Here is a 56134-nt window from a genome sequence, read left to right as displayed (position 1 = left end):
CCGAACTTGCGGTGCTGCTGTCATCGGCGAAGCTGGTGCTGCAGGACGCGATCGAGGACAGCGCGCTGCCCGCGGATCCGCTGCTGGAAGATACGTTGCTGGCCGCGTTCCCGGAACCGATGCGCAAGGACTGGCGTGCCGAGATCATGGGGCACCGTCTCCGCACCGAGATCATCGCAACGAAGCTTGCGAACCGGATGGTGAACCGTCTCGGCATCGTTAACCCCTTTGAACTGGCGGAGGAAGAAGGCGCCAGCCTGGCGCAAGTGGCATCGGCATTCGTGGCCGCGGAAAAGTTGTTCGACGCCCCGGCGCTGTGGCAGTCGCTGGAAACCACCGCCATGCCCGAAGCCGCGCGGCTCATCCTGTTCGACCGGCTCGCTTCCGCACTGCGGAGCCAGATGGCGGACTTGCTCCGCGCCGGGGCCGGCGCGTGCAAGCCGTCCGCGATGATCGACGAACTGGCCGCCGGCATTGCCGATCTCGGGGATGCGACGGACAGCCTGCTCGCCGCCGAATCGCGGCAGCAATCGGCCCGCCTGCGCGCCGAATTCATCGAGGCGGGCGCGACCGAGGAGATGGCCGGGCAAGTGGCCCACATCTACGACGTCGACGGCGTGGTGGGTCTGGCCAATCTGGCCGGCGACGCGGGTATTCCGCCCCGCGCGCTCACGGCGGGTTTCACCCGGCTGGGCGAAGTCCTGGGCCTGGACTGGGCCCAGGGCACCGCGAAGCTGATGAACCCGTCCGATGTCTGGGAACGGCTCCTGGTCGCCGGCCTTGCGCGCGATTTCCAGCAGATGCGGCTGGACTTCCTGCGCAGGCTGGCCCGGCGCAAGGACGCCAAGGACGATCCCGCGGCGGCGGTGGAGGCCTGGATCGCGGCGCACGACGCCGAAATCCGGCAGTTCCGCAGCATGATCGGGCGCGCGCAGTCCCATACTCCGGTGGCGCCGGCCATGCTGGCTCAGATCGCGAGCCAGGCGCGAAACCTGCTGGGGCGCTAGCGCGCCGCTTGACGGCGCCCGCGATTTTGGCAAGCGCTGGGCAATGGAAAGCGCGGATGTCGTAATCGTCGGGGCCGGGCACGGCGGATCGCAGGCGGCCATCGCGCTGCGGCAGCAGGGATTCGAAGGTTCGATCCTGGTGATCGGCCGCGATCCCGAACCGCCGTACGAGCGGCCGCCCCTGTCCAAGGAATACCTGGCCCGCGAAAAGCCGTTCGAACGCATCCTGATCCGCCCCGTTTCCTTCTGGGAGGAACGGGGAATCGCGCTGCGGCTGGGCGTGGCCGTGACGGCGGTGGACAGCGCGTCCCGCACGGTGAAGCTGACCGACGGTTCCGAAGTCGGCTATGGCAAGCTCATCTGGGCGGCCGGGGGCGATGCCCGCCGCCTCTCGTGCGGCGGGGCCGACCTCTCCGGTGTCCATGCGGTGCGTGACCGGGCGGATGTGGAACGCATCATGGCGGAACTCGATGGCGGGGCCCGGCGCATCGTGGTGGTGGGCGGCGGCTACATCGGCCTCGAAGCCGCGGCCGTCCTGACCAAGATGGGCTGTTCGGTCACGCTGCTCGAAGCGCTGCCCCGCGTGCTGGCGCGCGTGGCGGGCGAGGATCTGAGCGCGTTCTACCAGGACTATCACCGATCAAAGGGCGTGGACCTGCGGCTCGACGCCAAGGTCGATCGGCTCGAGGGCGAGAACGGCTGGGTGCGGCGCGTCCTGCTCGCCGATGGCACCGACATCGCGTGCGACATGGTGGTGGTGGGCATCGGCATCGTTCCGGCGGCCGGTCCCCTGATCGCCGCCGGTGCGGCGGGCGCCAACGGCGTGGACGTGGACGAATACTGCCGCACCATCCTCGACGATGTCTATGCAATCGGGGATTGCGCGGCCCATGCGAACCGCTGGGCGAACAATGCGGTGATACGGCTCGAATCCGTGCAGAACGCCAACGACATGGCAACCACCGTTGCCCGGCACATCTGCGGGACGGAAGAACCCTACCGCGCGTTTCCGTGGTTCTGGTCGAATCAGTACGATCTCAGGCTGCAGACCGCCGGCCTTTCCATGGGCCATGACCAGACGGTGCTGCGCGGCGATCCGGAAACTGCGAAATTTTCCGTCATCTACCTGCGCGAAGGCAAGATGATCGCGATCGATTGCGTGAACGCCACCAAGGATTACGTGCAGGGGCGCAAGCTGATCGAAGCCGGGGCGGCGATCGCCCCGGCCCTGCTCGCCGATAGCGAAGTCCCGCTCAAGGACATGCTCTAGCCAGCGCATCGGCAGCCCAGGTGGCGGCTTCCGCCACGACAGGATCGGCATCCCCGCGCAGTCGCTGCACCGCGTCCCGCAGGGACGAGTCCCCCGCATTGCCCGCGGCGATCAGGCAGTTGCGCACGAAGCGGTTGCGCCCGATGCGCTTGATCGGGCTGCCGGAGAACAGCCGGCGAAAGCCTGCGTCGTCGAGCGCGAGGAGCTCGTCCAGCCGGGGCGCCGCCAGTTCCGCGCGCGGCAGGAATGCCCGATTCGTCGCGGCAGCCTCGGCAAAACGATTCCACGGGCACACCGCCAGGCAATCGTCGCATCCATAGATGCGGTTGCCGATGGCGGCGCGGAACTCGTGCGGGATGGGCCCGGCATGCTCGATCGTCAGGTAGGAAATGCACCGCCGCGCATCGAGGCGATAAGGCGCGGGGAACGCGTTCGTCGGGCAGGCATCCTGGCATCGCCGGCAGGACCCGCACCGGTCGGGATGCGGTTCATCGGGCACGAAGTCGATCGTGGTGTAGATCGCCCCCAGGAACAGCCACGATCCGTGCGCCCGGCTGACGAGGTTCGTGTGCTTGCCCTGCCAGCCGATGCCGGCGGCCTCGCCAAGCGGTTTTTCCATCACCGGCGCGGTATCGACGAACACCTTGACCTCGGCCCCCGGTTCCTCGGCGACGAGCCAGCGCGCCAGCCGCTTCAGCGCCTTCTTCACCGTGTCATGGTAATCGCGCCCCTGGGCATAGACCGAGATCCGCCCCCGGTCGTGCCGGGATTGCAGCGCCAGGGGATCGGCGCCCGGGGCGTAGCTCACGCCCAACGCGATGACGCTGCGCGCGGCGGGCCACAGCCCCTCGGGCGCAGCACGCTCCGCCACCCGCGTGGCCATCCATTCCATCGAACCGTGCGCGCCGGCCTCGAGCCACTGGCCCAGGCGTTCGGCCCGCGCAGGGTCCGATACGGCCGGCGCTATGCCGATGGCGGCGAAGCCTTCGGCCTGCGCCTGCGCGACCAGGCGATCGCGCAAGGTGGTGCTTGCACCATCGTTAACCACTCTGGGGTTGCTCCCGTTCATGCCGCAGGGTTAACGCCCGGATCCATGCAGGCTTCGCTAGGCGCTTCGACCATTCCCGGCAACACGGGCGAACCGGTGGCGGCGCTGACGCCGGGTTCACTGGTACAGGGATCACAGGCGCAGGGCCCGCTGGCGATCGAGGCGATCGGCCTCGTCAAGCGGTTCGACGGCGTGACGGCGGTGAGCGGCGTCGACCTCGCCGTCCCGGAAGGGGCGATCTACGGGGTGCTGGGCCCCAATGGCGCGGGCAAGACCACGACCCTGCGCATGCTGCTGGGCATCATCGATCCCGATGCCGGCGTGCGCCGCGTGTTCGGTCACGAGCGGCCGCACGATATCGCGCGCCTGATCGGTTACCTGCCGGAAGAACGCGGCCTCTACCCTTCGATGAAGGCGGACGAGGCGATCGCGTTCCTGGGCGCGCTGCGCGGCGTGCCGCTGGCCGAAGGGCGCCGGCGCGGGCGGGAACTGCTGGAGGAGCACGGGCTGGGCCACGCGGCCGACCTCACCATCCGCCAGCTTTCCAAGGGCATGGCGCAGACCGTGCAGCTGCTGGGAACGCTGGTTCACCGCCCGCGCCTGGTCGTGCTGGACGAGCCGTTCAGCGGTCTCGACGCGCTGAACCAGGGCAAGCTGGAACGGATGATTCGCGCGCTTGCGGCGGAGGGGACCACGGTGATCTTCTCCACGCACGTCATCGCCCATGCGGAACGCCTGTGCGAAGGCGTGGCGATCATCGCGGGCGGCAAAGTGCCTTACGCCGGCAGCGTCGACACAGCGCGCGACCGCATTCCCGCGCAAGTGCGGCTGGAAACGAAGGCCACAACCGGGGCCTGGCGCGCCGCCCTGCCCGCCGACGCCCGGCGTGAAGGCGACATCTGGCATTTCTCCCTGCCCGACACGGGCATCGAACCCTTGCTCCGCGCGCTGATCGAAGGGGAGGCGGGCATCTTGTCGCTGTCGATCGAGCGGGCCGGCCTGCACGATGCCTTCGTCCATATCGCTGGCGAGGCGGCCGCGCGCGCGCTCGAGGAAGCACCCGGGCAGGAGCCGGCACGATGACCGAACGGGCCAAGTCGCGCCTTTCTCTGGTGCAGTCGGCATATGTGGTCGCACGCCGCGATTTCCGGGCGATCCTGTTTTCCAAGGCTTTCCTGTTCTTCCTCCTGGGGCCAGTGATCTTCGGCGTCATCACCCTGGGCGCCGCATCGGTCGGACAGAAGGCGGCCGAAAACCGCGATCCGCCCGTGCTGGCCGTGGCTATGGCCGGGGCGGATACGTCCGCCGTGCTTGAAGCGCGGCAGCGGCTCGACCCGCTGATCGGCCTTCCCGAAATGGTGGCCGTCGATCCGGCGAGCGATCCGGCGACGTACCTTGACGACAGCGCCCGCAACATAGGCGCCCTGTTGACCGGGTCGCTCTCCCGTCCGCGCCTGATCGGCACGCAGGAGCGGATCGAGCGGTGGACGGGCGAGGTGGCGCTGGTGGCGGGCGCAGCGCGGGGCGCGGGTGCCAGCTACCCCGATGTCACGCTCGAACCCACGGCGACCAGCGGGGCAAGCCGCAAGAGCGCCCGCGCCGGCACGGCCACCGCGGCGCTGACGCTGTTGTTCCTGCTCACCATGCTTCTTGCAGGCATGGTCATGTCCAATCTGGTGGAGGAAAAGGCCAACAAGATCATCGAGGTGCTGGCCGCCGCGATCCCGATGGACGCCGTGTTCCTGGGGAAGCTGTTCGCCATGCTGGGCGTCAGCTTCGTCGGCATCGCGGTGTGGGGCGGGCTGGGCGGAGCGCTCGTCGCCACGGGCGCGGCCACGCTGCAGGACCTGCCGACCCCGGCAGTGGGATGGCCGCTGTTCGCCGCCATGTTCCTCGTCTATTTCGCGATGGCCTATCTCCTGATCGGATCGGTTTTCCTGACGATCGGAGCGATGGCGCCCACCGTGCGCGATGTGCAGACCTTGTCGATGCCGGCCACGATCCTGCAACTCGCGGTGTTCTTCCTCGCGACTTATTCGACCACGGACATCGGCTCCCCCATCGAACTCGGCGCGATCGCCTTCCCCTTCAGCTCGCCGTACGCGATGATTTCCCGCGCGGCGCAGGAAGCGGCGCTGTGGCCGCACGCCCTGGCGATTGCATGGCAGGCCTTGTGGGTGGTCGTCTTCGTCCGCCTCGGCGCGCGGCTGTTCAAGCGGCGGGTGATGAAATCGGGCGGGCAAGGCGGCGCCGACAAGCGCCCCTGGTGGCGGCCGCGGGCGCGCGCCGCCTGAACCGGCGCGAAATCGGTCGCAATCTGCAACGCACTATTGACACTGCGGTAAGCAAGGGCAGGATATCCGCCTACGAGAGGTGACCGCCGGAGTCGCCCCGACAGGAGAGATGCCGATGGCGACCCAGCCGCTCGAAGCCCCCGCGACCTGGCGGACCGAACCGCGCGCGACCGACGCGCTGGAGGCCGCCCTAGACGCCAATCCGCAGATCCTGCCGCACCATTCCGAACCCTGGGACGTCAGCCGCTCGGACATCTATGTGGAGGATCGCTGGCAGCCGATCTTCGCGGCGATGCGGGCGGCGGGCGATCTCAACAAGGTTCAAGACAGTCCGTTCGGACCCCACTGGAACGTCGTCTCGCACCGGGCGATCCAGCACATCGAGGCCCTGCCCGAGCTCTATTCATCCGAAGGCGGGATCACCATCATCCAGCCGATGAGCGACGAAAAGCTCGCCGAACTGGGCCGCGAACGGTTCGAGCTGCCGATGTTCATCGCGATGGATCGGCCCAAGCACACCGGGCAGCGGCGGACCGTGGCACCCAAGTTCACACCCAGCGCCATCACCGAGATGGAGGCGGAAATCCGCCAGCGGACCGGCGAGTTGCTCGATTCCCTGCCCCGCCGCGAAGTGTTCGACTGGGTCGACACCGTGTCGATCGAACTGACCACCGGCATGCTAGCGATCCTGTTCGATTTCCCGTGGAAGGACCGCCGCCTGCTGACCTTCTGGTCCGACTGGGCGGGCGACACCGAAATCGCGCTGGTCCGCGATCTCGATATCCAGCGGCAGGATATCCTGCGCGAAATGGGCGCCTACTTCATGCAGTTGTGGATGGAGCGGGCGAACAAGGAACCGACGCCCGATCTCATCTCGATGATGATTCATTCGCCGGCCATGAACCAGATGAGCCCGCAGGAATTCATGGGCAACCTGGTGCTGCTGATCGTCGGCGGCAACGACACGACGCGCAACACGATGAGCGGCATCGTCCACGCGTTCGACAAGTTCCCGGACCAGCGCAAGCTGTTCGAAGAACAGCCGGAACTGATCCCCAACGCCGTGCAGGAATGCCTGCGTTATCAGACGCCGCTTGCACACATGCGCCGCACCGCCACCGCCGACAGCGAATTGTTCGGCCAGACGGTAAAGGCGGGCGAAAGCCTGATCCTTTGGTACATTTCGGCCAACCGCGACGACAACGTGTTCGACAATCCCGACACGCTCGACATCACGCGCGAGAACGCACGACGACATCTGTCCTTCGGCTACGGCATTCACCGCTGTGTCGGCGCCCGTCTGGCCGAGCTGCAATTGCGGGTGCTGCTGGAAGAGATGCACAAACGCCGGATGCGCGTGCACGTGGCCGGCGACGTGGAGCGGGTGCGGGCGAACTTCGTCCACGGTTTCCGGAAGATGGAAGTGGAAATAACGGAGTTCTGATCCGCTGGGCGGCCACTAAGGCGCGCAATGCTTGCCGTCCAGTCGTGTGTAACCTGGCCGGTCGCCGAGCTCTTGCTGGCGGCGTGCGACGGCTCCGCGGAGATGGCGAGGTCTTGGCGGAAAGGAACGCACGGATGCCCGGCTGAAAGCGGGTATCAACCCCGGCGCGGCATTATCCTGCGCCCCGCCGAACCGGAGCGCTCCATCAGCGCGACCCCAAAAAAAGAAAAGGCGACGAGGCCAAAGCCCCGCCGCCCGATCTTCAATCGCTGTTGCCGCTATTAGCGAACGCGCCCACGCTGGACCAGGTTGGCGATCGCCAGCAGCACGATGGCGCCGACGATGGCAACGAGGAACCCCGGGAGGTTGAACGTCTGGATGGTGGTGTCGAGGCCGAACAGCGGCCCGGCCAGCAGATTGCCGATGATGGCGCCGATGATGCCGACGATAATGTTCATGACGATACCCATCGACGCATCACGCGCCATGACCATGCTGGCAAGCCAGCCTGCAACACCGCCGACAATGATAGCGATAATCCAACCCATAACGGCATACCTCCTGTTTTTGCGCCCATCTTATGCGCACCGTATGCCGCCCTAAACGGCGCTACGGGCAAGGCGTTCCCCGGTTGCGATGAACCGGAGATGGAGGTGTATCCCAGATCGCAGGAAAGTTGAAGCGATCGTCCTGCCGGTCAGTACTTGAGCTGGCGTTCGTAGAGGTCGCGATAGTGCTGGATGCGCGTCACACGCAATCCCTGCATGCCTGACCGGTCGACCGCACGCTGCCACGAAGCGAATTCTTCCAGCGTCAGGCTGTACCGCTCCAGCACTTCATCGATCGTCAGCAGACCGCCATTCACCGCCGCCACGACTTCGGCCTTGCGCCGCACGACCCAGCGCTTGGTTTCTGGCGGCGGCAGGTCGGCAATGCCGAGCGGTTCGCCAAGCGGCCCGATGACCTGTGCCGGCCGGATTTTCTGGTTTTCGATCATTGCACGTCCCGCTCGACCCTGTCTGCCCCGCCGGCGACCGGCATGGCGGCTGGCCATTCCGGTGACGATAGGGCCGCGAAGTTAACAGGCCGTTGGCACCCATCGCGATGGTCCGCATGCGTCGCGATCCCGGCAGCGGCGCCCGGCGCGAAACTGCCGCCTGCCGCACACGGGCGGGCGAATAGCGCGCGCATGTCGCGCTGGGCCGAGAGCCGGGCGACCAGTTCGTGCCAGTCGAGTGCACGAAGCGCGCCTGCCTCCGGTTCATGGCAGCCAGAGGCCGCCGCCACGGAATTGATGATGGGTCTTTCGAACATGGCGGCAACCATATCCACGCAATCGGTCAAGAACCGGTAAAGCGCCGATTTACGTTCGCTTAGGATTGCGCCCCGAGCAGCCCCGAGAGCTGGCTCCACACCGCTGGCCCTCGCCGCCCGCCCCGTGTATGGGCGGCGCGCCGTGCATTGTGCCCTCACCCCCACCGTACCATCCGATGCCGCCGCTGGCGGGGCGATCGACGCTGCCTTCGCAGGCGCGTGCTTCGATCTGCCTCGTGCTGCTGCCGACTGCCGGATCGTCGTGGCAATGTCGGGCGGGGTCGATTCATCGGTTGTCGCGGCGCTCGCCGCCGCCAGCGGGGCGGAGGTGATCGGCGTCACTCTGCAGCTTTACGACTATGGCGCGGCCACCGGACGCAAGGGCGCGTGCTGCGCGGGCGACGACATTCGGGATGCGCGCCATGTTGCCGATACGCTGGGCATCGCACACTACGTTTTCGATCACGAGAGCGCCTTTCGCGAAGACGTGGTCGAACGTTTCGCCGACGATTACCTCGCGGGCCGCACGCCGGTGCCGTGCATTCGCTGCAACATGGGGCCGAAATTCACCGACCTGCTGCGCATGGCGCGGGAACTCGGCGCCGATTGCCTCGCCACGGGACATTATGTCCGCCGAATCATGTCGCCGGCCGGGCCGGAGCTGCATCGCGCCGTCGATCCGGCCCGCGACCAGTCCTATTTCCTCTACGGCACGACCGAGGAGCAGCTCGATTTCCTGCGCTTTCCGCTCGGTGGGATGGAGAAGCCCGAAGTGCGCCGGCTTGCCGCGCTGGCCGACTTGCGGAATGCCGCCAAGCCGGACAGCCAGGACATCTGCTTCGTGCCCGACAGCAACTATGCCGGTATCGTGCAGAAGCTGCGCCCCGAAGGCGCGCGGCCCGGCGCGATCGTCCATGCCACCACCGGCGAAACGCTGGGGCAGCACAAGGGGGTGATCCACTTCACGGTGGGCCAGCGGCGCGGGCTCGAGATCGGCGGGCAGGCCGAACCGCTCTATGTCGTGGGTATCGACGCGGCCGCAGCGCAGGTTCGCGTCGGCCCCAAGGCCATGCTGGCGGTGGGTGCTGCGCGCCTGGCCGAAACCAACCGCATCGGCCCGCTGCCGGATGCGCAGCTGACCGCCAAGGTCCGCAGCCTGGCGAAACCGGTTCCCGTCTCGCTCGACGGCCCGCTCGGCGGCGGCGCCCACACCACCATCCGCTTCCTCACGCCCGAATTCGGCGTTGCGCCCGGCCAGGCAGCGGTGATCTATGCCGGCGACCGGGTGGTCGGCGGGGGCTGGATCGACGCGACGGAGCCCGCCTTTCAGGCTTCCCAGGGATCCAGCACGCAGCCATAGCCGGGCTTCATCCGGGCGGTGTCGCTTACCAGCAGCATGCGCGCGGTGACTCTTTCACCCGGCACATCTTCCGACAGGGTGACGAGTTCCATCCCGCCGACCTTGTCCTTGGCGCAATCTTCCAGGCTGCGGCCCGCAACGAAGCGGCAGGAACAGGCGACGCGCGCGGCATAGGCGGCGCCGGTGTGTCCGTACCCCATGGCGGCGGAGCCGAACGCTACCCATAGCGCCGCCAGAACGACGGCGGTTGCGCCCAGCCACAGCAGCGGCCGGCCGCGGCGCCGGCGCGCCCCCCTGTTCGCGGTTGCCAAGATGGAAACTCCCATGCGATTGCCAGCGCCCCGATGCGCTTCCCCACGCCCCTTATCGCCGTGCTGGCGCTGCTGCCAGCCCTTGCCGCCTGTTCCTCCGAGCCCGACGCGCCACCGCCGCTCAGCCCCGCGGCCCTTGCGGCCGTGAAGGCCGATCCCGGCGCGCCGACAGAGCAGCTCGCCCGGGCGATCGACGACCTGTTCGAGAAAGAAGGGCTCGGCGAAACGCGCGCGCTGGTGGTGATGCAGGGCGGGCGGATCGTCGCGGAACGCTATGGCGAGGGATACGGGCCCGATACGCGCTTCGTCAGCTGGTCGATGGCAAAGACGGTGACGGCGGCGATGATCGGGCTGCTGGTGGCGGATGGCCGGCTGCACCTGGACGAACCGCCGCCGATCCCGCGCTGGCGACGCCCCGGCGATCCGCGCGGCGAGATCACGCTGCGCCACTTGCTGCAGATGCGCAGCGGATTGCGCCACACCGAATCGGGCGACCCGCCGTACGAATCGAGCGAGGTGCGGATGCTGTTCCTCGACGGGCGCGACGACATGGCTGCCTTCGCCGAGAGCCAGCCGCTGGAAGCCGAACCCGGCGCGAAGTTCGAATATTCCAGCAATACCACCGTGATCCTTTCGGACATCGCCGCACGGGTGCTGACGCGCGATCCGGCGCCCGACGCGCGGCGCACGGCAGTGGCCGATTACCTGCAGGATCGCCTGTTCCGGCCGCTCGGCATGACGTCGATCGTGCCCGAGTTCGACCGGGCGGGTACCCTCATCGGCGGGAGCCTGATGCACGGGACGGCGCGCGACTGGGCGCGGTTCGGCGATTTCCTGCGCAACAAGGGCTCCTACCGCGGAACCCAGGTCGTCCCGCGGCGATGGATCGAATTCATGGTCTCTCCCAGCCCTCGCCGGGGGAACTACGGCGGGCAGACCTGGCTGAACCGCGATCCGCCCGAGGGCGAAGACGCCCTGTTCGCCGCACGCGGGCCGAAGACCATGTTCGCGATGATCGGGCACATGGGCCAATATGTGCTGGTGGCGCCCGATCGCCGGCTGGTCGTCGTCCGCCTCGGCCATTCCGATGCGGCCGAGCGCCCACCGATGCTGCAGGAACTGGCCGACGTGGTGGACCTCTATCCCGGCAGGTAGAACGCCCCTTCTACCACCGTGACGCACGGCCCGCCGAGCCAGACCTGCTCGCCATCCAGCGTGCATTCCAGCCGGCCGCCCCGCGCGGAAGCCTGGAACGCGGTAAAGCTCTGGCGGCCAAGCCGCGCCGCCCAGAACGGCGTCAGCGCGGCGTGAGCCGATCCGGTCACCGAATCCTCGTCCACGCCGCCCCCGGGCACGAATACCCGGCTGACGATATCCGTATCCGTTCCCGGTGCGGTGCAGATGAACTGGTCGTCGCCCAGGGCGCCAAGACCCCGGATGTCTGGCGCCAGCGCGCGCACCGCCTCCTCGCTATCGTAGAGGTAGATTCCATAGCCCGCGGGGTTGCGCCACACGTCGATCGGTGCCGCGCCAAGCAGGGCGACGGCTTCGGGCCAGGGGGCTGGCTCGGTCGGGATCGCCGGCAGGGCAAGCGCATATCCAACGCCGCTGCGCCGCACCTCCAGCACGCCTGCCCTGCGCGTGCGGAAGGTTACGCGCTCGCCGCCGTCCCGCCCCAGCAGGACGTGGCCGCTCGCCAGGGTTGCGTGGCCGCAAAGGCGAATCTCGCTCGTCGGGGTGAACCAGCGCAGTTCCCAGTCGGCGGCGCCTGTCGCGTCGGGAACGACGAACGCAGTCTCCGCAAAGTTGTTCTCCGCGGCGATCGCCTGCAACACGTCGTCGGGCAGCCATGCATCGAGCGGCATGACGGCCGCCTGGTTTCCGGCAAAGGGCCGGTCGGCGAAGGCATCGACGTGCCAGTAGGGCAGTTTCACGCGCGTATCTCCGGTGCGGCGGCGGGCAGCAGCTCTTCCGCGGCGGGCCCTTCCTCGTTGCGCAAGCCTTCGGGATCGGGGTGGATCAGAACCTCGACGCCGGGGAAGGCGGCCTCGATCCGATCCTCCAGTTCGTCCATCACGCGGTGCGCCTCGGCGATGGTCATCCGGGGATCGAACGCCGCGTGGAACTGGACGAAATCGTGCATGCCCGACGTCCGCGTGCGTAAATCGTGCACGCCGCGAAGCTCCGGGTGGTCGGCCAACGCGGCGACAAACGCCGCGCGTTTCTCGTCCGGCCATTCCTTGTCCATCAGGTGGTCGATCGCTTCCGAGGACGCGCGCCATGCGCTCCAGGCGAGCCAGCCCGCGATGGCGAGGCCGAAGGCCGGGTCGGCGCCGGCCACCCCCAGCACGCGGTCCATCACCAGCGCGGCAATGACCGAGAGGTTGAGCAGAAGGTCCGACTTGTAGTGCATATTGTCGGTCCTGATCGCCAGGCTGCCGGTCTTGCGGATGACGTGCCGCTGCCAGCTCAGCAGGGCCAGCGTGGCCGCAATCGCCACCAGCGACGCGGCGATGCCTTCATTCGCGGACGCAATCCGCTCCCCGTTCAGCCATTGCCCCGCGGCGCGCACCGCAAGGCCCGCGGCCGACAAGGCGATGAGGACGACCTGGAACATGGCCGAAAGCGCCTCCGCCTTGCCGTGCCCGAAGCGGTGGTCGCGATCGGCGGGTTGCGCGGCGATCCACACGCCCACCAGGGTCGCGATGCTGGCCACAAGGTCGAGCCCGGTGTCCGCCAGGCTGCCGAGCATCGCGGTGGAGCCCGTCTTCAAGACCGCCCACATTTTCGTGACGACGAGGAACAGGGCCATCGCGATCGAGGCATATGCCGCACTGCGGGTCAGCCGTGCGCGCTGTTCGGGATCGGGCGCGCTCACGGATAGAGCAGCGCGCTATCCCAGCCGCCGTCCGCCTGGCGCACGAAGCGGCGCCGGTCGTGGAGGCGGGCCGGGCGGTCGAGCCAGAACTCGATCGCCTGGGGGTTCAGCGTGAAGCCGGTCCAGTGTGCCGGCCGGGGTACCTCGCCCCCCGCCTGCCATTCGCGCTCGATCTCGGCGACACGGGCGATATACGTCGCGCGGTCGGGCAAGGGGCGGGACTGGTCGCTTGCCGCCGATCCCACCTGGCTGACGAAGGCACGGGAGTGGAAATAGGCGTCGGCCTCCTCCGGCGAAACTTCGGTCAGGCGCCCCTCGATGCGGATCTGACGGCGCAGGCTTTTCCAGTGGAACAGGAGCGCGGCCTGAGGATTGGCGCGGATTTCCCCGCCCTTGCGGCTCTGCGCGTTGGTGTAGAACGTAAATCCGTCCGGCCCCACGCCCTTCAGCAGGACCATGCGGACCGACGGCGTGCCGTCGGGCGTGGCGGTGGCAAGCGCCATGGCGTCCGCATCGTTCGGCTCGCTCGCCCGCGCTTCGGCAAACCACGCGGCGAACAGGCCCATGGGATCGCGGTCGGGCAGTTCGGAACGGCTGTCGTTCATCGCCCGGCTGCCCCGCGTGGACCGGCTGGATCGAAGTCCTCGAGATCGTGAACGGACAGCGCGGCGCGGCGCTTTGCCATGCCGGCGGTCGGGCAGGCGGGGCCCGTTGGACGGGCGCAATTCAGGCTAGGGAGGAAGGCGATCATGCCGGGTCCCTACTCCCCGGCTCGACGCGAGGAAAGCCTGCCTGCTTGCGCGGGGTCACTGCCTCACCTAGCTAACACGCCATGGCCGATCCCTATGTAACCCTTGGCGTCGCGCGCAGCGCGAGCGAGAAGGATATCAAGAGCGCTTATCGCAAGCTGGCGAAGGAGCTGCACCCCGACCGCAACAAGGACAATCCCAAGGCGTCGGAACGGTTTTCCGAAGTGACCCGGGCGTACGACCTGCTGTCCGATCCGGCGAAGCGCGCCCAGTTCGATCGCGGCGAGATCGACGCCGATGGCAACCCCGCTAACCCCTTTGCCGGCGGCGGCTTCGGCGGGGGAGGTTTCAACGGCGGCTTCGGCGGCGGCGGGGGCGGTTTCCGGCCGGAGGACCTGCGCGGCATGGGCGGCGCCGACGGGGTCGATATCAGCGACCTGTTCGAAGGACTGTTCGGCGGCGGCGGCGCCCCGCGCGGCGCACAAGGCGGCCCGTTCGGACAGGGCGCCCGCGGCGGCTTCGGCGGCCAGCGGCGCCCGCCCCCGCCGCGCAAGGGCGCCGACGTCGCCTATCGCCTGCGCGTGCCCTTCGTCGACGCGGCGCGCCTGGCGGACCAGCGCATCACGCTGGCCGATGGCAAGACGATCGACCTGAAGCTGCCCGCCGGGCTGGAGGACGGCACGCAGATGCGCCTCAAGGGCAAGGGGGAGCCGGGACCTGGGGGAGCGGGCGACGGCATCGTGACGATCAGCGTCGACCAGCACGCCTTCTTCCGCCGCGACGGCGACAATGTGCGGATCGACCTGCCGATCACGCTGTCCGAGGCGGTTGCCGGCGGCAAGATAAAGGTGCCGACAGTCGACGGGCCGGTCATGCTGACGATCAAGCCCGGCACTTCGGGCGGCACGACGATGCGGCTGGGCGGCAAGGGTTTCACGAAAAAGGACCGCACGCGCGGCGACCAGCTCGTCACGCTGGAGATTGCCCTCCCGGCCGACGTGGCGGAACTCGCAAAGCGGCTCGACGGTTGGAACGACACGGCAAATCCGCGTGCCCGGTTCGGGGTCTGAGCCGGCGCCGCCACGGGCCTGCAAGGGGGGATCATGAGCGAACCGACCATCCCCGCCCCCGAGGAAAGGATCGTCCATTCGCTGTCACCCGAAGAGCGGCGCAAGCATGCCCTGCGCCCTTACCCCGACTTGCGAACGCGCGCGCTCAGCCACCTGGGCCCCGGGACACGCGCCTTCGAGATCACCAAGCGGATCGCGGTGGGCGCCTACAACGACGGCTTCATCCACGCGGGCAACCTTGCCTACATGGCGATCATCGCGATCTTCCCGTTCTTCATCCTGGGCGCTGCGGTATTTTCGATCATCGGTGAGGAAAGCGAGCGCGCGGCGACGATCACCGCCGTGCTCTATGCCCTGCCCCCGATCGTGGCCGAGGTGATCGAGCCGGTCGCCCGCAGCGTCGTCGAATCGCGCAGCGGATGGTTCCTGTGGCTGGGCGGCCTGTTCGCGCTGTGGACCGTGTCCAGCCTGATCGAGACGATCCGCGACATCCTGCGCCGCGCATACGGCACGAAGGCCACCCACGCCTTCTGGAAATACCGGCTGTGGTCCGCGGGCGTCATCTTCGGGGCGGTGATACTGCTGATCGTCAGCCTGCTGGCGCAGTTCATCATAGGGACGGCGCAAGAGGTCATCGACGCCTATTTCCCGTGGCTGACCGACGCGATCGGCCAGCTTGAGATCAGCCGCATCGTCCCCGCGTTCGGCCTGTTCGGCTCGCTCTATCTCCTGTTCTACACCCTGACTCCCAAGGAATATCGCAAGCGCCGCTATCCCAAGTGGCCCGGCGCGCTCGCCACCACGCTGTGGTGGATCGCCGTCGCCATGGCGCTGCCGCCGCTCGTGCGCAGCTTCTTCCGGTACGAAGGCACGTACGGCAGCCTGGCCGGGATCATGATCGCGCTTTTCTTTTTCTACCTCGTCGGCCTAGGGATGGTCATCGGGGCGGAGCTCAACGCGGCGCTGGCGGAAACGCCGGAGGAGGCGGAAAACCGGATCGGGCAGGCCGACGATCGCGCGCGGCGGGCGGCAGCGAATAAGCAAGAAGGAACGGCATGAGCGGACTCATGGTAGGCAAGCGCGGGCTCATCATGGGTCTCGCCAACGACAAGTCGCTCGCCTGGGGCATCGCGCAGAAGCTTGCCGAACACGGCGCGGAACTGGCGATCAGCTACCAAGGTGCGGTGATGGAGAAGCGCGTGCGCCCGCTTGCGGAGCAGCTCGGCTGCGATTTCCTGATCGATTGCGACGTTGCCGACATGGCCAACCTCGATGCCGCGTTCGAGACGCTGGCGGCCCGCTGGCCGGCCATCGACTTCGTCGTCCACGCGATCGGATTTACCAACAAGGACGCGTTGCGCGGCAAGTATTTCGACGTCACGCTCGACGATTTCCTAATGACCATGAACATCAGCGTCTACAGCTTCACCGCGGTCGCCAAGCGCGCGGCGGCGATGATGGGCGAGGGCGGCAGCTTGCTGACCTTGAGCTACTACGGCGCGGAAAAGGTCATCCCCCATTACAACGTGATGGGCGTGGCGAAGTCGGCGCTGGAAACGAGCGTGAAGTACCTCGCCAACGACGTGGGGCCGCAGGGCATCCGGGTAAATGCGATCAGCGCCGGTCCGATCAAGACCCTCGCCGCGAGCGGGATCGGTGACTTCCGCCTGATCCTCAAATGGAACGAATACAACGCGCCCCTGCGCCGCAACGTGACGATCGAGGACGTCGGCGGCGCGGCGTTATACCTGCTGTCCGACCTCGCCAGCGGCGTCAGCGGCGAGACGCACCACGTCGATGCGGGGTATCACACCATCGGAATGAAGCAGGAAGACGCGCCGGACATCGCGCTGGGGTAAGTCGCGGGCGATAACGGCGCGGCGCACGGAATATGGGACGAAGCAAGCCGACCCTCACTGGATTCTGCAATAGCGCGAGCGCATCATCCATGCGCGAATTGCAGCATCGGGGAGGTGATCTATTCGTGTGCTCTTTTTGGGCCGCAAGCCGGTCGCCGCCCGTCTTCTGGAGCGGATGGCGCACGACGACCGGGTGACGGTCGTCGGCGTGCTTACCGATTCGCAGTTCGAGTCTTCGCCGACCACCGACCTCGCACAGAGGCTGGGGCTTCCGTTGTACGAGTTCGAAGAGGCATTGGCCGCGGCGGAAGACGGGACCCTGGAATTCGATCTCGGCCTGTCCGTGCTATACTGGCGCAAGCTGCGCGGCGCGCTTCTCGATCGCCCGCGGCTGGGCTTCATCAATTTCCACCCGGCCCCCCTCCCCGATTACAAGGGAGTCGGCGGTTACAACTGCGCCATTCTCGACGATCTGGCCGAATGGGGGGTCAGCGCGCACTACGTGGACGAGGAGATCGACACCGGCCCGATCATCGCCGTCGACCGGTTTCCAATGGACCTTGAGGAAGAGACTGCGCGGAGCCTCGAGGCGAAAAGCATGGAAGCCCTCGAACGTCAGGCGTTACGGCTCTGGTCCGACCTCGCAGCCGACCCCCGCTTACTCCCCACAAGCGAGAATTGCGGCGGCCGATATGTGACGCGGAAGGAACTGGAGGCGATGAAGGAGATCGACTTCGACACCGACGATGTCCGCCGAAAAATTCGGGCCTTCTGGTTTCCGCCTTACGACGGAGCTCACATCAATCACGAAGGCGCTCATTTGACGCTGGTCGATCGGTCGATCCTGACGGATCTAGCCGATCCGGATTCAAATACGCTGTTCGCCACCCGGCGTGCGAGCGCTTGAGAACTCAAGCGGGGATTGCTTAGAGATCTGCTAGCAGCCGGCTCAGAGCGCCAGACACCGGAGCTATCGCTACGTACCGTTCCGCGCCACGACCAGCATATTGCTTTCGCCCGAAATGGCGGCGATCGCGGACTTGGTCCGCCGCGCGATTTTCTTTCGAAAGCCACCAGTTTTGGGCGCGGTGCGGATCCCGCCGGGAAGCTCGCGCCATTCAACGACCTGCAAACCCGATCGATCGAACAGAGCCCTTAGGGAGTCGCGGGTGTAGTACTGGACATGGTCTGGCGCGCCGAGCAGCACGCGGCGCAAGCGGGCAATCCGGTCCGACAGCACGACTGAAAGCGCTCCGTAAGTCGGGACCTTAGCTACGAAGATCCCGTTGGGCGTCAGCCGCCGGACGGCTGCATCGAGGAAATCGTGCGGCGTCCTGAGGTGTTCCAGAACGTCCCACATCGTGATCACGCCCACTGCAGGCTGTCCATCGGTCTGCGTGAAATCGCCCGCGCTGGCAGCGTAACCTCGATCGCGCACGAGCTGCGCCGCCTCTTCCGAAATGTCGAGGCCGCTGGCTGACAGCCCTGCTCGCTGGGCCGCAGCCAAGAACGCCCCGCCGCCGCAACCCACGTCGAGAATGACAGAGCCCGGCACCATTTGCGGGACGAGCGCCTCGCTGATCAGTCGATCGAAATTGGCATCCAGAGCCCCATCTTGGCGGTAACCGGCGTATTCGCGCGTGTAGATGGCCAGTTCCGCGCGGGTCTGTTCCGCCTGAGTCATCGGCATCCAGCGATGAGAGCAACCCTTGCAGTGCGCGATCCGATGATCGCCGGGGAATTGCGCGGCAGCCCCGCAGGCCGGACATTCGTTTGTTAGCGCGGCGCTCATGGCAGTCAGGCCAGCCCCCTGAAATAATTAATCGTCTTCGCTAGTCCGTCCTCAAGGCGGACCTGCGGTTCCCAGCCCAGCTTCTCGCGCGCCAGCGAGATGTCGGGCTTGCGCTGCAGGGGGTCGTCCTGCGGGAGCGGCTGGAATACCAGCTTCGATTTCGAGCCGGTTTGCTTAATCACCATTTCGGCCAGCTGGCGAATCGTGAATTCGCGCGGTGTGCCGAGATTGACCGGCCCGGGAAAGCCCGGTTCGCTGTCCATCAGCGCGAGGAAACCGGACACAAGATCGTCAACATAGCAGAAGCTGCGGGTCTGTTCGCCTTCACCGTAGATCGTGATGTCCTCGCCGCGCAGCGCTTGGATGATGAAGTTCGACACCACCCGTCCGTCTGACGGATGCATCCGCGGGCCGTAGGTGTTGAAGATACGCGCGACCTTGATGTCGAGCCCGTGCTGGCGATGATAGTCGAAGAACAGCGTCTCGGCGCAGCGCTTGCCCTCGTCGTAGCACGAACGGATGCCGATCGGGTTGACGTTGCCCCAGTACCCCTCGGTCTGCGGATGGACCGCCGGATCGCCATATACCTCGCTGGTGGAGGCCTGGAAAATGCGGCAATTGAGTCGCTTGGCGAGCCCGAGCATGTTGATCGCACCGTGCACGCTGGTCTTCGTGGTCTGGACCGGGTCGTGCTGGTAGTGAACGGGGCTCGCCGGGCAGGCGAGATTCCAGATCTCGTCCACCTCGACATAGAGCGGGAAGCACACGTCGTGGCGCATGAACTCGAACCGCGGTTCCCCCGCCAGGTGGTCGAGATTGCGCTTGTCGCCGGTGAACAGGTTGTCGACGCACAGCACTTCGTCGCCGCGGGCGAGCAGCCGGTCGATGAGATGCGACCCCAGGAATCCCGCGCCCCCCGTGACCAGCACGCGCTTGCGACCGTAGGCATTGCGGGACTGGGGCATCGGGGAAATCGCCTGTTTTCTTGGAACTTGAAGCGAGGCCCATAAAAAGGCCGCGGCCTTTAGGCAACGACGATAGCGGGATCGCCTTGTTTTGATTGCTTGCCTAGTATGCGTAGCGATGGGTAAGGCGCGCACGATGAGTTACGCAGATGCTCAATCGAATTATTGCGACGAAGCTGGAAAGGCTTATCTCGACCAGCGTACGGGAGCCGCATCCGACCGGGTGCAGGCGATGCGCGCGGCGCTTTTCTCCGATATCGGTGGAGATGAGTATACGGTCCTGGACTTCGGGTGCGGGACAGGAGGTGTGCTCTCGCGCACGCCGGCAGCGCGCCGCGTCGGCGTGGAGATCGGCACCGAGGCCGGTGCGCTGGCCTCGAAAGCCGGGATCGAAGTCTATACCGACCTTGCCGATCTTCCGACCGACAGCGTCGACCGTGCAATCAGCTTCCATGCCATCGAGCACACGGAATCGCCGGCAAGCATACTTCGAGAGATCGTCCGAGTGGTGCGCCCGGGCGGACGCGTCCGCCTCGTCGTCCCCGGTGAAAATCCGCGTGATCCGCGGCAGTCCTCGTGGCGGCCCAACGACGACATGCATCTCTACACTTGGACGCCGCTCATCTTCGGGAACCTCGCGAAGGTCGCTGGCTTCTCCGAGATCGCGACCCGTGTCGAACCGATGACCACGGGTTCGCGTATCGTCAGGATCGCCTCGGTAGTCCCGCCGGTTCGAAACTGGCTGCATCAGCGGGTGGCCACCCGCCTCAATTCCTGGAACGTGATTCTGGATGCAGCAGTCGCGGCCTAAGATGTCCGACCGGTCGCAGAGTCACGCCATGCGGCGAACCGTCAAGGGCGAAACGGTGCCGCGCCTGTTCCAGGCCGCGGTGCTAGTGTTCCTGCTGCTTACGGGCGCGGTGCCGCAGTTGCTGCAGGCCCTGTTCAACGGGGTGACCGGCGGCAACGGGTTCGTCTTTGCCGTGCTCACCGCGCTGATCTACGACCTCATGCGCGTCGCGCCGCTGGTGGTGCTCGCCCGGCACCCGGCCGGCATCCTGCACCCGCTGATCATCGCCGTGGTGGTGTGGCCGCTGCTGACCACGCTGCCGAACCTGATCGACAATTTCGGCGGGTATGCCGGCCTTGCTTCGGGCCAGCCGCTGCAGGCCCCGTATTTCACTTCGCTCGGCTGGGAATCGAGCGGCGAGATCTGGTGGGCCGTCACGAAATATCACCTGCTGCAGATCCTCTCGCTCATCGCGCTCTACAGCGGGTTCGCCTTCGTCCGCCAGAGGTCCGGCCGCCCAGTTTCGATCTTGGCGAATGTCGACACGCGGCGGCTGCGGTCGATCCTGGTCGGGGTGATCCTGGTGAACTTCATCGGCGTTGCGATCTTCATCCAGACCCGCGGCGGCCTGGTCGATCACGTGATGGAGCTCGCCTACGGTCGGTTTCGCGCGCTGGCAGGGCTCGGGCCGCTGCTCGCGCTGTTCGACATTGGCGCGCTGTCGCTGCTTCTGTGGATCTGCATGCGGCCGCAGGATGCGCGCAGCCCGCTGTTTCTGGCTCTTCTGCCGCTGGTGGCGGCGCAGCAGTTCCTCGTCGCCGGTTCGCGCGCGGCGACGCTGCTGGTTTTCGTGACGGTCGGGCTGGGCTGGGCCCTGTCGGCGCGGCGTGTGCCGTGGCGACTGGCCGTAGTGCTGGTGCCGGTCGCGTTCCTGTCATTCGGCGCGCTGAATCTCATCCGCACCGCCGGCCTGAGCGGAACGACGGTTGTGGAAGCCGCGCAGGATTCCAGCCTGCAGTCGGTGCTCGAACGCTCGCAGGAAGAGTTCAACCTGCGCCAGGCGCTGTCCGGCGCGGTGCCGGTGGTCGCGGACGGGATGCGCACGACGGGTCCGATGCTCGGTTATACCTACACCGGCGCGATATTAGCGATGGTGCCGCGAGCGGTTTGGGAGGACAAGCCGCGCGGGCCGGGATCGCTCTATGCCCAGCATTTCCTCAACGAATCGGTGGAAGGCACGTCGATCCCGATCGGCTCCGTCGCGGAGGCGTTCTGGAACTTCCACATCCCCGGGATAGTCGTGATCTTTGCGCTATACGGCTATGTCCTCCGGCGTATGTACGAGGTGTACAACCGTAATGCCTCGAACGGGCTGGTCATCACGCTCTTCGTCCTCATCGCCACGCAATTCGGGGTGGGAACGGACGAGCTGGTCGCCTTCCAGCAAAACATGATTACGCTCGCGGTCCTGATGGGGATCATCGCCCTGTTCTATCCCCAGGCACTACTAGCCCCGAAAGCGCAGGCTCGGCGGGTTATCCGCGCGCCCCGACCGACCTGACGGAAACCCGATGACCGAAACTGCCGATTCCAAAGCGGATGCGCGACCCCGCGTCCTGCACGTGCTCAAGTGGCTGCCCCGCGGCGGCATCGAGACGTGGCTGACCCATATCTTCGCCAACAGCAAAGACGGGCCGGTGCGGCACGAGGTCGTGCTGATGCAGGACGAGATCGGGCCGTACGAAGGCAAGGTGCGTGCAGCCGGGGTGGCGATCCACACGCTGCCGGTGCGCGGCTGGCTGCGGTGGCTGGCCGACCTCAGGGCGTTTCTCCGCCGCGAAGGTCCGTTTGCCGCGATCCATGTCCACGTGGACTCGATCGTGGCCGGCCCGGTGCTGGCCGTCGCGGCGAGCGCCGGGGTGCCGGTGCGCATCCTGCACAACCACGCCGCGCAGAGCCAGGGGGCGAACTACCAGGAACTGCGGCACAAGGTTCGCGAAGTCGTGGGTACGTCGATCGCGGCGGTGGCGTCCACGCGACGGGTCGCAATCAGCGAGATGGCGATGGAGCAGTGCGCCGGCCCCCGCTGGCGCGCCCGCGAGGACTGCACGATCCTGCTCTACGGTTTCGACTATTCGAAATTTCACGGCGCCCCCGAACGCGCCCGCGCCTTGCGCGCCGATCTCGCCATTCCAGGCAACGCGAAGGTGCTTGGCCATGTCGGCCGCTTCGCCTCGCAGAAGAACCACACGTTCCTCATCGATACCTTCGCCGCCTATGCGAAAGACCAGCCGGACGACGTGCTGGTCCTCGTCGGCATGGGTCCGCTCGAAGCGGACGTGCGCGCGCAGGTCGATCGGCTGGGCATTGCCGAAAGGGTGCGCTTCGCCGGCGGCACGGACGACATCCCCGCTTTCATGGCGCTGTTCGATATCTTCGTATTCCCTTCGTTCAGCGAAGGCCTGGGGATCGTCGTGCTCGAGGCGCAGGCGGGCGGCACCCCGGTGATCATGCCCGAGAATATGCCGCACGAGGTCATCGTGATCAACGGGGCGGTGACACTGCTTTCGCTCGATGTGGGGACCCAGGCATGGGCGGACCGGATCGCCGCGATCCTGGCGCGCCCCGCGCCGGACGCGGCCGACTGGCTGGCCCGGGTCGAAGGCAGCGTATTTGGCATGCAGCGATGCGTCGCCGATCTCGACGCGATCTACCTCGAGGAGTTGGCGCGGCACGCATGACGGGCCGGGATCGCCTCGATCTGCCCGTCGTCGTCGTCGTCGCCCTCCAGACCGGGAAGGCCGCGAACGGCGGCATCGCGAGTATCGGCGAGATCGTCCGCGGCATGCACGGGTATCGTCCCGTCGTCGTTACGAACCGCGAGAGCCCGGCCGTGGCCCGCTGGCGCGACGCTGGTGTCGATATCCGGATCGTGCCCGAGGACGCCAGCCGCGGCATCACCAACGCTCCGTTCGCCACGCTGCGTACCTACTGGCGCTATTTCCGCGCCGTGCGCGCGGTGCTGACGGAGACTGGGGCACGGATCGTCCACGCCAACGATCCGCTCGCCTTCCAGCTGTGCCTGCCCGCCGTTCGCACGATCGCCGGAGTGCGCCTGGCGCTTAACATCCGTGACACGATCGGGCCGGACCGGCCGCCGCCGGCGGCGCGCTATCGCCGCGTGTTCGGAATGGCCGATCATATCTTTTTCCTGTCCGCGGACATGCTTGCGCGATGGGCCGCCATCGTGCCGGGGATCGAGGCCAAGTCGTCGGTGACCTACTCGATCGTGGATCCCGCGCGCTTTGCCCCTGCCCCCCCGCCTCTCGAAACGCCGCCGGTCGTGCTGGTTTCGGGCGTGGTCTGCGCGAAGAAGGGCCAGCGCGAACTCCTCCAGGTAGTCGCGCCGATCCTGGCCGCAGCGGGTATCGAATCGTGGCTCGTCGGCGACTTCGAGCCGGACGTCGACGATTACGCCGCAGAGTGCCGAACGCTGGCTGCGCCGATGGGCGATGCGGTACGGTTCCTCGGCCATCGCCGCGATATCGCGGCACTGTATGCACGCGCATCGGTGGTGTGCGTGGCATCGCGCTACGAAGGACTGATGCGCACGATGATCGAGGCGATGGCGTGCGCCCGGCCGGTCGTCAGCACCGACGTCGCCTCCGCCCGGGAAATGCTCCTGCAGCCGGGACTGGAGGCGGGCGCGGTGTTCCCCGTCGGCTGCTCGCGCGAGATGGCTGCGGAAATCGCCGCGCTGTGCGCCGATCCCGCACGCGCCGCCGTTCTCGGCGCCAACGGGGCGGCGATTGCCAGCCGGACTTTCCGCGCGGACGACGTCGTCGGGGCTTACGAAGATGCCTACGACGCGATGACGGGCCGGAAAGCGGCACGCGGATGAGCGACGCCGCACCCGCCATTTCGCGGAAGCGCCGCGTGATCCGTAATCTCGCGCTACTGGGCGGCGGCAGCGGCGCCGCCGCGGCGCTGACGCTGGGCGCGGTGGCGATCAATTCGCGCGCGCTTTCGCTGCAGGAATTCGGAACCTACGCACTTCTCCAGACGAGCGCGCTGCTCGTCGCCGGGCTGTTCACCTTCGCGACCCAGCAGCCGGTCATCAAGCTGGGCATGGCTGCGCTCCACGCCGACGACCGCCCGCGGTTCGAGCGCATCGTGGGCATGGGTCTCGCAGCCGACACCGCAAGCGCTGTTTGCGCCGCGTTGGTCGCGGGCGCGGCGGTTTTGTTCATGGCCGGGCTCGTCGGCGTCCCTCCGTCCGCGAGATCTGCCGCGCTGATCGTCGCGGCCAGCCTCGCCTTTCAGGGTTATCGCACCAGCGAGGGCGTGTTCCGCGCGTTCGACCGGTTCGACGCCCTTGGCGCGATCCAGGTCGGCGCCGCGATCGTTCAATTCGCCGGCGCCGCCCTGCTCTGGTGGATCGATGCGCCATTCATCGCCTACGGAGCGTTGGCGGCGATCGCGATCGCGCTGCCTTCGGTTCTCCAGCTCGGCGGTGCGCTCGCGATCCTGCACCGACGCGGGATGCGTCCGCGGTCCAGCGGTCTTTCGACGCCGAGTGCCGACCGGAACGAGTTCGCGGCCTACTGCGGCAGCACGTGGGCCACCGGATCGCTCGACACGATCCGCATGAACGGGGACGTGCCGCTCATCGGGCTCGTCGTCTCGGTAGAGGCAGCAGGCATCTACAACGTCGCGCGGCAGCTTGCCGGCATCCTGCGCAAATTCGTGCAGATCTATGCGAGCGTCCTGTTTCCCGAGCTGGCGACCCTGGCCGCGCAGCGCAATTTCGAAGGTGCAAAACGCGTGCTCCGGCGCATCGTCCTCGTCACCTTCGCCATCACCACGGTGCTGGTCGCGGGGGCGGCGGTGTTCGGCGGGCTCGCGCTTGGCCTGCTGTTCGGCGAGGAATTCCGCGCCGGGCATGCGATCCTCGTCCTCCTATTCGCCGCCGCCGGCATTCAGCTGCTCAGCGCGACCTATTCGATGTACGTCCAGGCCTTCGACGGGCCGATCGCAATCTTCCATGCGTACATCTTGGCGACGATCGCTTTCGCGCTGGTGATCTTGCCCGGATTGCACGTCCTGGGCCTGATCGGCGCCGGTCTAGCGCAAATCGCATTTTTCACCGTACTCACTCTCGCGTGTTTCCGCCGCCTAGCGCGGGCGGGCGCGCAGGGAAAGGACCTGCCATGAGAATAGAAGAAGCGCGGCGGCTGCGCGAATGGATCGCGGACCTCGCCCTGCCGCCGCAATCCGTGGTTCTCAACGTCGGATCGTCCACCGGCGACTTCCGCCGCAGGCAGCAGCCGCACATCCACAGCGAACTGTTCGCTCCTCTCGAGGCAGCGGGCCTGCGAGTCGTCCATTGCGACATGAAGGCGGCCGACGGAGTGGACGAAGTCGGCGACGTGCTCGACCCCGCATTCAGGGAGCGCCTGCGCGGATACGACGCGGACGTGATGATCTGTTCCAACCTGCTCGAACACCTGACCGATCCGCGGACTTTCGCCGCCGCGTGCGGCGACCTGGTGAAGCCGGGCGGCCATTGCCTGATCACCGTGCCCTACAGCTATCCCTATCATCCCGACCCGATCGATACGATGTTGCGCCCGTCGCCGCAGGAACTGGCGACGATGCTGCCCAGCTTCCAACTGGAGCGCGCCGAGGTTCTCGAAAGCGGTACGTTCATCGACGACCTCAAGGCCGGCGGGCGCCCGGTCTACGTGCTCGCGAACCAGCTCGCCCGCACCGCCATGCCGTTTTATCGGCCGTCGCAGTGGCGCCATATCGCACACCGCCTGTTGTGGCTGTTCCGCCCCTTCACGGTCAGCATGGTACAGGTCGGCAAGCCGACCGCCGGCTAGGCTGCGGCACGCTCGGCCAAACGGCGGTAGAAACCGTCGCGGGTTCCTTCCAGCGCAACGGGCAGGTAGGAGCGGCTCGTCGCCAGATCGGTGCGCGCGGCGGCTTCGGTGAAGGCCGGCTCCGTTGCGAAGCGGGCGATCAGCTTGGCAATCGCGGGAATATCGCCGGGAGCGTGGAGGCGGTCGGACGGGAGCAGTTCGGGCAGGCCGCCCGCGGTGGACCCGGCGCATGCGCAGCCCCGGCTCATCGCCTCGACCGTCGCGCGCGGCAGGCCTTCCTGATAACTCGGCTGGAGATGGACATCGATTTCGTCCAGCCACCCCCTGACCCCGTCGCCCGAGGGACGGGTCCCGTCGAAAACCACGCGGTCGGCCACTCCGGCGGCTTCGGCGCGAGCGATCCACGGGTCGCGGTCCCCGGCGCCCAGCACCCGGTATTCGACGCGGAGGCCCTGCGCCTTCAGCTGCGCGATAGCGGGGATCGCGTCCTGGATGCCCTTGGACATGACCCTGAGCGACGCGACCGTGCCGAACACGGGCGGGCGACATTCCCTGAGACGCGCCAGCCGCGCATCGCGCGCGGCCACCTGGGCCTGCCCCAGCGGCTCGATCTCGACGTCGGATACGCCCACGCTGTCCGCCGGACCGGGGTAGCGGCGCTGCAGGAATTCGCGGGTGACGTATAGCATCTGGCCGGCCCGCGACGCCACCTGGCGCATACGGTGCATCGCGAGAGGGGCATAGGCGCGCGACAATCTGTTGCCGTGGTTGCCGTACCCGTCCCACGCGCAGCCGACCGCCTCGCCGGCCCAGGGCAAACCGCGCGCGCGCGCCATGGCGGCTGCCAGGTTGCCGAGATCGCTCGGCACCCGCACCAGCACCGCGTCGCATGCGGCCATCTCGCGCGCGAGCACCGCGCGCGCTTCGCCGCCCATTCCCAGCAATCGTTGGGCGAGCGGATAGTCCGCGACCAGCGCGAACCGGACGCCCGGCGTCTCGGACCGTGCGAGGTCGCTGCCGCCGGTCAGCGCTCCGCCGTCGCGCGCCACGACCACGATCTCGCTGAAATGGCGCAGGTACCGGTCCCACACGCTGCGCGGAAACGATCCGACGGTGTGCACCGCACCGTCCGGACCGTGCAGAAACCGGTGATCGTGAACGAAAAGTAACCGCATGGTACGCGCGCTAGCCGCTCGCCTGCGCCCCGGCAACCGCTGCGCAACCCGCCCTAGCGCGCACGTCCGCCGCGGTTCGGCGCGCGCACGGCTTCGACGGCGACGGATCCGAGGTTGACCCGCGAATCCGCCCAGATCCCGGCCGCACCGAGGCTTGCGGGCGGAGCGAGGGCCACCCGGCGCAGGTTCGCCCGCCGGACCGTAACCGCGCCGTCGAGACCGCCGCCGACGTAAATTCCCGCGATGCGCGCATCGGACCCGGTCACATCGAGCGAGATGCCGCGCATCGTGCCGACCGAGGGATTCTCCTTCTCGATCCGCACGATCTGGTCCACCGGATAGCCGGCGCTGCCGCTGCCGTCATAAGTGAGCTGGATGTCGACATCCTCGATCGACCCCGGCGCCCCCACGTTGCGGATGCCCAGATCGACCGCCGCTGTGGGCATGACCCCTTGGGAATGCGCGCGCGCCTCTATCACGATGTCACGCGCCGTCACTCCGCGAACCTTCGCGCCGCGGCCCGTGCTGATCGCGACTCCGCGCGCAAACAAGAAACCGCCGGGATCGGTGAGCCGGATCGAACGGAGCGTCACGTTCTCGACCAGCCCGTTGCGCCAGTCGTAGACAAGGGCCCCCGGCTTGATGAAGCAGACCATCTGGCACCGGTCCGCCACGACGTTCTCGACGAGGACGTTGCGCACGATACCCGGCCCGCGATGCTCGGCGCTCGAACCGACTTCCGAACCGATCGAGACCGCTGCGGCGTAGCCGCGGACGGTGCCGTTGCGGATCACGATGTTCTGGGTAATCGTGCCGGGCGCCTTGATGGCGAAGGCGTCGTCGCCGCCCATGTCGCGTCGCAGGGTCGAGACGAGTTCGAAGTTCGCGAACGTATGGTCGGACCCGCTGACGAACAGGCCGTTCGATCCGTCGAGCCTCAACCCGTCGAACGTGCAACCACGCGATGTTGCGCGCAGATACCCCTGGTATCCGCCCGCCATGGGCCGCTTGATCAGCGACAGGTTATCGAACCGGCAGTCGGAACCGGATATGTCGAGCAGGTAGCTGTCCGCGCGCCCCCGGGTCTCGAGCAGGGTGAGGTTGCGCATGGTCAGACCGCGCGCGCCGGGCGCGACCACGATGCGAGTATCGCGCAGCGTCCCGCCATCGCCTTCGATCGTGATGTTGCTGCCCCGCACCACCGCGACTCCGGCCCGGTATGTGCCGCCGATCCGCAATGTCCCGCCGCCGCGCGCAGCAAGCGAATCGAGTGCCCGTTGCAGCGCCACGGTGGCGTCGCCCCCCGGCCGCACGCCCAAGTCCGCCAACGAGACCGAGCCCTCGGCTTGCGCCGATACGCGCGAACATGCGCCTGCCGTCGCTACAGCAGCCACTATTCCGGCTACGAACCGTCGGCGGGGAAGGGTGGGGAAAGAGCCGGTCATGCTGGCAGATGTCGCATCGGTTGCGTTCACCGGGCCTGAACGCCTCGCTACCCGCCGTTCAGGTTGCGGCCCGTCAGGTTCCGGTCAGGCTGACCTGCCGCACCGTCCAGTCCGCTCCCTCCCCGTCTGCCGGGATGGCAACGACGAACCGCAACCACCCCCACTTGCACGACGGTGCCGGCACCCGCGCGGGCAGGCGGCTGACCGGCACAGAAACCAGCATCTGCGCATTCCCGGCGCACCGCAATTCCACCGACAGGTCGTCGCGCCGTCCCGACTGGGTCGCCACCTCGGCGCCGATCGCCAGCGGCTGCGATGGCAATGCGACGAGTTGCTGGGCGACGGTACCGCGCGATCCCGGCAGGGCGCTGATGACGATGCCGCCGCCCGTCCCCTGGAACCCGGCACCGTAGTCGCCGTTGCTGGTCATCTCCCACCCGAACGGGATGACCGCATCCTTCTGGCGGAAATCCGGATCGCGAACGAGATTGCCCGAGCCCGGCGTGCCGACCGAGCGCAAGGCGGGAAACAGCCCGGCCGCCAGGCGCGCCGCATCGTCGTAACGCGCCTGTCCGGCCAATCCGGCGACCAGCAGGCGATCGACTTCCGGATCGACTGCGCCGCCACGCCCGGCGTAGCCGAGCCGCAGGGACACCGCGTTCTTCAGCCCCACCGGAGACTGGGCGACCTGCCGCCAGAAAGGGGAAACCCACGGTGCATCCTGCGCCAGCAGGTCGAGGAAGATAGGCTGCAGCGACCGATTGCCCGCATAAGCCGCCATCTGCGTGAGCAACGGGCCTTGCGCGGCGGTGTCCTGCCGCAGGATTTCGTCGAGCAGGCGCAAGGCAGGTTCGTCCTTGCCCGCCTGTGAAAGGCGGGAAATCAGCTCGGTGTTGACGATTATCGAACGCCTCGACAGCGCGTGGGCCGCCTCGAGCGTGCGCATGGCCTGGCCGGAATCGCCCTCCGCACCCGCGTTGGCCAGGATCGCGACCGCTTCGGGTTCCAGCGGTTCGCGGGCGTACGCTGCACGCGCATGGGCGATCGTCGCCGCGTCGGGGGGAAGGATCGGGTTGCGGGAGCGCGCGCGTGCCAGCGCGAGCTGGAGCTCCGCTTCCTTCGCGAGTGCCTGACCATCGAGCGGGAACGCCTGCGCCGCGGCCATCGGATTCAGCGCGAAGCCAGCCTGCGCGAAAGCGGCGGCGCCGACGACGACTGCCAGCACCAGGCCAACCAGAGCGATGAAGATCGACCGCACGGGGTCAGCCTTCTGCGGCGGCGGCCGTATCCCGTCCGTAGCCGTATCCGTATCCGTAGCCATAGCCGTAGCCATACCCATAGCCGCTGTTCTTAGATTCCCACTTTGTCACGAGCACGCCGAAGACATTGGCGCGGGCCGCGTCGATGCGGTTGATCGACTGCTGGATCTGCTGCACGCGCACGCCGTTCATCTCGACGGTGTAGACGACGCCTTCGGTCGCCTTGGCGACCAGCGGCACGTCGGCGATGCCCAGCACCGGCGGCGCATCGATCAGGACCACGTCGAAGACCTTGTTCGCTTCCTGCACGAGCAGGGGCAGGCGGGGCGACAGCAGCAGTTCGCCCGCGTTGGGCGGCTTGGGCCCGGCTGCCAGCAGCGACAGGTTGGCGACCCCGGTCTCGGTCAGCAGCCGCTCGTCGAAATCGTCGCCGGTGAGATAGTTCGACAGGCCATGGCGGTTCTCGACCCCGAGCAGCTTGTGGCTCGAACTGTTGCGCATGTCGGCATCGACCAGCAGCACGCGCTTGCCGGTGCGCGCTAGCGAACGGGCGAGCGCGACCGTGGAGTTCGACTTGCCTTCGTTCGGCCGCGTGCTGGTGAACAGGATCGACCGCGGCACGCCGTGATCGGTGAGGAACGACAGGTTCGTCTGCAGCGACAGGAACGCCTCGGCAATGTCGGACTTAGGATCGACGATCTCGTCGCCGATCCGCTCGTCCTCGACCCATGGAATGACGCCGAGAAGCGGCAGACCCAGGCGATTGGGAACGTCGCTCGGATCCTTCAGCTTCTGGTCGATCTGCTCGAGAGCGATGACCACCAGCAGCGCAAGCAGGAGCCCGAAGACCAGCGCCACGAGCAGGTTGAGCAGGATGTTGGGGCTCGACGGCTTTGAGGGAACCAGCGCCGGATCGACGACGGACACGTTGTTGCTGGCAACGCCCGCGACGCCGATTTCCTTGTAGCGCTGCAGCAGCGCATCGTAGAGCTGCCGGTTCGTATCCACTTCGCGCTGGTAGATGTTGTACTGGATCGACGCAGCCTTTTCACCGGTGAGCGAGGACTTCAGCGCGTTGACCCGGGTTTGCAGCGCAGCTTCGCGCGATCGCGCCGCATCGTAGGCCTGTTGCGCCTCGGTCCCGGCGCGCGAGGTTTCCTCGGCAATGGCCCGGTCAAGCGTCTGCAACCGCGATTGGGCTGCCTGCACTTCGGGATAGCCCGATTCGAAGCGCGCGCTGAGCTGTGCGAGCTGTGCCGCGGCATCGGCGCGCGACTGGCGAAGGGTCGCCAGGGTCGGATTGGACAGGCGCGACGGCCGCTGCGCGCGCAGGGTGCTTTCGGCCGCGATGCGCGCTTCGGTCGCGCTCGTGAGCGCCTGATTGAGCGCTTCGAGGTCGATCGACGTGAGCGTCTTGTCGGGCTGCGACATGCCGCCCGCATCCTGGTTCTGCGAAAGGGTGACGATGCCTTGCGATGCGGCGTAATTGACCAATTCGCGCTCGGACGTTTCCATCTTCTCGCGCAGATCCGCGAGGCGGGTCTCGAGGAACTTGCGCGCGTCCTGCGTGGAATCGAACCGGCGGCCGAGGGTCGAGGCGATGAATTCCTCGACATAGCTGTTGGCGATCTGCGCACTCAACTCGGGATCCGGGCTTTCGAACTGGATATCGACGAGGCTCGAACCGCGGATGGGCGCGATCGTGAGGTGTTCGACGAGCAAGTCAGACGCACGGCGCAGCTGTGCCGCCCGGTCGCCGGCGGCCACCGTGTTTCCGCTCGCCGCCGCACCGGGGTCGCGCCCGAACATTTCGAAGAAGTGCGCGTTCGACGCCAGGTTAAGCCGGCGCGCGACGCGCTCGGCCAGCGAACGCGCCTGCAGCAGCGCATACTGAGTCTGATAGAATTCCTGGTCCTCGCCCGAGTCGACCTTGCTGACTTCCTGGACGTTGGTGACCTGTTCGCCCTGGCGGTCGATCTGGATGCGCGCGGTGGCCTTGTAATACGGCGTCGCGAGCAGCGACAGCACCAGGCCGAGCGCAGCGGTAGCCACGACGATCGCGAGGATCGTCCACCGGCGGCGCAAGATCGCGTGCCAGTAGGAGACGAGCGCGGGCACTCCGTTCGACTGGGTGAACGTCGCGCTCTCGGACGCCTCGTTCAGGTCGGAATATGTGTACTGGTTCATGTCGACCGGCGACCTAGTTGTTCTGCAGCAAGAGGATGAGCGGCGTGGTCAGCAGCGGAACAATCTGGAGCACGTCCCTGAAGAGGCGCCGTTCCTTGCTGTCGCCCACGACGATCACGTCGGACGGATAGACTTCGGGGTCGATGTAATTGCCCCGACGGATGGCATCGAGATTGTAGATGCCGATGTAGGTCTGGTCGCCGACCTCGCGCCGGACGATCACGTCCTTCAGCTTGGCGAACTCGGCCGTTCCGCCGGCGAGCGCGACCGCCCGCTGCAACGTGAGCCGGCCGACCAAGGGATACATGCCCGGCTTGACCACCTGACCGTCCACGGTGAGAGTCTGGTTGTACGATTCCTCGACATTAACGGTGACTTGCGGGTTCTTGACGTAATTAGCCCGCAACCGCTGTTCGATGTCGGCGGATACCTGCGCCGGGGTGCGCCCCGCGGCGGTGACGGTGCCGACCAGCGGGAACGACAGCTGGCCCGCGCCGTCGACCTGCGCCTCGCGCGTCATCTCCGGCACGCCGAACACATCGATCTTCAGCTTGTCACCGGGGCCGATGTAGAAATCGCGCACGGGGCTAGCGTAATCGAGAGCGGTCGGCGCGGGCATCTCGCCGCTCAGCTGCTGGACCCCGGGCGCCATGGCGAAGGGCTTGGGCGACGTCGCGCACCCGGGCAGGGCGAGTACCGCCGCTGCGCCAGCCAGCATCATCAACCACTTGCTCATCATCGGGAAACTCCAGTCCAGCCGCGCCCTAACCCAAGTCGGGCACGTGGTAAACACAGCTTGATAGGGCAGACTTTCAGCCCGGGCGGCCGGCCCTGCCTCCACCTGAGGCGCGCGGCATCGCCGCGATCACCGCACCGTCGCGCATGGCGAGAACCAGGAGCACGAACAAGGTCACCGCTACGGGCACCCGCATCGGATAGTCGACCAAGGACGATACGGCGACGGCAGCGAGCGGGAATGCCAGCGCGACGCGTTCGAGCGTGGTCAGGCTCCGCACCTGCCACAGTCGCGCGGCCGACCGCACCACCCACACGACCATGATCGCCAACGCCGCGAGGCCCAGGAGGCCATGATCGAGCAGAACCTCTAGCCAGTCGTTGTGCGCATGGTTGAGGTAATACCGCGACAGCGCGCCCATCGGCTCGAACATCTTGTAGGCCTTGTCGAACGATCCCGCGCCGGTGCCTAGAGCCCAGACGCGCCCAAGCATCTCGAGAAGCGTCGGGAGAGCCTTGAAGCGCATCTCGTCCTGCGCGCTGGTGGTGACGACGGCCGCCAGGCCGCTGGCCCGGCTCGCCAGGCCAAACAGCCCTGCACCGGCAACCGCGATCGTCGCCGCCACCGCCCCGCCCAGGACCACGCTTCGCGGCAGCGGCCGCCTCCCCGGCGACGCAGGACGCCGTTCGGCGAGCCCCGCCAGAGCAGAGCGGAGCAGCACGGCGAAGGCAATCGCCGTGGCCGGTATCGCCAGCGCGAGGCCGGCGCGCGAGGCGGTCAGCACCACGACGAACAGGAACAATGCCGCCATCAGGGAACCGGGCAGCAGTTTCGCCTTGTTCCTGCGGTCGCGCCGGCTGCCCCAGAACGCGGCCAGCGGAATTGCCGAGACGAGAAGGACCGCCTGATGATTGGCATTGGACAGGAGCCCCACCGGCTCCCCTGTGTTGGTCACCGCGTATAAATACAGCGGCCCCTCCGGATTGCCGAGCAGCTGCGCGATCGCGAGCAAGGCGCTGGCGACAGCGAAACCGAGCCAGAGCTTGATGACGACGAAGCGGTCGCCGGGTTCGAGCGCGCCGTAGAGAAGGATGGCGGCGACCGGGATGGCCAGCGAGAACAGCGCGTTCCACGTCCCCGCCGGCGACAGGGTGAGCGGCCGCCACGCGCTCTCCATCCCCACAAGCGCATCGATCCGCACGACCGCTTCGCGCGCGGGCAGGGCGTGCCACAGGCCCGGGGGCAGCGGGATCAGTTGCACGGCCACGATGATCGCGAGAAACCCCGCCAGCGCCAGCGGACCGCCGACCCGGGCCAGCGAACCGCGCGGCGCGGCCATGATCGCGTAGGCCGCAAACAGCACGGCGAGCGGGCGCAGGACCACCAGCGAAAGGATATCGGCCCGCGCCCCGCCACCGGTCAGAGCGACCACGACGAAGAACGCCACCATCGCAAGCAGCCGGGCGCGCGCACCGAACGCCGCCGCACTGCGTGAATCCCGATTGGCGATCATTCAGGAAGCCCTGGCTTGCGTGTTCGACGGAGACAACTGGCGGACCGCGCCGGCGGTCCGGGCGTCGGCGGCGGGCGCATACCCGTCGACCAGTTGCGCAAGCAAGCCTTTAATGGTCGCGCCGTCGGCACGCTGCGCCGCTTCTTCCAGCGCAGCGATCGATCGACGCAGTTCGTCCCACGGCACGAGCTGTTCGTGCGCGCGATAGATTCGCGGATGGTCGGTCGGCCGGGCTTCGGCTTCGACAAGAAGTTCCTCGTAGAGCTTCTCGCCCGGCCGCAGTCCGATCTCGACGATCTCGATGTCGCCCTGGGGGTTGGCGGCGTCGCGCACCGAGCGGCCGGACAGCCGGATCATCGACACGGCCAGATCGTGGATGCGCACGGATTCGCCCATCTCCAGCAGATAGACTTCGCCGCCGGATGCCATGGCGCCGGCCTGGATGACCAATTCGGCAGCCTCCGGGATCGTCATGAAATAGCGCGTCACGGCCTTGTCGGTGAGCGTAACGGGCCCGCCTTCGGCAATCTGGCGGCGGAAGTGGGGCACGACCGAACCGGACGAGCCGAGCACGTTGCCGAACCGGACCATGGAAAAGACCGTCACCGATCCTTCGCGCGCGGCGAGCGCCTGGAGGATCAGCTCGCACACCCGCTTGCTGGCACCCATGACGTTGGTCGGGCGGACGGCCTTGTCGGTGCTGACGAGAACGAAGCGGTCGCACCCCGCTTCCATCGCGGCGAGCGCGCAATAGAGCGTGCCGGAAATGTTGTTGTGCACGCCCGCGACCGGATTGCTCTCGACCAGCGGGACGTGCTTGTAAGCCGCCGCGTGGAACACCGTCTGCGGCCGGTAGCGGGCGAACAGGCGGTCGACCGCATCGCGGTTCACCAGCGTACCGAGTTCCGCGACGACATCGACGGTCAGGCCCTCCGCCGCGGAGATGCGCCGCAATTCGCTGTCGATCTCGAACAGCGCGGCCTCGGTCATGTCGAACATGATCAGCCGGGTGGGTCGCAGGCGCACGACCTGGCGGCACAGCTCGCTGCCGATCGATCCGCCCGCACCTGTCACCAGTACCGTGCGCCCGGCGATGGCGCGTTCCATCAATGCGACGTCGGGCGGCACCTGTTCGCGCGACAGGAGTTCGGTGATGTCGATTTCGCGCAAGTCGTTAATGGAAACCTCGCCGGCGACCATCGCATGGATCCCGGGAAGCGACTGGACGTGCACCTCGTAAGCCTTCAGCCTGCTGACGATCCGCGCTCGTTCGCTGTGGGTAATGCCGGGCATTGCCAAGAGGACGAGGTCGAGCTGCGATTCTGCGAGCTGCTTTTCGAGCGCTGCGCCGCTGGAGATCGGCGTTCCTTCCAGGCGCTGGCCGTGGAGCGAGGGTTCGTCGTCGGCGAACGTGACCAGGCGATAGCCGCGTTCGTGATGCAGCGAGATCGCGAGCTGACGCCCGGCGGTGCCGGCACCGTAGATCGCCACGCGCTTGGGCGCCTCTCCGCCCTCGAGCATCTCGACGAGGACGAAGCGGGCAACGATCCGGCTGACCGCGACGGTGACGAACAGGATGATCGGGAAGATCCCGCTGACGGTGCGCGGCACCCCCCGCATGCTGATGAAGCCGAACACGATCACCAGCAGCACCATCACCGTCAGGCACGCCCGAGCGATCTGGCTGAAGCCCTTGGGTCCGTGGAAGCGGAAGACGTTGTTGTAGACGCCCCAATAGGCGAACACGGCCAGCGAGGCGACCGTGGCGGTCGCGGTGAAGATCGCAAACGGCTGGGTCACGACCTCGAACGTGCCGAGGCGCAGTGCGAACGAAAGCCAGCTCGCAATCAACGCGGCGAGCACGTCGCTGGACGCGGCGACGACCTTCTTGACGCGGCGACTGGACCGCAGGGTCGCGCTCACCAGCGGCGCCACCTTCGCGACGAACCAGTTGTTGTATTGCCCGCTCATCTGCCGCCCCGATCGTCGCGCCCTGTTGTTCTGGGCTTCCCGCACCACTCGGGCTGGGAAACGCGCCCCTTTCCATTCCGCCAGATTGATGGGCGATGAAGCACGCTCATGCTGCGGATGCCAGCCCGAGATGCGCCATCATGGCGTCGTTGACGCGGTCGACCGCGTAAACGTCGGCGCAGCGGCGATAGGCCGCCTCCCCCATCGTCTCGCGCAAGTCCGGGTCTTGCGCCAGCCGTGCCATCGCCGCGGCCAGCGCGTCGCTGTCTCGAGGCGGCACCAGGAAACCGCTTTCGCCCTCGACGATCGATTGTCGGCAGCCGGGCACGTCGGTGGTCACCACCGGGCGGCCGCTCGCCATCGCTTCCAGCACGGTGCGCGGCATGCCTTCGCGATAGGACGGAAGGACATAGACACTGCAATCGGCGAGCGCTCCGCGAACGTCGGACAGAGGGCCAAGATATTCGACGCCCGCCCGCTGGAATTCGGCCATTTCGCTTTCGGGAATGCCGTCGGGCCCTTCGTCGAAGAACCCGGCGAGCGCAAAACGCGCAGTGCTTCCGCCGGCGATCAGCCGGGCAGCGGCGGATGCATATTCGCGCACACCCTTGTTGCCCAGCAGCCGCGCGATCATCAGGAAGCGCGCCCTGGGCGGCAGCGGGGTCCGCGGATAATCCGCCATGTCCACCCCGGAACCGTCGACAAGCCGCGCCTTGGCGGGATCGGCCAGGGCGCCGGCGGCCACGAAGTCGTCGCGGTCGTCGCAGTTTTGGAAGATCACCACCCGGTTCGCCGCGGTCGCGGCGCGCCACAGCGCGATCGATAGCCGCCGGACCACCGACTGCCGCACGCTGCCGCTGTCGATGAAGGCATAGCCGAGCCCGGTGACGAGCGACGCGGATTCCACCCCCGCCAGCTTCGCCGCGAGCGAACTCCAAACGCACGGCTTGATCGTGTACCCCAGCACCAGATCGATCTTCTGCGCCCGGATCAGGGCGAAAAGGCGCCGGAGGTAGCCGAGGTCGGCCAGGGGGTTCTGGCCGGTGCGCTGCATGAACACGTCATGCGGCGTCACGCCCATCGCGCGCAGTTTCACGGCGATATCATCCGTCAGCCCCGGCGCACTGGCGTGCACGCGATGGCCGCCCGCCACCATCCGGCGCAGCAGCGGTCCGCGAAAACCGAGCAGCGAAGGGGCGAATGAAGCATTGACGAGGATGGTGCGCGCCGTCATCTGACCGCCCCCTAGTCAGTCCATTTTTCCAACGCAACGGCGCGTCCGGACCCGCACCCGGTGCATCGCTGCCTTTTTCGGAGCGGCAATGCTCGGCACATTGATAGCCCCTTGGCCTGCGTACGACGAGGAAGAAGCCGACGCCGTTGCCGCGGTGATCCGTTCGGGCCGCGTCAACTACTGGACGGGGGAGGAAACTCGCGCGTTCGAACGCGAGTTCGCGGCCTTTGCCGACTGTTCCCATGCCGTCGCGGTCGCCAACGGGACGCTGGCGCTCGACCTCGCCTTGAAGGCGCTGGGCATCGGCCCGGGGGACGAGGTCGTCGTCACCCCGCGCACGTTCATCGCTTCGGTGTCGAGCGTCGTCAGCGCCGGCGCGACTCCCGTATTCGCCGACGTCGACCGGGACAGCGGCAACATCTCGCCCGCCACGATCGCCCAAGTGCTGAGCGAACGGACCCGCGCGATCATCCCCGTCCACCTGGCGGGGTGGCCGTGCGACATGGAGGGCATCGGCGCGCTGGCCGAGCCGCGCGGGATCGCGGTGATCGAGGATTGCGCGCAGGCCCACGGCGCGCGGATCGACGGGCGCTCGGTCGGCAGTTTCGGCGCGGTCGGGGCGTGGTCGTTCTGCCAGGACAAGATCATCACCACCGGCGGCGAAGGCGGCATGGTCACATGCGCCGACGAAGAGCTGTGGCGAACGATGTGGGCCTTCAAGGATCACGGCAAATCGTACGCCGCGGTTTACGAGCGGGAGCATCCCCCGGGCTTTCGCTGGCTGCACGAAAGCTTCGGCACAAACTGGCGGATGATGGAGATGCAGGCCGTGATCGGCCGCATCCAGCTCGGCCGAATGGATCGCTGGCGCGCCCGCCGCACGGCCATCGCCGCAACCTATCGCGAGGCATTGGCGCGCTTCTCCGACGCGGTGCGGGTGCCGGTGCCGGACGCCCGCTGCACCCACGCCTGGTATCGCTTCTACGCCTACGTCCGCCCAGAAGGGCTGAAGCCAGACTGGACGCGCGACCGGATTGTCGAGGAGACGGTGCGCCGCGGGGTCCCGCTGTTCCAAGGCTCTTGTTCGGAAGTCTATCGCGAAAAGGCGTTCGATGGCACGCCGTGGCGTCCGGCCCAGCGCCTTCCCGAGGCGGTCGAACTCGGCGAGACGAGCCTGATGTTCCTGACCCACCCGACGATGACCGACGCGGATGTGGAGCGGGTCGTGGCCACCGTGACCGGCGTCCTGGCGGAGGCAGTTCGCTAGCGCCCGCTCACCGCCCGGCGAGGGGGCGCGAGGGATTGCCGGCGACGACCGTGTTCGGCGCCACGTCGCGCACGACGACTGCGCCCATCCCGACCGTGGCGCTTTCGCCGATGGTGATGCCCTGCCGGATCATCGCGCCCGATCCGATGTAGGCCCCGTCGCCGATCGTGACGTTGCCGTTGCAGCGCACGCCCGGGCCGAAGGTCACGAAATCGCCGATCCGGCAATCGTGCTCGACATAGGAGGCGATATTGCAATGGAAATGCGATCCGATGCGGATGTTGCTCGTCAGGGTGCACCGCGACGAAAAGAGGCACCCTTCGCCCCAAGAAACGTCGTCCATCACCAGCAGGTCGGTTGCGCAGACGTCGAAGAATGCAAGGCCCGCATCCGCGCAGCGCCGGGTGATCGCACGGCGGGCGGCAGGGTCGGCCACCGCCACCACGATGCGCGGATCGGGCATCGCGGCAAAGGTTTGCAATGCCATCACACGCTGGCCATTGACGGTTGCCACCGTCGGCGCGTCCTCCACGAAAACGGCGCGCGCTCGATCGGGCAGCAACGGCATGATCCCCCGGCCGCAGCCGCCGCTGCCGAAGATGCCGAATGTCGGTCCCGGACAGGTCAATTGCCGGTGAACCGGGGCATGGTCGCTTCGCCCGTGGACGCGATCCCGTCGCGGCGCAGCACTGCCTTCACCGTGAGCCACAGGATCCTGAGGTCGAGCAGGAACGAGCGGTTGTCGACGTACCAGACGTCGGCGGCGAACTTTTCCGGCCAGGTGAGCGCGTTGCGGCCGGTGACCTGCGCCCAGCCGGTAACCCCCGGACGCACTTCGTGCCGGCGGTTCTGTTCGGGCGAATAGAGCGGCAGATAGGCCATTAGCAGCGGTCGCGGGCCAACCAGGCTCATGTCGCCCTTGAGGACGTTCCAAAGCTCGGGCAGTTCGTCGAGACTGGTCGAGCGGAGCAGGCGCCCGAATGCCGGCAGTCGGTCCGCGTCGGGCAGTAGCTGCCCGTCGGGCCCGCGTGCATCGGTCATGCTGCGGAACTTGACCATATTGAACGGCTGCCCGCCCCTGCCGGGACGGACCTGGTGAAAAAGGACCGGGCTGCCCAGCTTGATTCGCACGACGAGCGCCACGACGAGCAGCAGCGGACTCAATGCGATCAGGGCCGCGGCCGCCACGGCGATGTCGAACGCTCGCTTCATTGCCGCGCGACATAGCCCGGGCCCGCGCCGGCCTTCAATCCTGAAGTGCGGTTGCGCTGCCGACGGGACACCCGTAAGGGCGCGGGGCTTTTCAGATGGGTCCGACCGGCACGCGCCAATGCAGAACGATTCCACCACCACTGTCACCGTTCTCGGCCTGGGATATGTCGGGCTGCCGTTAGCCGTCACGCTGGCGAAGCAGTTCACGGTATGCGGGTTCGATGTCGATGCCCGGCGCGTCGAGGAACTGCGTGCCCATCACGACCGCACGCGCGAGATCGACGCCGATTGCCTGGCGGCATCGAGCCTGTCCTTGACCGACGCGCTGGCCGATTGCCCGCCATCCGATTTCTACATCGTCACCGTTCCCACACCGATCGGTGCGGAAAACCGCCCCGACCTGTCGATCGTGGAAGCGGCCTCCCGCTCGGTGGGCCAGCTCCTCGGCCCGGCAGTGGCAGCCGGCAAGCGCCCGATCGTGGTGTTCGAGAGCACCGTGTATCCCGGCGTCACCGAAGACATCTGCGGGCCCATCCTGGAACGCGAATCCGGCCTGTCGTGCGGCACGGACTTCTTCCTCGGCTACAGCCCGGAACGGATCAATCCCGGCGACCGCGAACACACCATCGACCGCATCACCAAAGTCGTCTCCGGCCAGACCGAAGAGGTGCTCGATAGGGTTGCCGACCTCTATGGCGCAGTAACGTCGGGCGGCGTGTTCCGTGCCGCGTCGATCCGGGCTGCCGAAGCGGCCAAGGTGATCGAGAACGCCCAGCGCGACATCAACATCGCCTTCATGAACGAGATCGCCCAGATTTTCGCCCGAATGGACCTGTCGGTGGGGGATGTCCTCGCCGCGGCGCGTACGAAATGGAATTTTCTGCCGTTCGAGCCCGGGCTGGTTGGGGGACACTGCATCGGCGTCGATCCCTACTACCTGTCGCACCGCGCCGAGCAGCTCGGTCACCACCCGCGCGTTATCCTTGCCGGGCGGACCACGAACGATGGCATGGCCCAATGGGTCGCGGAGCGGCTCCATCAGGCGCGCAAAGAGCGAACGGGAAGCGTGCTCATGCTTGGCCTGACTTTCAAGGAGAACGTGCCTGACTTGCGCAATTCGAAAGTTGCCGATCTCGTCGCCAAACTTGTGAGCCTCGGACACGGAGTGACCGTCCACGACCCGCAAGCGGACGCTCGCGAAGCGCACGACGAATACGGCCTCACCCTTGATTATGATGCCATGTCCCGCAGCTACGATCTCGTGGTGCTCGCCGTGCCCCATCGCGACTACCTCGCCATGTCGACCGATGCCCTGCGAGCAACCGTGGCGCCAGGCGGCACGCTGGCGGACCTGAAAGGCGTGCTCGGCGCCGACGCGGACTGGAGGCTCTAGAGCGATGCGCAAGGTTCTCGTGTCCGGCAGCGCCGGGTTCATCGGCTTTCACCTCTCGCAGCACCTGCTCGACGAGGGATTCGCTGTCGTCGGTTACGACGGCATGACGGATTACTATGACGTGCGAATCAAGGAGCGGCGGCACCAGATGCTGCTACAGAACCAGCACTTTTCGGCGCACGTCGGCATGCTAGAGGACTTCGACAAGCTGCGCGGGCTTGCACTAGCCGAGAAGCCGGACGTCATCGTCCATCTCGCCGCACAGGCCGGCGTTCGCTATAGTTTAGAAAACCCGCGAGCTTACGTCGAAGCCAATATCGTCGGCACATTCAACGTAATGGAATGTGCCCGCGAACTGGGCGTCGAGCATTTGCTCATGGCTTCGACGAGTTCGGTCTACGGCGCAAACGAAAACATGCCGTTCCACGAGCGCGAGAAGTGCGACACCCAGCTCACGCTCTATGCCGCGACCAAGAAGGCGACCGAGAGCATGGGCCACTCCTATGCCCACTTGTGGAACCTGCCGGTCACGATGTTCCGCTTCTTTACGGTTTACGGTCCCTGGGGCCGGCCCGACATGGCGCTGTTCAAGTTCACCAAGGGAATCCTCGAGGGGACGCCGATCGACGTCTACAATCACGGCGAGATGTTCCGCGACTTCACCTATGTCACTGATCTGGTACGCGGCATCCGTCTGCTGATCGACGCGGCCCCAGTGCTTCCCGAGAACGCAGGAATGATCGATTCTTGGGACAGCCTCAGCCCAGCTGCCCCGTTTCGCGTGGTCAACATCGGCAACAACGACAAAGTGCGGCTGGAAGACTTCGTCGACGCGATCGAGGAGGAGTGTGGCCGTAAGGCGATACGCCACTACATGGATATGCAAAAAGGCGACGTGCCTGCCACCTGGGCGGACGCGACCTTGCTGGAGCAACTGACCGGGTATCGCCCGCGGACAGGTATCAAGGACGGCATCAGTCAGTTCGTTTCCTGGTACCGCGAATACTATCGCGTCTGATCATTTGGTCGGCGCAGGAACAACCAAGATAAAGAGGGTGTAATGAAGATCGCGATGGTGGGTTCAGGTTATGTCGGTCTGGTTTCCGGCGCCTGCTTCGCCGACTTCGGCCACGAGGTTGTGTGCATCGACAAGGATGCCTCGAAGATCGATCTGCTCGAGGCCGGGGTAATGCCGATCTTCGAGCCCGGTCTCGAAGCGCTGGTCGAAACCAACGTCAAGGCCGGCCGGCTTTCGTTCACCACCGACCTCGCCGAAGGCATCCGCGGCGCGGCTGCCGTGTTCGTAGCCGTCGGTACGCCGAGCCGGCGTGGTGACGGCCATGCGGATCTGTCGTTTGTCTACGCGGTCGCGCGCGAAGTGCGCGAGAACCTCGAGCAGGACACCGTCGTGGTGACGAAATCGACCGTCCCGGTCGGGACTGGCGATGAAGTCGAGCGCATTATCTCGGAGACCGGCTCCCGGCACCGCGTGTCGGTCGTCTCCAACCCCGAGTTCCTGCGCGAGGGCGCCGCCATCGGGGACTTCAAGAGGCCCGACCGCATCGTCATCGGCGCCGAGGACGAATTCGGGCGCGAGGTGATGCGCCAGGTTTACCGCCCGCTGTTCCTCAATGAATCGCCGATGCTGTTCGTCAGCCGCAGGTCGAGCGAACTGATCAAGTACGCCGCCAACGCCTTCCTCGCGACCAAGATCACCTTCATCAACGAGATGGCCGATCTGTGCGAGAAAGTGGGCGCCAACGTACAGGACGTGAGCCGCGGGATCGGCATGGACAACCGCATCTGCCCCAAGTTCCTCCACGCCGGCCCCGGCTATGGCGGCAGCTGCTTTCCCAAGGACACGCTCGCGCTGCTCAAGACCGCCGAGGATTACGCCAGCCCGGTGCGAATCGTCGAGGCGGTGGTCGCGGTCAATGAAAGCCGCAAGCGCGCGATGGGCCGCAAGGTCCTCGATACGATCGGCGGGCTCGAGGGCGCGCGGGGGAAGAAGGTCGCCTTGCTGGGCCTGACCTTCAAGCCGAACACCGACGACATGCGCGACAGCCCCGCAATCGCCATTGCCCAGACGCTCACCGATGCCGGCGTGACAGTCGCGGCCTACGATCCCGAAGGAATGGAACAGGCCCGCCCGCTGATGCCCCTGGTGGAAATGTGCACCAGCCCATACGACGCGATCCGGGATGCCGATGCGGTTGCGATCGTCACCGAGTGGGACGCGTTTCGCGCGCTCGATTTCAATCGCGTCAAGGAACTGGCCAAGGCGCCGGTGCTGGTGGACTTGCGCAACATATATCGCCCGGAAGAGGTGCGCGCTGCCGGCTTCGCCTATAGCAGCATCGGGCGCGACTAGCGCGCGGCCTCATCGCAGAAAAATAGGAAAGATGGCCAACGTTTTCGAACCCGCCGCCTGCCCGGTCCTCGTCACCGGGGGTGCCGGCTATATCGGCAGTCACGCCGTACTCGCCTTACGCGAGGCGGGGCACCCCGTTGCGGTGATCGACAATCTTTCCACGGGCTTTCGCTTCGCGGTGCCCGAGAACGTGCCATTTTTCGAAGGCGATATCGAGAATACGGCGCTGTTGGCACGGATTTTCGCCGCGCAAGGTACCCGAGCGGTGATGCACTTCGCCGGATCGATCGTGGTGCCTGAATCGGTCGAGAACCCGCTCAAGTACTATCACAACAACACCGCCAAGAGCCGCGCGCTGATCGAGGCGGCGGTGACCGCGGGCGTGCCGCATTTCATCTTTTCCAGCACCGCGGCGATCTATGGCGTGCCCGATGTGGATCGGGTGAACGAGGACTGCCCGCAGGTCCCGATCAACCCTTATGGCTGGTCCAAGCTCATGACCGAGCGCATGCTCGCCGACACCGCGTTCGCTCACCCGATCAACTACTGCGCGCTGCGCTATTTCAACGTCGCGGGCGCCGATCCGCAGGGCCGCACCGGCCAGTCCACCGCTGGCGCCACGCATCTCATCAAGGTCGCGGTCGAGGCGGCGCTGGGCAAGCGCGATCGCGTCTCGGTATTCGGGACCGATTTCCACACCCCCGACGGAACGGGTGTGCGCGATTATATCCATGTCTCGGATCTCGCCGCCGCACATGTCGATGCGCTTTCGGCACTGATCGCCGAACCGACGCGTTCGCTGCAGATGAACTGCGGTTATGGCCGGGGCTTTTCGGTGATGGACGTGCTCGACGCGGTCGACCGCGTCACCAACTGCTCCATCGAGCGCAGGCTGGAGCCGCGCCGCGCGGGCGACCCGGCCCGCCTGGTGTCCGACAACGCGCGTATTCTCCAGACTCTACCATGGGTGCCGCGCTACGACGACCTGGATACCATCGTCCGCGACGCGCTGGCATGGGAAGAGCGATTGAGCGAGATCAGGGTTGAGCAAGCGTAATCGGCGCTCACTCAGAAGAGGGCTCGACCCTGTCGCGCCTGGCGACTGAGGAGTGAGCCAGCATACGGGTTCAGCCAAAGTTAATATTGCGGTCGCGAGACCGATGCCGCAGCTCTCGTCGCCGAATGGGACGCGTTTCGCGCGCTGGACTTCGAGCGCATCAAGAATCTAGCCAATGGCCCGGTACTGGTCGATCTGCGCACAAACTATGCCCCGTCATTTGCGCCGTCGGCTTCGAATACATCAGCTTTGGGCGCGATTGAGCTTCTCCCTAAACGCGCAGCCAGCAGTTTGACGATGCGAGTGGCGGAATGGCCGTCGCCGAATGGGTTGTGGGCGCGCGCCATCGCCTCGTAGGCCGCCGGATCGTCGAGCAGGCGGACGGTCTCGACCACGATCCGATCGGCATCGGTACCCACCAGCTTCGCCGTTCCCGCTTCGACGCCCTCGGGGCGCTCGCTCGTCTCGCGCATCACGAGCACCGGCTTGCCGAGCGCGGGCGCTTCTTCCTGCACCCCGCCGCTGTCGGTCAGCATCAGGGTGCTGATCGCGAGCAGACGCGCGAAGTGCGGGTAATCGAGCGGTTCGATGAGCGCGACGTTATCGAGACCCGCTAGCCGTTGGTTCATCACGGCACGCACGTTGGGATTGAGATGGACGGGGAAGATGACGGCCACATCGGGACGGTCGGCAAGACGGCGAACTGCCGAGGCGATCGCTTCCATGCCCTCGCCCAAATTCTCCCGCCGGTGGCTCGTCATGCCGACGATGCGCTTGCCGGCGAAGCGTTGCTCGATTTCTCGCAAGCCTGCCGCTAACTGCGGCTCCTGGGCGATCCGGGCGGTCACCCAGTGCAGCGCGTCGATTACCGTATTGCCGGTCGTATGGATGATCGCGGGATCCACGTTCTCCCTCCGGAGTGCTGCAGCAGCCGTCTCGGTCGGCGCGAAGTGCAGCGAAGCGAAACTGCCGATAATCTTGCGGTTCACTTCTTCGGGCCACGGGTGGTGGATGTTGCCGCTGCGCAGGCCTGCTTCGACGTGAGCGACTGGGATTTTCCGGTAGTATGCGGCGAGCGCCCCGGCCATTGCGGTTGCTGTATCGCCCTGAACCACTACCCAGTCGGGCTTCTCGCTATCGAGGACTCGGCCGATGCCCGTGAGCAGGCTCGCGCTCAGCGAATCGAGCGTCTGGTCGGGACGCATAAGATCGAGATCGTGATGCGGGACGATCCCAGCTATCTGGAGCACCTGGTCCAGCATTTCGCGGTGCTGCCCGGATACGCATACGCGTCCATCGAAGTGCGGGTCGGCGTCGAGCGCGTGAACCAGCGGGAAGCATTTGATCGCTTCGGGCCTGGTGCCGAACACGATAAGAATCTTGATCGGAACTGTCATGGCGGGCGGACTAGGGTCCGCACAACTGGCTGGCAATGGCCGGCGCTACGCGGCATTGACCCCAGGCGGCGCGGCGTCAATCCTCGGGCGGCTGCGCGAGTGTAGACGCGTCTGCTCCGGACGGCGCGGTTTCACCGGGCACCGCAGCCTCGCGCTCCTTTTCGAGCCGCTCCATGTACTGCTTTTCCAAGCTCTCGACGCGGGCCTGGGTTTCCGCTGCATCGGCATCGATGGTCGATAGGCGTTCGGCGCGCGCGGCTGCGATGAGGTCGCTGAAGCGCGCTTCCGCACCGTCGCGCCGGTCGGCGAAGGCGGCATTGATCAACTGCTGCGTGCAGCCGGTGAAGCCGCCAGCCCCGGCAGGCGAGCAGGACATCGTGCCGAAACTGCCCAGCATGTCGAGCTTTTCGACCCGCCGCGCCCACGCCATGTTGGCCGGATCGTCGCTGAAGCGGAGCACTTCGGGAATGCGATAGCGGTCGGCCTCCGGCAGGCGCGCGACCACGACGATCTCGTCACCCTGCGGTGCGGCAACCGCGTCGTCGCCGTAGACGATCACCATGCGGACCTTGTCGCCACCGGCATCCTGTGCCGTCGCCGGCGCGGCAAGGGCGGCGAGAGCCAGCAGGGGCAGCACGATGAAACGGCGGGTCATGGGATCAATCCTTGGCAATGTGCGCCCGAATAGGGGCGTGCGGCACTGAACACCTGCTGAAGCGCACCAGTGGCGCGGCCGGTTCCCTCACACCTTTTCCGACAGGCGGATGGCGATGCGGCAGCCGAGCCGGATTGCGCCCGACAGCAATGGGTAAGCGGGTGCGCGCTCCGCACCGGCGGCCAGCGCCGCCGCCTTGTGCTCGCGCTCGTCCTCGCGAAATTCGGAGATCATCGCGGCAAGCTCGGGATCGTCGCCGGATTTCTCCAGCTCGTCGAGCTGCGCCGAATAATGGCGGTCGATCTCCTCCTCGACGGCGGCGGTACAGGCCATCGCGGCTTCCGGACCGATCAGCGCCGTCGCGGCGCCAAGCGCGAAGCCCGCGGCGGACCAGACCGGCTGCAGTGCCGTCGGCCGCACCCCGCGCGCGGCCATCAGGGCGTTGAAGCGGGCATGATGGTCCGCCTCCTGCCGTGCCATCGCGGCAATCTCGCCGGAATGCGGTGCGCGGTTGCCCATGACCGCCAACTGCCCGGCGTAGATGCGGGTGGCGCCGTATTCGCCTGCCTGGTCCACGCGAACCATCCGTTTGCGGTCGGTCGTCATGCCTTGCGCCTCAACAACAGGAGTATGGCGATCCCGGCCACCGCCGAGATGAGGAAATTCCACCCGGCGAGCGAGATGCCCATGAGGCTCCACGGTGTTTCGTCGCAACGCACCAGCGGCGCATTCATGATCGCATCGAGCGGATCGCCGCCGCCGAGGGAGACCGTGCTGCAGGCGGTCAGGCCCTCCCACCAGCCGTATTCGACGCCCGCGTGAAATGCCCCGATTCCGCCCGACACCAGGATGGCAATCGCGGCGAGTGCGATCCACAGCCGTCTCGGCTGCGCCACGGTCGATAGGAGCGCCAGGCCGACCGCTGCGAAGTGCGGGTAGCGCTGCCACCAGCACATCTCGCACGGAGGAAGCCCGAAACCGTATTGGGACACGTACGCACCGCCCAGCAGCAGGGCGGGCACGGCAAGGGCCAGCCGCTGGGCCAGCAAGGTCGACGGGGATGGCGGCGTCATCTGCGCGGTGCGGCCGTCACTTGGCGCGCGCCATCGCGCTGGGGGTGGTGCGCCGCAGGGTATCCAGCGCATAGCTTAGCTGGAAATCCTCGATGCCCTTCGCCTTCAGCTGTTCGGCAGTCTGCTGGAAGCGCGGATCGTCCTTGCGGTCCTTTTCCAGTTCCTCGTCCTTGAGAGCGGCTTCGTTGACGAGATGCCCGCGCAGGTCGGATTCGCGCAGGCGGAATTTCTCACGCTTGGCGAGGTCCGGATCGGACAGCTGCGGCACCTGGATGTCGGGCGTGATGCCGCCTTCCTGCACGGAATGGCCCGACGGGGTGAAATAGCGCGCCGTAGTGAGCTTGAGCGCGGCGGTCTGGCCGAGCGGGAGGAGCGTCTGCACGCTGCCCTTGCCGAAGCTGCGTTCGCCCATCACCACCGCGCGGTTCTGGTCCTTGAGCGCGCCGGCGACGATCTCGCTGGCGGAAGCCGACCCAGCATCGATCAGCACGATGATCGGGACGCCCTTGGCCATGTCGCCCTTGAACACGCTTTCGGCATTGTAGACGATCGATTCGCCGCGAGCGCGCCCGCGCTGCGACACGATCTGCCCTTTTTCCAGGAACAAGTCCGACAGGGCAACAGCCTCGTCGAGCGAACCGCCCGGGTTCTGCCGCAGGTCGAGCACAAGGCCGTTCAGCCGCCCGCCGGCTTCGCGCTTCAGGTCGTTGTAGGCGGCGAACACGTCGGAGCCCACGTCGCGGCTGAATTCGTTGACCGAAATCGTGCCGATGCCGCCGGCTTCCAGCTTGTGCGTCACCGGTTCCAGCTCGATCACGCCGCGGGTGACGGTGACGTCGAACGGTTCTTCCCGGCCGGTGCGGAAGATCGTCAGGCGGATGGTGCTGCCGGCGACGCCGCGCATCTGCGCCACGGCATCGTCAAGCTCGCCCCCGTAAACCAGCTTTCCGTCGAGGTGGGTGATATAATCGCCCGCCTTGATGCCCACCTTGTCTGCCGGACTGCCCTTGAACGGGCTGATGACCTTCACCGCCCCGTCTTCCATCACCACCGAGAGGCCGAGGCCGGAATAATTCCCGTCGATCATCGTCTCCAGGCGTTGGAGATCGCCGCCGTCGAGATATCCGGAGTGCGGATCGAGGCTGGCGAGCATGCCGTCGATCGCTCCGCGGATCAGCTTGTCGTCGTCGACCGGCTCGACATAGCTCGCCTTGATCCGCTGGTAGACCGCGAACAGCTTGGCGAACTCCGGCCCGGCCCGGCCATCGACCTGGGCAAGCCCGGCGGTCGTCGCGGGCAGCAGCGCGACCGCGCTGACCAGCGCGGCGGAACGGACGAGAGCGGCGAAATTCATGGCGGCTTCCTGCGATACGGCGATCGGGGGTCTGCGGAACGATCGACCGACCTTATCGCGCGCGCGCTGTTAACGCCAGATGAGGCTTAGCGGAGCAGGAGTGCGGGATTGACCGGCGTGCCATCCTTGCGCAGCTCCAGGCCGATGACGGCGCCGCGGGCCGTGCCTGCCCCCGCCACGCCGAGCGGCGCCCCTCCCACGAGCGTTTCACCCACCGCCACGTCCACCCGGGCGAGGCCGGTGACCAGGCTGGTGTAACCGCCTGCGTGCTCGATGATCACGATCCGGTCAAACCCGCGAAAGGGGCCGGCAAAGGCCACCCGCCCCGCGGCCGGCGCAACGACTTGCGCGCCCTGGGCGCCAGCCAGCGCGATGCCGCGCGTGCGGCTGCCGCTGTCGTCCCGCATGCCGAAACCGCTGACGATGCGTCCCGCCACCGGCAGCTGGTACGCGAGCGTCGCGGGCCGAGAAACCGGCAGCGCGGCTTCGGGCGCGCGGATGCCTGCTCCTCCCGATGGCCGCAGGGTGGGTCCGGGGAGTGCAGCGAGTTCGCGCCGCAGAGACCCTGCGCGGTCGAGCTCGGCCGCCAGCGAATCGAGGTCGCGCGCCTGTTCCCCCAACGCGAGCGCCCGCTCCGCCTCGCGCGCCGCGGCGCCGCTGGCTGCGCGGGAGGCGAGCCGCTGGCGCGATTCGAGCGCGGCAAGCTCCTGCCTGCGCGCGGCGAGGCGCCGCCTTTCCTCCGCCAGGGCGAGCGCGGCCCGCTCGGCATCGGCTTCGATCTGGCGCGCCCGCGCGAGCTCGGCGCGCACCGCGGCGGTGCGGCGGCGCACTTCGGGCAAGCTCGCATCCAGCATGGCCCGCAAATAGACGGTGTCGCGCAGCGATCCGGGGCGCAGGATGGCAACCGCCAGCGGACGGCGCGCGAGCCTCTGGAGCCCGGCGGTGAGGCGCACCAGCGGGGTCCGGCGCTCCGCCAACCGGCGGTCGAGCGCCAATCTTTCGCGGCGGGCGATACCCATTCGCGCTTCGGCCGCTGCCACCCCGGCTTCGGACTGCTGGATGCGGGCGGCGAGCGCTGCTGCCTCCCGTGCGGTACTGTCTGCGGCGGCCTCCACCCCTTGCGCGCTGGCCTCCAGCCGCGCGGCGCGCACCGCGGCGCTGCGGGACTGGGCCTGGGCCCGGACCAGCGCGTCGCGCAGTTCGGCCGCGTCAGGATTTGCCTCCGCGACCTGCGCACCGGCCGGCGCGGTGTGCCACCAGGCCGCCAGTGCGGCGAACGGCATCAGGACCATCAGGGCACGGGCAGGCTTCATTGCAGGGCGCTTGTGCCCGATCAGCCGCCGCGATGGTAGGGATGTCCCGTCAGAATCGTGGTCGCGCGATAGAGCTGCTCCACCAGCATCGCGCGGGCGAGCAGGTGCGGCCAGGTCATCGCGCCCATCGCCAGCAGGAGATCGGCGCTTGCGCGGTCAGCCTCCGCATGACCATCCGCCGCGCCGAGGACGAAGCGCACCTCCCGCACCCCTTCCTCGCGCCAGCGGGCGAGTTGCGCCGCCAGGGCCTCGCTCGAAAGCTGCCGCCCGCGCTCGTCGAGCAAGACGGTGCGCGAATGGGCCGCAGGTTCAGGTGCGCGGCCGCCCGCGTCGGGGAGTTCGGTGAGCCGGAACGGCCATTGCAGCCGCTTTTCGTAACGTGCCACGAGCTCCGCTTCGGGCGAGCGCCCGATCTTGCCGCGGGCGATAACGTGCAGCAGCATCGGTCTTCAGGCGCCGGGGCCGAGAACTGGCAGTGGTCGCCCGACCGTCAGGCCGCGCCTTCCGCCGCCGGCTTCTCGTCGCCGAAGCCCCACATGCGTTCCAGGTTGTAGAAGCTGCGGACTTCCGGGCGGAACAGGTGAACCACAACGTCGCCCGCGTCGATCAGCACCCAGTCCGCCGCGGGCAGCCCTTCGACCCGTGCGGCACCGAAGCCTTCCTTCTTGACCCGCTCGGCCAGTTTCTGGGCCATTGCCGCCACCTGGCGCGTCGATCGCCCGGCCGCGATCACCATGTAATCGGCGATCGAACTCTTTCCGGCGAGCGGGATGGAGACGATGTCCTGCGCCTGGTCGTCGTCAAGCTGGGCCATCACCAGCGCGTGCAGGCGGTCGGCCGGACGCTCGCTGGCTGGATCAGTCTGGGGCATGGCGGCCCGGGTCGGTGCGCCGGCAGTGGCCGTCGCCGAATGCGCCTGATTCATAGGCGTGATGCGTGCTCCTGAAGCAAGGGACTTGTCTCATCGCAGGGATAACGCGCGTCATCGCCGCGTGGTTTCCCCGTCACATATCAAGGCGTGTGTGACCGCGTCGCGCAAGCCCGTGCCTGACAGCCGCGAAGCCCAGTCCGGATCGGCGCGGCGGATCGCCGTTGCCGAGATCGGATCGGGATCGTGATCGAGATAGGCCAGGGCCGGTGCGCTCCATCTGCGCGAGTGCTTGAGACTGGACGCGGTCGCCGAAAAGCGCCGCAGCCAGGCCGCCGCGTGGCTCGCGGTGGCTTGGCGATAGTAACCCGGCCGGGCGAAGACCGCAATCGGCATGCTGCGCGCAATGCCGCGCCAGTCGCGCCACTGGTCGAACTGGGCGAGGTTGTCCGCCCCCATCAGCCACACGAACTGCCGGGCGGGAAAGCGGCGGCGCAGGGCGCGCAGGGTGTCCGCCGTGTAGCGCGTGCCGAGCTCCCGCTCGATCGCGGTCACGCGAATGGGAGCGCGGCGCGCCTGTTCAAGGGCGGAGGTGAAGCGCGCTTCCAGCGGCGCCATCCCGGCCGCCGGCTTCAGCGGATTTCCGGGCGAGACGAGCCACCACACTTCGTCGAGCCCCAGCTCCGCGATCGCCGCCAGGCTGATCGCCCGGTGGCCGCGATGCGCCGGATTGAAGCTGCCGCCCAGCAATCCCGTTCGCGGACCGTCTCGCTTCATGGATCAGGCAGGCGTCCGGCGCGGCGGCACGGCTTGATCGCTGCGCCCCAGGCGGAGCGGTCCGGTCGATCCGAGACGGTTGAGCTGCATGCCGACCATATCCCTTGCGCGGCGGGTCAGCCGCGAACCTGCCCGCTTCCCCGGACCAGCCACTTGTAGGTCGTGAGCCCTTCCAGCGCCACCGGGCCCCGCGCGTGGAGCCGGCCCGTCGCAATGCCGATCTCCGCACCGAGCCCGAACTCGCCGCCGTCGGCGAACTGGCTGGAGGCGTTGTGCATCACGATCGCCGAATCGACGCGGGCCAGGAAGCACTCCGCCACCGCGGCGTCTTCGGTGATGATGACATCGGTATGCCCCGACCCGTGGCGCGCGATGTGCGCCATGGCGTCATCCGGCCCGTCGACGATAGCCACCGAGAGCACGGCATCGAGATATTCCGTGTCCCAGTCCGCGTCATGGGCTGGCCCGATCCGCGGGTCGATGGCCTGCGCCCGCGCGTCGCCCCTAAGGGCGCATCCGGCGGCCATCAGGCCTGCGAGCACGGCGCCCGCCCCGGGGAAAGCGGCGTCAATCAATAGCGTTTCCATCGCGCCGCAAATCCCCGTCCGGCGCATCTTGGCATCAATGACCACGGCGTCGGCCTTCCCCGGATCGGCGGCCGCGTGGACATATGTCGTGTTCATGCCGTCGAGGTGCGCGAGGACCGGCACCCGCGCGTCGGCCTGCACGCGCGCGACGAGACCTTTGCCGCCGCGCGGGACGATCATGTCGATGAGGCCGGCCGCGCCCAGCATGGCGCCCACCAGAGCCCGATCCTGCGAGGGGACGAGCTGGACGGCGGCGGCCGGCACGCCAGCGGACGCAAGTCCCCGGGCGAACGCAGCGTGAATCGCGCGATTGGAATGCACCGCTTCGCTGCCTCCGCGCAGCAGCACCGCATTGCCGGCGCGCACGCACAGCGCCGCCGCGTCGGCGGTCACGTTGGGCCGGCTTTCGTAGATGATGCCGATGAGGCCGATGGGAATGCGGACACGCTCCAGCACGAGGCCATTGGGCCGCACGTCGCGCGAGATCACCTCCCCCGTGGGGTCGGGAAGGTCGGCGACCGCGTTCACCGCGTCGGCAATGCCTGCAAGCCGCGCGTCGTCGAGCAGGAGGCGGTCGAGCAGCGCCGGGCTCAACCCCGCGGTCTGCGCGGCCGCCATATCCCGGACATTGGCCGCCAGAATGGCTTCCGAATCTTCCCTCAGCGCGGCAGCAGCGGCGCGGATCGCGGATGCGCGGCCCTCTCCCGGCATGGCGGCAAGATCAGCTTGCGCGGCACGCGCGCCGAGCGCCAGCGCTTCGATTGTAGCGACGGGATCGTGCGTGCCTGCGGTGTTCATGCGTTGATCCTAGCACCGAAGGGGGACAGCGCCAGCGGCCGCGATGCAGCGCGGGCAAACCATTATTTGGACATATCGTTCCCGCTAAGAATCGAAAATTTCGTCGCTAAAAACGTTTCATCGCATGACTCAACCCGTTGGGCCCGAGTCCGGGCGACTCGATTCGACGTTAACCTGCCAAGCCGTTAGCTGCGCGGCCGGGATTAAACGGGGCCAAGGGTCGAAACGCAAATGATCGCAGCCGCTGGCGGATTTGTAAGCCGCCTGCGCGCCATGTTCCCGGATCGCGAGTTGATCATGCGGTCGCAGGGACAGGTTCGCTTCATCAAGCTCTCTGCGCGCATGCAGATGGCCGTAACCGGAATTGCGCTCGCGGCGCTTGTCGCATGGGCTGCGTCCATCGCGGTCATGGGCTGGCTGCAGTATCGCGCATCGGCCGATCGCATGTCCTTGCTCGAGCGCGAGGCGCAGGTCGCCACCTCGCAGGACCGGGTCGATGCGTATCGGCAGGATATCGGCGCCATCGCCGACGATCTCGCGCGCCGGCAGGCATTCATTGAAGAAGTGGTCGACTCGCTGCCCGCCGATGCCCGCGACGGCGAAACGGTCAGCGATTCGGCCGGCGAAGCTGCAGGGACGGTCAGCAAGATCAGCGCCCTCATCCCGGAAGCGAGCGGGCTCGCCCGGGTCGAGGCGCGCCAGATCGCGTTCGTGGAGCGGCTGACCCGCTATGCCGATCGCCGCGCCGAAGATTCCGCTCGCGCCATCCGGCGTTTCGGGCTCGACCCCAACGCGATGATCCGCGGCGCCGACCGGCGGGCGATGGGTGGTCCGCTCGAACGGCTCGCCACTTCCAACGACGGGTCGATCGATCCGCGATTCGAACGGCTCGGGCTCAGCCTCGCGCGGATGGACGCGCTCGAGCGCGGTCTCGAGGGGATTCCGAGCTATCGCCCGGCGGCGGTCGAGATGCTGACCAGCAGTTTCGGCGTGCGGCGCGATCCGTTCACCGGGGCAGCGGCGATGCATTCCGGCCTCGATTTCCGTGGTCCGACCGGCGCGCCGATCTATGCCGCCGCCACCGGCCGGGTTATCTTCGTGGGCGTGAAGTCGGGTTACGGCAACGTCGTCGAGATCAGCCACGGTAACGGCATGGTTACGCGTTACGCGCATATGTCGCGCTTCGCTTCGCGCGTCGGCCAGACGGTCGAGGCCGGCGACGTGATCGGCGCGATCGGCTCTACCGGCCGGTCGACCGGGCCTCACCTTCACTTCGAGGTTCGCATCAACGATCGCGCGGTCAATCCGCGCCCCTTCCTGGAAGCTGCGCCCCATGTTCACAAAGAAGCCCGACGCGAACGGAGCGAGCCTGCACGTGGCTAAGCCGGCTTCCGTGGGGTCGTTCTCCGTCATCGGCAGCGACGTGGTTATCACGGGCGACGTTTCGGCGTCGGCGGACCTGCACGTCGACGGCCGGATCGAGGGCGACATCCGCTGTGCCAGCCTGGTCCAGGGCGAAGGCAGCCATATCGAAGGCGCCGTCTCCGCCGAAAGCGCGCGTCTTGCCGGTTCGGTCAGCGGATCGATCTCGGCCCGCGAGCTGGTCATTCTGAAGACTGCCCGCATCCACGGCGATGTGCACTACGATGCGCTGACCATCGAACAGGGCGCCGATGTCGAAGGTCGCCTGGCCCACCGCACCCCGGCGGAGCCTGCGCGCATGGGCGATGGGGAACCGAAGCTGACGCTCGCCAGCTGAAGGTCAGCCGAGTTCCGCGCGGAGAGCCTTGCGGTCGAGCTTGCCGACCATCGTCTTGGGCAATTGTTCGCGGATATCCACCCCGCTGACCCGTTCGTGCTTGCCGACCCGGGCGTTGAGCCAGGTTGCGAGTTCTTCCGCTGACACCGCCGCCACGTCATCCTCCAGCGTCACGAACGCGCGGGGCATTTCGCCGAGGTATGCGTCGGGCAGGCCCAGCACCAGCGTTTCCTTGACCGCCGGATGTTCCAGCAGCACGGCTTCGACCTGGCTCGGGAAGACCTTGAACCCGCCGACTGCAATCATGTCCTTGATGCGGTCGACGATGGCGATGAAGCCATTGTCGCCGATGCGGGCGACGTCGCCGGTCCGCAGCCAGCGGGTGCCCGCGATTTCGGCGAACGCGTCTTTCGCGGCGGCCGGGCGATTCCAGTAGCCGGCCATGATCTGCGGGCCGGCGACGATCAACTCGCCGGGCTCGCCTGCCGGCGGCGGCCGGGTCGGGTCCTCCTTGTCGAGCAGGCGGACCCTGGTGTGCGGCAGAACCTGGCCGATCGTGCCCGGATGGCGTTCGCCGAGATAGGGGTTTGTCGATACGACACCGCTCGATTCGGTAAGGCCGTATCCTTCGACGAGACGCGAACCGGTGGCGCTTTCCCATTCATCACGTACGGGCGCCGGCAATGGCGCCCCGCCC

The 56134-nt window shown here is 67.2% G+C and carries 55 protein-coding genes (2 of these 55 cut by a window edge); 24 read left to right on the top strand and 31 right to left on the bottom strand.

Features of this window, described 5'->3' with window-relative positions:
- Both GRI40_RS09850 and GRI40_RS09845 read left to right on the top strand, forming a co-directional pair.
- Positions 1-1007, top strand: partial view of an NAD-glutamate dehydrogenase gene (locus GRI40_RS09850; protein WP_160611155.1) — the 3' end only. 3730 nt of this gene lie to the left of the window's left edge; only the last 1007 of its 4737 coding nucleotides appear in the window; its start codon lies beyond the left edge, outside the window; its stop codon occupies positions 1005-1007.
- Between the two features lie 43 nt (positions 1008-1050).
- Positions 1051-2277, top strand: coding sequence for an NAD(P)/FAD-dependent oxidoreductase (locus GRI40_RS09845; protein WP_160611154.1), 1227 nt, complete (start codon positions 1051-1053; stop codon positions 2275-2277).
- Here the strand turns inward: GRI40_RS09845 and queG are convergent.
- Positions 2261-3346, bottom strand: coding sequence for a tRNA epoxyqueuosine(34) reductase QueG (gene queG / locus GRI40_RS09840; protein ID WP_160611153.1), 1086 nt, complete (start codon positions 3344-3346; stop codon positions 2261-2263). The two genes, GRI40_RS09845 and queG, sit on opposite strands and share 17 nt — an antisense overlap.
- Positions 3347-3370: 24 nt before the next feature.
- Between queG and GRI40_RS09835 the strand changes: the two genes are divergently transcribed.
- From GRI40_RS09835 to GRI40_RS09825, 3 genes are all read left to right on the top strand, one after another.
- On the top strand, positions 3371-4408 hold the full coding sequence (locus GRI40_RS09835) for an ABC transporter ATP-binding protein (RefSeq protein WP_160611152.1): 1038 nt from the start codon (positions 3371-3373) through the stop codon (positions 4406-4408).
- The gene (locus GRI40_RS09830; RefSeq protein ID WP_160611151.1) at positions 4405-5619 is read left to right on the top strand and encodes an ABC transporter permease; all 1215 of its coding nucleotides are present in this window, start codon (positions 4405-4407) and stop codon (positions 5617-5619) included. Before GRI40_RS09835 ends, GRI40_RS09830 begins: the two co-directional genes overlap by 4 nt.
- 115 nt (positions 5620-5734) lie before the next feature.
- Positions 5735-7063, top strand: a complete 1329-nt coding sequence (locus tag GRI40_RS09825) for a cytochrome P450 (RefSeq protein WP_160611150.1) — start codon at positions 5735-5737, stop codon at positions 7061-7063.
- 281 nt (positions 7064-7344) lie between these two features.
- On the opposite strand, the gene GRI40_RS09820 is transcribed toward GRI40_RS09825, so the two are convergent.
- From GRI40_RS09820 to GRI40_RS09810, 3 genes are all read right to left on the bottom strand, one after another.
- A complete protein-coding gene (locus tag GRI40_RS09820) occupies positions 7345-7611 on the bottom strand; it encodes a GlsB/YeaQ/YmgE family stress response membrane protein (protein ID WP_160611149.1) in 267 nt (88 codons plus the stop codon).
- Positions 7612-7760: 149 nt separating this feature from the next.
- Positions 7761-8060 (bottom strand): CtrA inhibitor SciP, encoded by a 300-nt coding sequence (gene sciP / locus GRI40_RS09815; RefSeq protein WP_160611148.1) that lies wholly within the window; start codon positions 8058-8060, stop codon positions 7761-7763.
- Positions 8057-8377 carry a hypothetical protein gene (locus GRI40_RS09810; protein WP_160611147.1) on the bottom strand — a complete coding sequence of 107 codons (321 nt, stop codon included), beginning with the start codon at positions 8375-8377 and terminating at the stop codon, positions 8057-8059. Before GRI40_RS09810 ends, sciP begins: the two co-directional genes overlap by 4 nt.
- Positions 8378-8573: 196 nt before the next feature.
- Here GRI40_RS09810 and mnmA point away from each other — a divergent pair, with 196 nt between their 5' ends.
- Complete coding sequence (gene mnmA, locus GRI40_RS09805; protein ID WP_337190549.1) at positions 8574-9737, top strand: tRNA 2-thiouridine(34) synthase MnmA; 1164 nt, start codon at positions 8574-8576, stop codon at positions 9735-9737.
- Here the strand turns inward: mnmA and GRI40_RS09800 are convergent.
- A complete protein-coding gene (locus GRI40_RS09800; protein ID WP_237489035.1) occupies positions 9704-10048 on the bottom strand; it encodes a hypothetical protein in 345 nt (114 codons plus the stop codon). The two genes, mnmA and GRI40_RS09800, sit on opposite strands and share 34 nt — an antisense overlap.
- Positions 10049-10081: 33 nt before the next feature.
- Between GRI40_RS09800 and GRI40_RS09795 the strand changes: the two genes are divergently transcribed.
- Entirely contained in the window at positions 10082-11203 is a 1122-nt protein-coding gene (locus tag GRI40_RS09795; RefSeq protein ID WP_160611145.1) for a serine hydrolase domain-containing protein, read from the top strand.
- On the opposite strand, the gene GRI40_RS09790 is transcribed toward GRI40_RS09795, so the two are convergent.
- The 3 genes from GRI40_RS09790 to pdxH form a co-directional block, all read right to left on the bottom strand.
- Positions 11188-11982, bottom strand: a complete 795-nt coding sequence (locus tag GRI40_RS09790) for a PhzF family phenazine biosynthesis isomerase (protein WP_160611144.1) — start codon at positions 11980-11982, stop codon at positions 11188-11190. The two genes, GRI40_RS09795 and GRI40_RS09790, sit on opposite strands and share 16 nt — an antisense overlap.
- Positions 11979-12860, bottom strand: coding sequence for a cation diffusion facilitator family transporter (locus GRI40_RS09785; RefSeq protein WP_202390309.1), 882 nt, complete (start codon positions 12858-12860; stop codon positions 11979-11981). Before GRI40_RS09785 ends, GRI40_RS09790 begins: the two co-directional genes overlap by 4 nt.
- 62 nt (positions 12861-12922) lie before the next feature.
- Positions 12923-13531 (bottom strand): pyridoxamine 5'-phosphate oxidase, encoded by a 609-nt coding sequence (pdxH, locus tag GRI40_RS09780; RefSeq protein WP_160611142.1) that lies wholly within the window; start codon positions 13529-13531, stop codon positions 12923-12925.
- Positions 13532-13758: 227 nt separating this feature from the next.
- Between pdxH and GRI40_RS09775 the strand changes: the two genes are divergently transcribed.
- The 4 genes from GRI40_RS09775 to GRI40_RS09760 all read left to right on the top strand — a co-directional run bounded on the left by GRI40_RS09775 (position 13759) and on the right by GRI40_RS09760 (position 17511).
- Complete coding sequence (locus tag GRI40_RS09775) at positions 13759-14745, top strand: DnaJ C-terminal domain-containing protein (RefSeq protein WP_160611141.1); 987 nt, start codon at positions 13759-13761, stop codon at positions 14743-14745.
- Positions 14746-14778: 33 nt separating this feature from the next.
- The gene (locus GRI40_RS09770; protein ID WP_160611140.1) at positions 14779-15804 is read left to right on the top strand and encodes a YihY/virulence factor BrkB family protein; all 1026 of its coding nucleotides are present in this window, start codon (positions 14779-14781) and stop codon (positions 15802-15804) included.
- Positions 15801-16604: an enoyl-ACP reductase FabI gene (gene fabI, locus GRI40_RS09765; RefSeq protein WP_160611139.1), complete on the top strand. Its 804-nt coding sequence runs from the start codon at positions 15801-15803 to the stop codon at positions 16602-16604. The genes GRI40_RS09770 and fabI overlap by 4 nt, the downstream gene beginning before the upstream one ends.
- Positions 16605-16731: 127 nt before the next feature.
- Positions 16732-17511 carry a formyltransferase family protein gene (locus tag GRI40_RS09760; protein ID WP_202390180.1) on the top strand — a complete coding sequence of 260 codons (780 nt, stop codon included), beginning with the start codon at positions 16732-16734 and terminating at the stop codon, positions 17509-17511.
- A 69-nt stretch (positions 17512-17580) separates the two neighbouring features.
- On the opposite strand, the gene GRI40_RS09755 is transcribed toward GRI40_RS09760, so the two are convergent.
- Positions 17581-18396, bottom strand: a complete 816-nt coding sequence (locus tag GRI40_RS09755; RefSeq protein WP_160611138.1) for a class I SAM-dependent methyltransferase — start codon at positions 18394-18396, stop codon at positions 17581-17583.
- 5 nt (positions 18397-18401) lie between these two features.
- The gene (locus tag GRI40_RS09750; protein ID WP_160611137.1) at positions 18402-19361 is read right to left on the bottom strand and encodes a UDP-glucuronic acid decarboxylase family protein; all 960 of its coding nucleotides are present in this window, start codon (positions 19359-19361) and stop codon (positions 18402-18404) included.
- 118 nt (positions 19362-19479) lie between these two features.
- On the opposite strand from GRI40_RS09750, the gene GRI40_RS09745 reads away from it, so the two are divergent.
- The 6 genes from GRI40_RS09745 to GRI40_RS09720 are packed head-to-tail and all read left to right on the top strand — an operon-like array spanning position 19480 to position 26036.
- On the top strand, positions 19480-20172 hold the full coding sequence (locus GRI40_RS09745; protein ID WP_160611136.1) for a class I SAM-dependent methyltransferase: 693 nt from the start codon (positions 19480-19482) through the stop codon (positions 20170-20172).
- Between the two features lie 28 nt (positions 20173-20200).
- Positions 20201-21712: an O-antigen polymerase gene (locus GRI40_RS09740; RefSeq protein ID WP_160611135.1), complete on the top strand. Its 1512-nt coding sequence runs from the start codon at positions 20201-20203 to the stop codon at positions 21710-21712.
- Positions 21713-21722: 10 nt separating this feature from the next.
- Positions 21723-22892, top strand: coding sequence for a glycosyltransferase (locus tag GRI40_RS09735; RefSeq protein WP_160611134.1), 1170 nt, complete (start codon positions 21723-21725; stop codon positions 22890-22892).
- Positions 22889-24052, top strand: coding sequence for a glycosyltransferase family 4 protein (locus GRI40_RS09730; RefSeq protein ID WP_160611133.1), 1164 nt, complete (start codon positions 22889-22891; stop codon positions 24050-24052). The genes GRI40_RS09735 and GRI40_RS09730 overlap by 4 nt, the downstream gene beginning before the upstream one ends.
- A complete protein-coding gene (locus GRI40_RS09725) occupies positions 24049-25365 on the top strand; it encodes a lipopolysaccharide biosynthesis protein (protein ID WP_160611132.1) in 1317 nt (438 codons plus the stop codon). Before GRI40_RS09730 ends, GRI40_RS09725 begins: the two co-directional genes overlap by 4 nt.
- On the top strand, positions 25362-26036 hold the full coding sequence (locus GRI40_RS09720; RefSeq protein ID WP_160611131.1) for a class I SAM-dependent methyltransferase: 675 nt from the start codon (positions 25362-25364) through the stop codon (positions 26034-26036). Before GRI40_RS09725 ends, GRI40_RS09720 begins: the two co-directional genes overlap by 4 nt.
- Here the strand turns inward: GRI40_RS09720 and GRI40_RS09715 are convergent.
- The 8 genes from GRI40_RS09715 to GRI40_RS09680 all read right to left on the bottom strand — a co-directional run bounded on the left by GRI40_RS09715 (position 26033) and on the right by GRI40_RS09680 (position 37556).
- A complete protein-coding gene (locus tag GRI40_RS09715; RefSeq protein WP_160611130.1) occupies positions 26033-27211 on the bottom strand; it encodes a glycosyltransferase family 4 protein in 1179 nt (392 codons plus the stop codon). The genes GRI40_RS09720 and GRI40_RS09715 overlap by 4 nt on opposite strands.
- A 53-nt stretch (positions 27212-27264) precedes the next feature.
- Positions 27265-28539, bottom strand: coding sequence for a glycoside hydrolase family protein (locus tag GRI40_RS09710; protein ID WP_160611129.1), 1275 nt, complete (start codon positions 28537-28539; stop codon positions 27265-27267).
- 190 nt (positions 28540-28729) lie between these two features.
- On the bottom strand, positions 28730-29977 hold the full coding sequence (locus GRI40_RS09705; RefSeq protein ID WP_160611128.1) for a hypothetical protein: 1248 nt from the start codon (positions 29975-29977) through the stop codon (positions 28730-28732).
- Positions 29919-32102, bottom strand: a complete 2184-nt coding sequence (locus GRI40_RS09700; RefSeq protein WP_160611127.1) for a GumC family protein — start codon at positions 32100-32102, stop codon at positions 29919-29921. Before GRI40_RS09700 ends, GRI40_RS09705 begins: the two co-directional genes overlap by 59 nt.
- A 13-nt stretch (positions 32103-32115) precedes the next feature.
- Complete coding sequence (locus GRI40_RS09695; protein WP_160611126.1) at positions 32116-32841, bottom strand: polysaccharide biosynthesis/export family protein; 726 nt, start codon at positions 32839-32841, stop codon at positions 32116-32118.
- Positions 32842-32914: 73 nt separating this feature from the next.
- Positions 32915-34351, bottom strand: coding sequence for an O-antigen ligase family protein (locus GRI40_RS09690; RefSeq protein ID WP_160611125.1), 1437 nt, complete (start codon positions 34349-34351; stop codon positions 32915-32917).
- The gene (locus GRI40_RS09685) at positions 34352-36322 is read right to left on the bottom strand and encodes a polysaccharide biosynthesis protein (RefSeq protein ID WP_160611124.1); all 1971 of its coding nucleotides are present in this window, start codon (positions 36320-36322) and stop codon (positions 34352-34354) included. It abuts the gene before it with no gap.
- 106 nt (positions 36323-36428) lie between these two features.
- Positions 36429-37556 (bottom strand): glycosyltransferase family 4 protein, encoded by a 1128-nt coding sequence (locus tag GRI40_RS09680; protein WP_160611123.1) that lies wholly within the window; start codon positions 37554-37556, stop codon positions 36429-36431.
- Positions 37557-37644: 88 nt separating this feature from the next.
- Between GRI40_RS09680 and GRI40_RS09675 the strand changes: the two genes are divergently transcribed.
- The gene (locus tag GRI40_RS09675; RefSeq protein ID WP_160611122.1) at positions 37645-38823 is read left to right on the top strand and encodes a DegT/DnrJ/EryC1/StrS family aminotransferase; all 1179 of its coding nucleotides are present in this window, start codon (positions 37645-37647) and stop codon (positions 38821-38823) included.
- A gap of 7 nt (positions 38824-38830) precedes the next feature.
- On the opposite strand, the gene GRI40_RS13715 is transcribed toward GRI40_RS09675, so the two are convergent.
- The gene (locus tag GRI40_RS13715; RefSeq protein WP_202390179.1) at positions 38831-39451 is read right to left on the bottom strand and encodes an acetyltransferase; all 621 of its coding nucleotides are present in this window, start codon (positions 39449-39451) and stop codon (positions 38831-38833) included.
- The gene (locus GRI40_RS13710) at positions 39448-40035 is read right to left on the bottom strand and encodes a sugar transferase (protein WP_202390178.1); all 588 of its coding nucleotides are present in this window, start codon (positions 40033-40035) and stop codon (positions 39448-39450) included. The genes GRI40_RS13715 and GRI40_RS13710 overlap by 4 nt, the downstream gene beginning before the upstream one ends.
- Positions 40036-40153: 118 nt before the next feature.
- On the opposite strand from GRI40_RS13710, the gene GRI40_RS09665 reads away from it, so the two are divergent.
- From GRI40_RS09665 to galE, 4 genes are read left to right on the top strand one after another with little or no spacing between them, the layout of a single operon-like run.
- Positions 40154-41428 (top strand): nucleotide sugar dehydrogenase, encoded by a 1275-nt coding sequence (locus GRI40_RS09665; RefSeq protein WP_160611120.1) that lies wholly within the window; start codon positions 40154-40156, stop codon positions 41426-41428.
- Between the two features lie 4 nt (positions 41429-41432).
- Positions 41433-42446, top strand: coding sequence for an NAD-dependent epimerase/dehydratase family protein (locus GRI40_RS09660; protein ID WP_160611119.1), 1014 nt, complete (start codon positions 41433-41435; stop codon positions 42444-42446).
- Between the two features lie 42 nt (positions 42447-42488).
- Positions 42489-43799: a UDP-glucose dehydrogenase family protein gene (locus GRI40_RS09655; RefSeq protein ID WP_160611118.1), complete on the top strand. Its 1311-nt coding sequence runs from the start codon at positions 42489-42491 to the stop codon at positions 43797-43799.
- Positions 43800-43830: 31 nt separating this feature from the next.
- Complete coding sequence (galE, locus tag GRI40_RS09650) at positions 43831-44856, top strand: UDP-glucose 4-epimerase GalE (RefSeq protein ID WP_160611117.1); 1026 nt, start codon at positions 43831-43833, stop codon at positions 44854-44856.
- A 206-nt stretch (positions 44857-45062) separates the two neighbouring features.
- On the opposite strand, the gene wecB is transcribed toward galE, so the two are convergent.
- The 10 genes from wecB to GRI40_RS09600 all read right to left on the bottom strand — a co-directional run bounded on the left by wecB (position 45063) and on the right by GRI40_RS09600 (position 53678).
- Positions 45063-46253 (bottom strand): non-hydrolyzing UDP-N-acetylglucosamine 2-epimerase, encoded by a 1191-nt coding sequence (gene wecB / locus GRI40_RS09645; protein ID WP_160611116.1) that lies wholly within the window; start codon positions 46251-46253, stop codon positions 45063-45065.
- A 76-nt stretch (positions 46254-46329) separates the two neighbouring features.
- A complete protein-coding gene (locus tag GRI40_RS09640) occupies positions 46330-46908 on the bottom strand; it encodes a hypothetical protein (protein WP_160611115.1) in 579 nt (192 codons plus the stop codon).
- 87 nt (positions 46909-46995) lie between these two features.
- Positions 46996-47514 (bottom strand): demethoxyubiquinone hydroxylase family protein, encoded by a 519-nt coding sequence (locus tag GRI40_RS09635; protein ID WP_160611114.1) that lies wholly within the window; start codon positions 47512-47514, stop codon positions 46996-46998.
- Complete coding sequence (locus GRI40_RS09630; protein ID WP_160611113.1) at positions 47511-47981, bottom strand: disulfide bond formation protein B; 471 nt, start codon at positions 47979-47981, stop codon at positions 47511-47513. Before GRI40_RS09630 ends, GRI40_RS09635 begins: the two co-directional genes overlap by 4 nt.
- Before the next feature lie 16 nt (positions 47982-47997).
- Positions 47998-49335 (bottom strand): S41 family peptidase, encoded by a 1338-nt coding sequence (locus GRI40_RS09625; RefSeq protein WP_160611112.1) that lies wholly within the window; start codon positions 49333-49335, stop codon positions 47998-48000.
- 86 nt (positions 49336-49421) lie between these two features.
- Positions 49422-50648, bottom strand: coding sequence for a murein hydrolase activator EnvC family protein (locus GRI40_RS09620; protein ID WP_160611111.1), 1227 nt, complete (start codon positions 50646-50648; stop codon positions 49422-49424).
- A 20-nt stretch (positions 50649-50668) separates the two neighbouring features.
- Positions 50669-51091 (bottom strand): 23S rRNA (pseudouridine(1915)-N(3))-methyltransferase RlmH, encoded by a 423-nt coding sequence (locus tag GRI40_RS09615; RefSeq protein ID WP_160611110.1) that lies wholly within the window; start codon positions 51089-51091, stop codon positions 50669-50671.
- Between the two features lie 47 nt (positions 51092-51138).
- Positions 51139-51573 (bottom strand): ribosome silencing factor, encoded by a 435-nt coding sequence (gene rsfS, locus GRI40_RS09610; RefSeq protein WP_160611109.1) that lies wholly within the window; start codon positions 51571-51573, stop codon positions 51139-51141.
- Between the two features lie 57 nt (positions 51574-51630).
- Positions 51631-52293 carry a nicotinate-nucleotide adenylyltransferase gene (locus GRI40_RS09605; RefSeq protein ID WP_160611108.1) on the bottom strand — a complete coding sequence of 221 codons (663 nt, stop codon included), beginning with the start codon at positions 52291-52293 and terminating at the stop codon, positions 51631-51633.
- Between the two features lie 116 nt (positions 52294-52409).
- Complete coding sequence (locus GRI40_RS09600; protein ID WP_160611107.1) at positions 52410-53678, bottom strand: glutamate-5-semialdehyde dehydrogenase; 1269 nt, start codon at positions 53676-53678, stop codon at positions 52410-52412.
- 231 nt (positions 53679-53909) lie between these two features.
- Between GRI40_RS09600 and GRI40_RS09595 the strand changes: the two genes are divergently transcribed.
- Together GRI40_RS09595 and GRI40_RS09590 are read left to right on the top strand one after the other, a co-directional pair.
- Positions 53910-55061, top strand: coding sequence for a M23 family metallopeptidase (locus tag GRI40_RS09595; protein ID WP_237489034.1), 1152 nt, complete (start codon positions 53910-53912; stop codon positions 55059-55061).
- Positions 55054-55437 carry a bactofilin family protein gene (locus GRI40_RS09590; protein ID WP_337190536.1) on the top strand — a complete coding sequence of 128 codons (384 nt, stop codon included), beginning with the start codon at positions 55054-55056 and terminating at the stop codon, positions 55435-55437. Before GRI40_RS09595 ends, GRI40_RS09590 begins: the two co-directional genes overlap by 8 nt.
- Positions 55438-55440: 3 nt before the next feature.
- On the opposite strand, the gene GRI40_RS09585 is transcribed toward GRI40_RS09590, so the two are convergent.
- Positions 55441-56134 carry the end of a long-chain-fatty-acid--CoA ligase gene (locus tag GRI40_RS09585; RefSeq protein ID WP_160611105.1) on the bottom strand. 989 nt of this gene lie beyond the right edge of the window, so the window shows 694 of its 1683 coding nt (coding positions 990-1683); the start codon falls outside the window, past its right edge — the gene reads right to left on this strand; its stop codon occupies positions 55441-55443.

It is taken from the genome of Tsuneonella aeria (assembly GCF_009827495.1).
GTDB lineage: Bacteria > Pseudomonadota > Alphaproteobacteria > Sphingomonadales > Sphingomonadaceae > Tsuneonella > Tsuneonella aeria.
This window is presented reverse-complemented; position numbering and strand designations above follow the sequence as displayed.

Bases quoted from the DNA above. Each gene is read 5' to 3' on its own strand.
- GRI40_RS09845 (WP_160611154.1), top strand. From the start codon at position 1,051: ATGGAAAGCGCGGATGTCGTAATCGTCGGGGCCGGGCACGGCGGATCG.
- queG (WP_160611153.1), bottom strand. From the start codon at position 3,346: ATGAACGGGAGCAACCCCAGAGTGGTTAACGATGGTGCAAGCACCACC.
- GRI40_RS09835 (WP_160611152.1), top strand. From the start codon at position 3,371: ATGCAGGCTTCGCTAGGCGCTTCGACCATTCCCGGCAACACGGGCGAA.
- GRI40_RS09830 (WP_160611151.1), top strand. From the start codon at position 4,405: ATGACCGAACGGGCCAAGTCGCGCCTTTCTCTGGTGCAGTCGGCATAT.
- GRI40_RS09825 (WP_160611150.1), top strand. From the start codon at position 5,735: ATGGCGACCCAGCCGCTCGAAGCCCCCGCGACCTGGCGGACCGAACCG.
- GRI40_RS09820 (WP_160611149.1), bottom strand. From the start codon at position 7,611: ATGGGTTGGATTATCGCTATCATTGTCGGCGGTGTTGCAGGCTGGCTT.
- sciP (WP_160611148.1), bottom strand. From the start codon at position 8,060: ATGATCGAAAACCAGAAAATCCGGCCGGCACAGGTCATCGGGCCGCTT.
- GRI40_RS09810 (WP_160611147.1), bottom strand. From the start codon at position 8,377: ATGTTCGAAAGACCCATCATCAATTCCGTGGCGGCGGCCTCTGGCTGC.
- GRI40_RS09795 (WP_160611145.1), top strand. From the start codon at position 10,082: ATGCGCTTCCCCACGCCCCTTATCGCCGTGCTGGCGCTGCTGCCAGCC.
- GRI40_RS09785 (WP_202390309.1), bottom strand. From the start codon at position 12,860: ATGGCCCTGTTCCTCGTCGTCACGAAAATGTGGGCGGTCTTGAAGACG.
- pdxH (WP_160611142.1), bottom strand. From the start codon at position 13,531: ATGAACGACAGCCGTTCCGAACTGCCCGACCGCGATCCCATGGGCCTG.
- GRI40_RS09775 (WP_160611141.1), top strand. From the start codon at position 13,759: ATGGCCGATCCCTATGTAACCCTTGGCGTCGCGCGCAGCGCGAGCGAG.
- GRI40_RS09770 (WP_160611140.1), top strand. From the start codon at position 14,779: ATGAGCGAACCGACCATCCCCGCCCCCGAGGAAAGGATCGTCCATTCG.
- fabI (WP_160611139.1), top strand. From the start codon at position 15,801: ATGAGCGGACTCATGGTAGGCAAGCGCGGGCTCATCATGGGTCTCGCC.
- GRI40_RS09755 (WP_160611138.1), bottom strand. From the start codon at position 18,396: ATGAGCGCCGCGCTAACAAACGAATGTCCGGCCTGCGGGGCTGCCGCG.
- GRI40_RS09750 (WP_160611137.1), bottom strand. From the start codon at position 19,361: ATGCCCCAGTCCCGCAATGCCTACGGTCGCAAGCGCGTGCTGGTCACG.
- GRI40_RS09745 (WP_160611136.1), top strand. From the start codon at position 19,480: ATGGGTAAGGCGCGCACGATGAGTTACGCAGATGCTCAATCGAATTAT.
- GRI40_RS09740 (WP_160611135.1), top strand. From the start codon at position 20,201: ATGCGGCGAACCGTCAAGGGCGAAACGGTGCCGCGCCTGTTCCAGGCC.
- GRI40_RS09735 (WP_160611134.1), top strand. From the start codon at position 21,723: ATGACCGAAACTGCCGATTCCAAAGCGGATGCGCGACCCCGCGTCCTG.
- GRI40_RS09730 (WP_160611133.1), top strand. From the start codon at position 22,889: ATGACGGGCCGGGATCGCCTCGATCTGCCCGTCGTCGTCGTCGTCGCC.
- GRI40_RS09725 (WP_160611132.1), top strand. From the start codon at position 24,049: ATGAGCGACGCCGCACCCGCCATTTCGCGGAAGCGCCGCGTGATCCGT.
- GRI40_RS09720 (WP_160611131.1), top strand. From the start codon at position 25,362: ATGAGAATAGAAGAAGCGCGGCGGCTGCGCGAATGGATCGCGGACCTC.
- GRI40_RS09715 (WP_160611130.1), bottom strand. From the start codon at position 27,211: ATGCGGTTACTTTTCGTTCACGATCACCGGTTTCTGCACGGTCCGGAC.
- GRI40_RS09705 (WP_160611128.1), bottom strand. From the start codon at position 29,977: ATGGCTACGGATACGGATACGGCTACGGACGGGATACGGCCGCCGCCG.
- GRI40_RS09700 (WP_160611127.1), bottom strand. From the start codon at position 32,102: ATGAACCAGTACACATATTCCGACCTGAACGAGGCGTCCGAGAGCGCG.
- GRI40_RS09695 (WP_160611126.1), bottom strand. From the start codon at position 32,841: ATGATGAGCAAGTGGTTGATGATGCTGGCTGGCGCAGCGGCGGTACTC.
- GRI40_RS09690 (WP_160611125.1), bottom strand. From the start codon at position 34,351: ATGATCGCCAATCGGGATTCACGCAGTGCGGCGGCGTTCGGTGCGCGC.
- GRI40_RS09685 (WP_160611124.1), bottom strand. From the start codon at position 36,322: ATGAGCGGGCAATACAACAACTGGTTCGTCGCGAAGGTGGCGCCGCTG.
- GRI40_RS09680 (WP_160611123.1), bottom strand. From the start codon at position 37,556: ATGACGGCGCGCACCATCCTCGTCAATGCTTCATTCGCCCCTTCGCTG.
- GRI40_RS09675 (WP_160611122.1), top strand. From the start codon at position 37,645: ATGCTCGGCACATTGATAGCCCCTTGGCCTGCGTACGACGAGGAAGAA.
- GRI40_RS13710 (WP_202390178.1), bottom strand. From the start codon at position 40,035: ATGAAGCGAGCGTTCGACATCGCCGTGGCGGCCGCGGCCCTGATCGCA.
- GRI40_RS09665 (WP_160611120.1), top strand. From the start codon at position 40,154: ATGCAGAACGATTCCACCACCACTGTCACCGTTCTCGGCCTGGGATAT.
- GRI40_RS09660 (WP_160611119.1), top strand. From the start codon at position 41,433: ATGCGCAAGGTTCTCGTGTCCGGCAGCGCCGGGTTCATCGGCTTTCAC.
- GRI40_RS09655 (WP_160611118.1), top strand. From the start codon at position 42,489: ATGAAGATCGCGATGGTGGGTTCAGGTTATGTCGGTCTGGTTTCCGGC.
- galE (WP_160611117.1), top strand. From the start codon at position 43,831: ATGGCCAACGTTTTCGAACCCGCCGCCTGCCCGGTCCTCGTCACCGGG.
- wecB (WP_160611116.1), bottom strand. From the start codon at position 46,253: ATGACAGTTCCGATCAAGATTCTTATCGTGTTCGGCACCAGGCCCGAA.
- GRI40_RS09640 (WP_160611115.1), bottom strand. From the start codon at position 46,908: ATGACCCGCCGTTTCATCGTGCTGCCCCTGCTGGCTCTCGCCGCCCTT.
- GRI40_RS09635 (WP_160611114.1), bottom strand. From the start codon at position 47,514: ATGACGACCGACCGCAAACGGATGGTTCGCGTGGACCAGGCAGGCGAA.
- GRI40_RS09630 (WP_160611113.1), bottom strand. From the start codon at position 47,981: ATGACGCCGCCATCCCCGTCGACCTTGCTGGCCCAGCGGCTGGCCCTT.
- GRI40_RS09625 (WP_160611112.1), bottom strand. From the start codon at position 49,335: ATGAATTTCGCCGCTCTCGTCCGTTCCGCCGCGCTGGTCAGCGCGGTC.
- GRI40_RS09620 (WP_160611111.1), bottom strand. From the start codon at position 50,648: ATGAAGCCTGCCCGTGCCCTGATGGTCCTGATGCCGTTCGCCGCACTG.
- GRI40_RS09615 (WP_160611110.1), bottom strand. From the start codon at position 51,091: ATGCTGCTGCACGTTATCGCCCGCGGCAAGATCGGGCGCTCGCCCGAA.
- rsfS (WP_160611109.1), bottom strand. From the start codon at position 51,573: ATGAATCAGGCGCATTCGGCGACGGCCACTGCCGGCGCACCGACCCGG.
- GRI40_RS09605 (WP_160611108.1), bottom strand. From the start codon at position 52,293: ATGAAGCGAGACGGTCCGCGAACGGGATTGCTGGGCGGCAGCTTCAAT.
- GRI40_RS09600 (WP_160611107.1), bottom strand. From the start codon at position 53,678: ATGAACACCGCAGGCACGCACGATCCCGTCGCTACAATCGAAGCGCTG.
- GRI40_RS09595 (WP_237489034.1), top strand. From the start codon at position 53,910: ATGATCGCAGCCGCTGGCGGATTTGTAAGCCGCCTGCGCGCCATGTTC.